This window comes from Caproiciproducens galactitolivorans (assembly GCF_029266045.1).
Taxonomy (GTDB): domain Bacteria; phylum Bacillota; class Clostridia; order Oscillospirales; family Acutalibacteraceae; genus Caproiciproducens; species Caproiciproducens galactitolivorans.
Window position 1 is genome coordinate 1 of the sequence record NZ_JAJUFJ010000011.1, and the last position, 57,117, is coordinate 57,117.

Annotated in this window: 55 protein-coding genes, 2 rRNA genes and 1 riboswitch (1 of these 58 only partly in view); of the genes, 39 read left to right on the plus strand and 18 right to left on the minus strand. The window is 51.6% G+C overall.

Translation table 11 applies throughout. The features are described 5' to 3' along the window. From P9B68_RS08645 to aroF, 3 genes are all read left to right on the plus strand, one after another. Positions 1-84: ribosomal RNA gene (locus P9B68_RS08645) — 23S ribosomal RNA — on the plus strand; the annotation flags it as partial. Positions 85-767: 683 nt separating this feature from the next. Then, positions 768-884, plus strand: a 5S ribosomal RNA gene (gene rrf / locus P9B68_RS08650). 257 nt (positions 885-1,141) lie between these two features. Further along, entirely contained in the window at positions 1,142-2,155 is a 1,014-nt protein-coding gene (gene aroF / locus P9B68_RS08655; RefSeq protein WP_277668864.1) for a 3-deoxy-7-phosphoheptulonate synthase, read from the plus strand. Positions 2,156-2,478: 323 nt separating this feature from the next. Here the strand turns inward: aroF and P9B68_RS08660 are convergent, their stop codons facing one another. Next, the gene (locus P9B68_RS08660) at positions 2,479-3,027 is read right to left on the minus strand and encodes a biotin transporter BioY (protein WP_135658779.1); all 549 of its coding nucleotides are present in this window, start codon (positions 3,025-3,027) and stop codon (positions 2,479-2,481) included. Positions 3,028-3,352: 325 nt separating this feature from the next. On the opposite strand from P9B68_RS08660, the gene rplM reads away from it, so the two are divergent. From rplM to P9B68_RS08705, 9 genes are all read left to right on the plus strand, one after another. After that, positions 3,353-3,781: a 50S ribosomal protein L13 gene (gene rplM / locus P9B68_RS08665; RefSeq protein WP_135658781.1), complete on the plus strand. Its 429-nt coding sequence runs from the start codon at positions 3,353-3,355 to the stop codon at positions 3,779-3,781. 17 nt (positions 3,782-3,798) lie between these two features. Next, positions 3,799-4,200: a 30S ribosomal protein S9 gene (gene rpsI / locus P9B68_RS08670; protein WP_135658784.1), complete on the plus strand. Its 402-nt coding sequence runs from the start codon at positions 3,799-3,801 to the stop codon at positions 4,198-4,200. A 1,059-nt stretch (positions 4,201-5,259) separates the two neighbouring features. After that, complete coding sequence (locus P9B68_RS08675; protein WP_135658787.1) at positions 5,260-6,474, plus strand: 3D domain-containing protein; 1,215 nt, start codon at positions 5,260-5,262, stop codon at positions 6,472-6,474. Positions 6,475-6,528: 54 nt separating this feature from the next. Further along, on the plus strand, positions 6,529-6,816 hold the full coding sequence (locus P9B68_RS08680; RefSeq protein ID WP_135658790.1) for a hypothetical protein: 288 nt from the start codon (positions 6,529-6,531) through the stop codon (positions 6,814-6,816). A 223-nt stretch (positions 6,817-7,039) separates the two neighbouring features. Then, positions 7,040-7,684 carry a ribulose-phosphate 3-epimerase gene (rpe, locus tag P9B68_RS08685; protein WP_207669556.1) on the plus strand — a complete coding sequence of 215 codons (645 nt, stop codon included), beginning with the start codon at positions 7,040-7,042 and terminating at the stop codon, positions 7,682-7,684. Between the two features lie 44 nt (positions 7,685-7,728). Beyond that, positions 7,729-8,766, plus strand: coding sequence for a 4Fe-4S dicluster domain-containing protein (locus tag P9B68_RS08690; RefSeq protein ID WP_135658794.1), 1,038 nt, complete (start codon positions 7,729-7,731; stop codon positions 8,764-8,766). Then, positions 8,753-9,730, plus strand: coding sequence for an RnfABCDGE type electron transport complex subunit D (locus tag P9B68_RS08695; RefSeq protein ID WP_243112956.1), 978 nt, complete (start codon positions 8,753-8,755; stop codon positions 9,728-9,730). Before P9B68_RS08690 ends, P9B68_RS08695 begins: the two co-directional genes overlap by 14 nt. Beyond that, the gene (locus tag P9B68_RS08700) at positions 9,720-10,331 is read left to right on the plus strand and encodes an Rnf-Nqr domain containing protein (protein WP_167875170.1); all 612 of its coding nucleotides are present in this window, start codon (positions 9,720-9,722) and stop codon (positions 10,329-10,331) included. The genes P9B68_RS08695 and P9B68_RS08700 overlap by 11 nt, the downstream gene beginning before the upstream one ends. A 3-nt stretch (positions 10,332-10,334) precedes the next feature. After that, the gene (locus P9B68_RS08705; protein WP_277668865.1) at positions 10,335-10,925 is read left to right on the plus strand and encodes an Rnf-Nqr domain containing protein; all 591 of its coding nucleotides are present in this window, start codon (positions 10,335-10,337) and stop codon (positions 10,923-10,925) included. Positions 10,926-10,996: 71 nt separating this feature from the next. Here P9B68_RS08705 and P9B68_RS08710 read toward each other — a convergent pair whose 3' ends face one another. After that, entirely contained in the window at positions 10,997-11,452 is a 456-nt protein-coding gene (locus P9B68_RS08710) for a hypothetical protein (protein WP_135658803.1), read from the minus strand. Between the two features lie 285 nt (positions 11,453-11,737). Between P9B68_RS08710 and P9B68_RS08715 the strand changes: the two genes are divergently transcribed. The 15 genes from P9B68_RS08715 (at position 11,738) to P9B68_RS08785 (ending at position 26,490) form a co-directional block, all read left to right on the plus strand. After that, positions 11,738-12,274: a stage V sporulation T C-terminal domain-containing protein gene (locus tag P9B68_RS08715; RefSeq protein WP_135658806.1), complete on the plus strand. Its 537-nt coding sequence runs from the start codon at positions 11,738-11,740 to the stop codon at positions 12,272-12,274. A 116-nt stretch (positions 12,275-12,390) separates the two neighbouring features. Further along, positions 12,391-12,900 (plus strand): ribosome maturation factor RimP, encoded by a 510-nt coding sequence (locus P9B68_RS08720; RefSeq protein ID WP_277668895.1) that lies wholly within the window; start codon positions 12,391-12,393, stop codon positions 12,898-12,900. Beyond that, complete coding sequence (nusA, locus tag P9B68_RS08725; protein WP_135658810.1) at positions 12,897-13,955, plus strand: transcription termination factor NusA; 1,059 nt, start codon at positions 12,897-12,899, stop codon at positions 13,953-13,955. Before P9B68_RS08720 ends, nusA begins: the two co-directional genes overlap by 4 nt. 22 nt (positions 13,956-13,977) lie before the next feature. After that, the gene (gene rnpM, locus P9B68_RS08730) at positions 13,978-14,247 is read left to right on the plus strand and encodes an RNase P modulator RnpM (RefSeq protein ID WP_135658813.1); all 270 of its coding nucleotides are present in this window, start codon (positions 13,978-13,980) and stop codon (positions 14,245-14,247) included. After that, complete coding sequence (locus P9B68_RS08735) at positions 14,240-14,563, plus strand: L7Ae/L30e/S12e/Gadd45 family ribosomal protein (RefSeq protein WP_135658816.1); 324 nt, start codon at positions 14,240-14,242, stop codon at positions 14,561-14,563. The genes rnpM and P9B68_RS08735 overlap by 8 nt, the downstream gene beginning before the upstream one ends. 15 nt (positions 14,564-14,578) lie before the next feature. Beyond that, entirely contained in the window at positions 14,579-16,996 is a 2,418-nt protein-coding gene (infB, locus tag P9B68_RS08740) for a translation initiation factor IF-2 (protein ID WP_135658819.1), read from the plus strand. 217 nt (positions 16,997-17,213) lie between these two features. Next, on the plus strand, positions 17,214-17,570 hold the full coding sequence (gene rbfA / locus P9B68_RS08745; protein ID WP_135658821.1) for a 30S ribosome-binding factor RbfA: 357 nt from the start codon (positions 17,214-17,216) through the stop codon (positions 17,568-17,570). Then, positions 17,563-18,507: a DHH family phosphoesterase gene (locus P9B68_RS08750; protein ID WP_277668866.1), complete on the plus strand. Its 945-nt coding sequence runs from the start codon at positions 17,563-17,565 to the stop codon at positions 18,505-18,507. Before rbfA ends, P9B68_RS08750 begins: the two co-directional genes overlap by 8 nt. Positions 18,508-18,528: 21 nt before the next feature. Further along, entirely contained in the window at positions 18,529-19,467 is a 939-nt protein-coding gene (gene truB / locus P9B68_RS08755) for a tRNA pseudouridine(55) synthase TruB (protein ID WP_277668867.1), read from the plus strand. Then, positions 19,464-20,402 (plus strand): riboflavin biosynthesis protein RibF, encoded by a 939-nt coding sequence (ribF, locus tag P9B68_RS08760; protein ID WP_135658829.1) that lies wholly within the window; start codon positions 19,464-19,466, stop codon positions 20,400-20,402. Before truB ends, ribF begins: the two co-directional genes overlap by 4 nt. Before the next feature lie 151 nt (positions 20,403-20,553). Beyond that, complete coding sequence (gene rpsO / locus P9B68_RS08765; protein ID WP_135658832.1) at positions 20,554-20,817, plus strand: 30S ribosomal protein S15; 264 nt, start codon at positions 20,554-20,556, stop codon at positions 20,815-20,817. Positions 20,818-20,979: 162 nt separating this feature from the next. Continuing rightward, positions 20,980-23,229: a polyribonucleotide nucleotidyltransferase gene (locus P9B68_RS08770; protein WP_277668868.1), complete on the plus strand. Its 2,250-nt coding sequence runs from the start codon at positions 20,980-20,982 to the stop codon at positions 23,227-23,229. A gap of 271 nt (positions 23,230-23,500) precedes the next feature. Continuing rightward, on the plus strand, positions 23,501-24,301 hold the full coding sequence (gene proB / locus P9B68_RS08775) for a glutamate 5-kinase (RefSeq protein ID WP_135658837.1): 801 nt from the start codon (positions 23,501-23,503) through the stop codon (positions 24,299-24,301). Between the two features lie 23 nt (positions 24,302-24,324). Then, complete coding sequence (locus P9B68_RS08780) at positions 24,325-25,569, plus strand: glutamate-5-semialdehyde dehydrogenase (protein WP_277668869.1); 1,245 nt, start codon at positions 24,325-24,327, stop codon at positions 25,567-25,569. 18 nt (positions 25,570-25,587) lie between these two features. Then, positions 25,588-26,490, plus strand: a complete 903-nt coding sequence (locus tag P9B68_RS08785; RefSeq protein WP_135658844.1) for a hypothetical protein — start codon at positions 25,588-25,590, stop codon at positions 26,488-26,490. Here P9B68_RS08785 and P9B68_RS08790 read toward each other — a convergent pair whose 3' ends face one another. From P9B68_RS08790 to P9B68_RS08800, 3 genes are read right to left on the minus strand one after another with little or no spacing between them, the layout of a single operon-like run. Beyond that, on the minus strand, positions 26,491-26,868 hold the full coding sequence (locus tag P9B68_RS08790; protein WP_135658847.1) for a hypothetical protein: 378 nt from the start codon (positions 26,866-26,868) through the stop codon (positions 26,491-26,493). An 8-nt stretch (positions 26,869-26,876) separates the two neighbouring features. Then, positions 26,877-27,227 carry a hypothetical protein gene (locus P9B68_RS08795; RefSeq protein WP_135658850.1) on the minus strand — a complete coding sequence of 117 codons (351 nt, stop codon included), beginning with the start codon at positions 27,225-27,227 and terminating at the stop codon, positions 26,877-26,879. Further along, entirely contained in the window at positions 27,228-27,398 is a 171-nt protein-coding gene (locus P9B68_RS08800; protein ID WP_167875171.1) for a hypothetical protein, read from the minus strand. Between the two features lie 82 nt (positions 27,399-27,480). Here P9B68_RS08800 and P9B68_RS08805 point away from each other — a divergent pair, with 82 nt between their 5' ends. Further along, positions 27,481-27,945: a YfcE family phosphodiesterase gene (locus tag P9B68_RS08805; RefSeq protein ID WP_135658852.1), complete on the plus strand. Its 465-nt coding sequence runs from the start codon at positions 27,481-27,483 to the stop codon at positions 27,943-27,945. A 75-nt stretch (positions 27,946-28,020) separates the two neighbouring features. After that, positions 28,021-29,718: a phospho-sugar mutase gene (locus P9B68_RS08810; protein ID WP_277668870.1), complete on the plus strand. Its 1,698-nt coding sequence runs from the start codon at positions 28,021-28,023 to the stop codon at positions 29,716-29,718. Between the two features lie 470 nt (positions 29,719-30,188). On the opposite strand, the gene P9B68_RS08815 is transcribed toward P9B68_RS08810, so the two are convergent. The 3 genes from P9B68_RS08815 to P9B68_RS08825 form a co-directional block, all read right to left on the minus strand. After that, the gene (locus P9B68_RS08815; RefSeq protein WP_135658858.1) at positions 30,189-31,361 is read right to left on the minus strand and encodes an NAD(P)-dependent malic enzyme; all 1,173 of its coding nucleotides are present in this window, start codon (positions 31,359-31,361) and stop codon (positions 30,189-30,191) included. A gap of 25 nt (positions 31,362-31,386) precedes the next feature. Next, the gene (locus P9B68_RS08820) at positions 31,387-32,340 is read right to left on the minus strand and encodes an L-lactate dehydrogenase (protein ID WP_135658860.1); all 954 of its coding nucleotides are present in this window, start codon (positions 32,338-32,340) and stop codon (positions 31,387-31,389) included. 167 nt (positions 32,341-32,507) lie between these two features. Beyond that, the gene (locus tag P9B68_RS08825) at positions 32,508-33,218 is read right to left on the minus strand and encodes a response regulator (protein WP_135658861.1); all 711 of its coding nucleotides are present in this window, start codon (positions 33,216-33,218) and stop codon (positions 32,508-32,510) included. A gap of 482 nt (positions 33,219-33,700) precedes the next feature. Here P9B68_RS08825 and P9B68_RS08830 point away from each other — a divergent pair, with 482 nt between their 5' ends. Further along, entirely contained in the window at positions 33,701-34,534 is an 834-nt protein-coding gene (locus tag P9B68_RS08830) for a Cof-type HAD-IIB family hydrolase (RefSeq protein WP_135658863.1), read from the plus strand. A gap of 133 nt (positions 34,535-34,667) precedes the next feature. On the opposite strand, the gene P9B68_RS08835 is transcribed toward P9B68_RS08830, so the two are convergent. From P9B68_RS08835 to P9B68_RS08845, 3 genes are all read right to left on the minus strand, one after another. Next, positions 34,668-35,423, minus strand: coding sequence for an SDR family NAD(P)-dependent oxidoreductase (locus tag P9B68_RS08835; RefSeq protein WP_135658866.1), 756 nt, complete (start codon positions 35,421-35,423; stop codon positions 34,668-34,670). Positions 35,424-35,635: 212 nt separating this feature from the next. After that, on the minus strand, positions 35,636-36,688 hold the full coding sequence (gene mutY, locus P9B68_RS08840; RefSeq protein WP_277668871.1) for an A/G-specific adenine glycosylase: 1,053 nt from the start codon (positions 36,686-36,688) through the stop codon (positions 35,636-35,638). Between the two features lie 11 nt (positions 36,689-36,699). Then, complete coding sequence (locus P9B68_RS08845; protein ID WP_135658871.1) at positions 36,700-38,628, minus strand: fructose-1,6-bisphosphatase; 1,929 nt, start codon at positions 38,626-38,628, stop codon at positions 36,700-36,702. 257 nt (positions 38,629-38,885) lie between these two features. Here P9B68_RS08845 and P9B68_RS08850 point away from each other — a divergent pair, with 257 nt between their 5' ends. Then, complete coding sequence (locus P9B68_RS08850; protein WP_135658873.1) at positions 38,886-40,289, plus strand: uracil-xanthine permease family protein; 1,404 nt, start codon at positions 38,886-38,888, stop codon at positions 40,287-40,289. Between the two features lie 358 nt (positions 40,290-40,647). Continuing rightward, on the plus strand, positions 40,648-42,708 hold the full coding sequence (locus P9B68_RS08855; RefSeq protein ID WP_277668872.1) for a sensor domain-containing diguanylate cyclase: 2,061 nt from the start codon (positions 40,648-40,650) through the stop codon (positions 42,706-42,708). 152 nt (positions 42,709-42,860) lie between these two features. On the opposite strand, the gene P9B68_RS08860 is transcribed toward P9B68_RS08855, so the two are convergent. The 4 genes from P9B68_RS08860 to ilvB form a co-directional block, all read right to left on the minus strand. Beyond that, complete coding sequence (locus P9B68_RS08860; protein WP_135658879.1) at positions 42,861-43,550, minus strand: DUF975 family protein; 690 nt, start codon at positions 43,548-43,550, stop codon at positions 42,861-42,863. A 255-nt stretch (positions 43,551-43,805) separates the two neighbouring features. Next, entirely contained in the window at positions 43,806-44,807 is a 1,002-nt protein-coding gene (gene ilvC, locus P9B68_RS08865; RefSeq protein ID WP_135658882.1) for a ketol-acid reductoisomerase, read from the minus strand. Between the two features lie 76 nt (positions 44,808-44,883). Beyond that, complete coding sequence (gene ilvN / locus P9B68_RS08870; RefSeq protein WP_135658885.1) at positions 44,884-45,384, minus strand: acetolactate synthase small subunit; 501 nt, start codon at positions 45,382-45,384, stop codon at positions 44,884-44,886. 11 nt (positions 45,385-45,395) lie between these two features. Continuing rightward, on the minus strand, positions 45,396-47,021 hold the full coding sequence (gene ilvB / locus P9B68_RS08875; RefSeq protein ID WP_277668873.1) for a biosynthetic-type acetolactate synthase large subunit: 1,626 nt from the start codon (positions 47,019-47,021) through the stop codon (positions 45,396-45,398). 308 nt (positions 47,022-47,329) lie between these two features. Here ilvB and P9B68_RS08880 point away from each other — a divergent pair, with 308 nt between their 5' ends. From P9B68_RS08880 to P9B68_RS08900, 5 genes are all read left to right on the plus strand, one after another. Beyond that, the gene (locus tag P9B68_RS08880) at positions 47,330-48,667 is read left to right on the plus strand and encodes an amino acid permease (protein ID WP_135658891.1); all 1,338 of its coding nucleotides are present in this window, start codon (positions 47,330-47,332) and stop codon (positions 48,665-48,667) included. A 223-nt stretch (positions 48,668-48,890) separates the two neighbouring features. Then, complete coding sequence (locus P9B68_RS08885) at positions 48,891-49,376, plus strand: complex I 24 kDa subunit family protein (RefSeq protein ID WP_407932278.1); 486 nt, start codon at positions 48,891-48,893, stop codon at positions 49,374-49,376. Then, positions 49,369-51,243 carry an NADH-quinone oxidoreductase subunit NuoF gene (locus P9B68_RS08890; RefSeq protein WP_277668874.1) on the plus strand — a complete coding sequence of 625 codons (1,875 nt, stop codon included), beginning with the start codon at positions 49,369-49,371 and terminating at the stop codon, positions 51,241-51,243. The genes P9B68_RS08885 and P9B68_RS08890 overlap by 8 nt, the downstream gene beginning before the upstream one ends. A gap of 4 nt (positions 51,244-51,247) precedes the next feature. Next, on the plus strand, positions 51,248-52,939 hold the full coding sequence (locus P9B68_RS08895; RefSeq protein WP_135658897.1) for a [FeFe] hydrogenase, group A: 1,692 nt from the start codon (positions 51,248-51,250) through the stop codon (positions 52,937-52,939). Positions 52,940-52,944: 5 nt separating this feature from the next. Beyond that, entirely contained in the window at positions 52,945-53,211 is a 267-nt protein-coding gene (locus tag P9B68_RS08900; RefSeq protein ID WP_135658900.1) for a (2Fe-2S) ferredoxin domain-containing protein, read from the plus strand. Positions 53,212-53,973: 762 nt separating this feature from the next. Here the strand turns inward: P9B68_RS08900 and thiT are convergent. The 3 genes from thiT to P9B68_RS08915 all read right to left on the minus strand — a co-directional run bounded on the left by thiT (position 53,974) and on the right by P9B68_RS08915 (position 55,888). After that, positions 53,974-54,543 (minus strand): energy-coupled thiamine transporter ThiT, encoded by a 570-nt coding sequence (thiT, locus tag P9B68_RS08905; RefSeq protein ID WP_277668875.1) that lies wholly within the window; start codon positions 54,541-54,543, stop codon positions 53,974-53,976. Positions 54,544-54,622: 79 nt separating this feature from the next. Then, positions 54,623-54,734: riboswitch (TPP riboswitch) on the minus strand. A gap of 94 nt (positions 54,735-54,828) precedes the next feature. Beyond that, the gene (locus P9B68_RS08910) at positions 54,829-55,488 is read right to left on the minus strand and encodes an HAD hydrolase-like protein (protein ID WP_277668876.1); all 660 of its coding nucleotides are present in this window, start codon (positions 55,486-55,488) and stop codon (positions 54,829-54,831) included. A 16-nt stretch (positions 55,489-55,504) separates the two neighbouring features. Continuing rightward, positions 55,505-55,888 carry a thioesterase family protein gene (locus tag P9B68_RS08915; protein ID WP_135658907.1) on the minus strand — a complete coding sequence of 128 codons (384 nt, stop codon included), beginning with the start codon at positions 55,886-55,888 and terminating at the stop codon, positions 55,505-55,507. A 270-nt stretch (positions 55,889-56,158) separates the two neighbouring features. Between P9B68_RS08915 and P9B68_RS08920 the strand changes: the two genes are divergently transcribed. Further along, positions 56,159-56,935, plus strand: coding sequence for a heparan-alpha-glucosaminide N-acetyltransferase (locus P9B68_RS08920; protein ID WP_277668877.1), 777 nt, complete (start codon positions 56,159-56,161; stop codon positions 56,933-56,935). Between the two features lie 28 nt (positions 56,936-56,963). Then, on the plus strand, positions 56,964-57,117 hold the 5' end (the start) of the coding sequence (locus P9B68_RS08925) for a Tex family protein (RefSeq protein WP_277668878.1). Its footprint extends 1,991 nt past the window's final position; the window shows 154 of its 2,145 coding nt (coding positions 1-154); its start codon is at positions 56,964-56,966; its stop codon lies off the right edge, out of view.

The following is a 57,117-nucleotide window of genomic DNA, read 5'->3' on the forward strand; positions in this document are numbered from 1 at the left end:
AAGACTACAAGGTTGATAGGCTGCGTGTGTAAGCACGGTAACGTGTTCAGCTTGGCAGTACTAATAGGCCGAGGGCTTGACCATATTTTTCTTGGTCTCCCTCATTTCTCACTTCTGCTTTGTTTCCTTTATTCAGTTTTTAGTGTACAAATGAAAGACCTGTCCAAAAAACAGGTCTTTTTGTTATCCGCTTCGGTGTATACAACCAACCGTTCTGCTAACGGAATCAAACACGGATAGCGGTTTTCATTATTTCGAAGCCGAAAATCGGACAATGCATTATAATTTAAGCGATAGGGCTTGCGGAAATGGCTCCGTTAACGGGCCGTAGGGCCATGTAATATGCCTATCGTTTTCTGAAAAAACGATAGGCGCTATGGTTCTTTATATGCGAGTGCATATCGCGTGTGTTTGGCGCTTGGTATTGCTTATTATACGAATACCCCCGGGTTATGGAGGCTCCGGTTACTTCGCATTGAATAGGAAAACCAAACGAAACGGCACCCGATCCATTTATTATTTCAGGACACTTCTACGGCAGGGATCTCCAGCAGGCGCATCGTGCCAAGGTGCTTTTAATCATTGCAATTGTTTTGCTTGCTTTTGTTATCGTGGCGGGCTTTGCCTGTGCGGCTAGCCTTGTTTCCAGTATTCTTTCTTCCGCAGAAGGAATATTTTACGAATAAAAAACTTAAAAAAATTAAAAAAAACACTTGCAATTTGTCGGCAAACGTGGTATTATAATAAAGTCGTCACGAGAGATAATAGTTGGTGCTGATGATGATGAGGGTCCACCCGTTCCCATTCCGAACACGGAAGTTAAGCTCATCGATGCCGAAGATACTTGGCTGGCAACGGCCTGGGACAATAGGAAGGTGCCGACATCTTAAAGCAGTCATCCAATAGGGTGGCTGTTTTTTTATTTGTTTTGTAATTCGAAAGAATCTGGTTATAGCCCGGATTTCGAAAGGTTTCGCGGCGAGCAAAAAGGCAAGCGGATTTTATTATAAATAATAAGGATTCATGCGCTACAAGTTGCAATTTCCGAATATCCATGATAAGATATTTAGTGATTTAAAGCATAAAGTAATTGAAGTGACGAAAGAAAGGAATCCTCTAACCGGGGAGTGGGATAGATCTTATGATTATTGTAATGAAAAAGGATTCTACACAACAGGACGTGGAGAAAATCGTTGAAGTCCTAAAGGAGCACAGTTTAGGCGCGAACCTTTCCACCGGGTCGCAGGCGACGATTATCGGCGTTTTGGGTGACAAGACAAAATTAGGCGATTTTGATTTTGAATTAATGGAAGGCGTTGAGAAATGCGTTCCGATTATGCATTCCTATAAGCTGGCAAGCCATGAAATGTGCCCGGACGGGCGTGTGGTAGAGGTCGGCGAGCTGGAAATCGGCAAAAAAAAGCTGGTCATAATGGCAGGCCCGTGCGCGGTTGAGAACGAGGAGCAGATTATGCATGCGGCTCTGGGTGTAAAAGCCGGCGGCGCGCAATTCCTTCGTGGCGGCGCCTATAAGCCGAGGACTTCCCCCTATTCCTTCCAGGGCATGGAAGAGGAAGGACTTAAACTGATGCGCAAAGCCGCCGACGCCACCGGATTGAAGGTTATCAGCGAAGTAGTGGCGCACGACCAGATTGACACAGCCGGAAAGTACTGCGATATGTTGCAGATTGGCGCGCGCAATATGCAGAACTTCCGCCTTCTGCGGGAAGTCGGGCGCTCGAAAATCCCGGTGCTTCTGAAACGGGGAATTTCCTCTACGATTGAGGAATGGCTCGACGCGGCGGAATACATTATGAGCGAGGGTAACTATAATGTCGTGCTCTGCGAACGAGGGATCCGCACCTTTGAAACCGCCACGCGCAATACGCTGGATGTTTCCGCGGTTCCGGTCGTGAAGGAGCGGAGCTGCCTGCCGATTATCATTGACCCGTCCCACGCGGCGGGGAAAGCAAGGTATGTTGCCGCCCTGTCGCTGGCGGGGATTGCCGCGGGTGCGGATGGGCTGATTATCGAGGTGCACCCGAACCCGAAAGCCGCGATGAGTGACGCCGCGCAGCAGCTCACCCCGGAAAGCTTCGGACAGTTAACGAAAAAAGTCGGAGAGCTTGCGCGTGTTGTCGGACGCGAAATATAGAGAAAGACGGCCGTTTTTCCGGCCGCCATTTTTATGTGTATTATCCGGCATAGGGGAACGAGGTCAATGTGATGGCTACAAAATACTTGCGCGGTTGGCGCAAATCGATGGGACAGCGTGGATGATCCTTTAGATTTCACCGATGAAAAAGCGCCTTATCGAAGAGGAAATAGAATATACAATATGTATAATAAAACAAAAATATTACAAAAGGCGAAATCCTTGCTATGCGCCATCATGACAAAAATAGAAGCCGGAACATATACTCTAGGGATAATTATTTTCTTATTATCCAGGTAGTTGTCAATTTTATTTGTCAAAATCTATACAATTGGGAATAATTTCGACTGAATTAACGCTTTGTTGATCGCCGGGGCAAGTATGGCGCAGGCGGCAAGTTTCAGGCAGTCAAACAAGACAAAGGGGAAAACCGTCGCCGAAAGGGCCTTTACCCAGCCGACGTTTGCGGAAACTGCGAAAAATACGGAGCCGAAAAGGTAGCAGATGAAAAGCGCAGCGAGCATGGCGGGAACACAGGCGGCGGTGTTTTTCTTTTTACTCCGCTCCAATATGAAAGCTGTTGCGAACGCCATAATCGGATAAGCGACCAAAAAGCCGCCGGTCGGGCCGAAAACAACGCCAGGGCCGCCCTTCCATCCGGCGAATACGGGCAGGCCGACAATCCCCAGCAGAAGATAGGCAAGCTGGGACAGAACCGCAAACCGCTTCGGCAGAATCGCCCCGGACAGGAACACAGGAAGCAGGGAAAGAGAAAGCGGCACCGGCGTAAACGGCAGCGGAAGAATGAGTTGGGCAAAGACTATCGTCAATGTGGTGAAAAGTGCGGTAACTGTTAGTTGCTTTGTTTTCATAAAATTCTCCTAATCTTTTTTATTTTAAAGTATAGCATTGAAATTTTAATTGTCAACCTTTATATTAATTATAAGTTTACGATAGACAAAAAATGAAATGACGCGCTCGTAACAGTACGATACAGCCTAAAAGCGCGTGAAATTAAGAGATATACGTCGGCAAATTAAAATATTGGAGATTTGCTCTTGACACTGCCGCCGCAATATGGTACTATCATACATGCAAATCCTTTGCGCCGGATTCCAGCGCGCTTTTTTAAAAGGCTGCCCTGCCAAAGGGGCAGGGTTTTTTATAGGATTCAAACAAATTTCAGGAGGTATAGTCATGTCCACCTATATGCCAAAGGCCGGCGAAGTTGAGCGTAAGTGGTACGTTCTCGACGCAGCAGGCAAACCGCTGGGGCGCGTAGCCGCGCAGGCCGCCATGCTGCTCCGCGGAAAACACAAAGTCACCTATGCCCCGCACGTTGACTGCGGTGATCATGTGATCATCATTAACTGCAAAGATGCGGTTCTCACCGGAAAAAAGCTGGAAAAGAAATATTATTATCATCACACAGGGTATATCGGCCATTTAAAAGCGGTTCGTTATGACACCCTTATGGATCAAAAGCCGTGCAAAGCCATGGAACTTGCCGTTAAAGGCATGATCCCCAACAATACCATCGGCCGTGCAGCCATGGGCAGACTTCGCTTGTTCGAGGGCGCAGAGCATAAGCATGCCGCCCAAAAGCCGCAAGTCTGGGATCGATAAGGGAGGAGGACTAGAGAATGTACGAGAAAGCACCCTATTTTTATGGAACCGGAAGAAGAAAAAGCTCCGTTGCCCGCGTAAGGCTTTATCAGGGCACCGGCAAGGTTACCATTAATGACAGAGATATCGACGATTACTTCGGATTGGATACCTTAAAGCTCATCGTTCGCCAGCCGTTGGTTCTGACCGGCACGAACGAGAAGTTTGACATTGTCTGCCGTGTTGCAGGCGGCGGCGTTACCGGGCAAGCCGGCGCAATCCGCCACGGCATTGCAAGAGCGCTGCTCCAGTACGATTCCGAAAATTTACGTTCTCCTTTGAAGAAGGCCGGGTTCCTGACCCGCGACCCGAGAATGAAGGAGCGCAAGAAGTACGGTCTCAAAGCGGCCCGTCGCGCACCTCAGTTCTCAAAGAGATAATTTCCATCTTCAAAACGAACGTTTTCGTGGGAAATCCACGAAAGAAAGAGCCTCCAATTGTAGGATTGAAACCTACGATTGGAGGTTTTTGTTTGTGCTTAAAAGAGGTTCCCTGATGCGGAAGCAAGGAATCGCATCCAAGCGAAATGCTTCTTTTCCGGCGCGAAAACCGATTTTTCCTTTTCTAATATATATTATAGAAGTAAGTCTGTCGGCTGTTTTTACCCCCGGATTTTAAGCGGGAAACCGGTTTCAGAAGTACAAATTTCCTTAGAATTTCAAGGCGAAAATGGATCGGAACAAGGCGCTTTCTTCAAAGGGAAATAATGTTCTTGCAGAAGAAATGGATAACCAGCGGAAAGTATGTGTGTTTCCCACATATTGGAAAATCTAGTGATAGAATCAGTTCCAATTTTAAAGCTCCATGGGAGAGGATTTCCCTTACATTATATATGGAGTTTTTACCCCTTTTTACGCTTTTCCTTTCAAGCGTTTCCTATACTATATATAGTATGTTCTCCGGACGGATATCGAATCTTTTAAAATAAAAATAGGGATGTGTAACGAAGGGATATTCTAGACGAGAAAAAACGGGGAAACTTCGTTCTTGGAACAGCAAGCTAAGTTCGACACGATTCGTCAATACAAAAAGTACAGTGAAAAAAATCCAGGTACAGAGCCAAAATTTGAAGATTTTCTCTTTTTAAGATAAGCTAAAAAAAGAAAACTGTTGTCAAAAAATAAAGAATAAACAACGCTGTAATAGTTGTAACAACTTTGTAACTATGATTTTCTTACACTTTGCACAGAAAAGCCATTTTTAAAAACCGTAAGGAATGTGAAAATAATGTCAAATCAGCAATTACAGAAGGGAAAGAAGATTTTAATGACTTTTAGCATTGTGCAATATGCACAAACCAAGTCGTGTTAACAATTTGACAGCTATGCATTCGGTGGATATAATTACGCCATTGACGCATATCCTGAAAAATAGACGTGTGCCAATGTGGTGGGTAAAGCCCATATTTACTGTGCAAAAGCAAAGAAAAGGGTGACTGAATGCGAAATTTCATACGAAATAGAGCAGATTTTAAAAGCACAATAAAAAGAGTGGCTGCGCTTGCAATTATGATTATGATTACGGTCGGTTCGGTCGTCACGGTAGCGGCTGCAACTCGTAACGCTGTAATCGACTATAACGGTGAAAAGAAGAGCGTTCAGCTTTTTAGTGACGAAACCGACGATATCCTTACCGCGGCAAAAATTACGGTAAGCGACGAAGATTTGGTTGTACGCAGTCCTCAAACCGCTTCGGACGGTTCCATTCAACTGATTGTCCGCAGCGCGTATTCGGTAAATATTGAAAACGGCGGCGAAACAAAAGCCGTCACATTGCACTATGGTGACACAGTGGCGCAGGCACTTGCACAAGCGGGTGTTACGCCGGGGAAAAACGATGCAGTTTCTCCTGCGGCGGACACACCGATTACAGGACAGACCGATATCAAGGTGATAAAACGCTATAATGTCAGCATTGCGGCGGACGGGAAAACCACCCCGGTGGTCGTCAGCGAGGGCACAGTAGCGCAGGCGCTGGACGAAGCTGGTGTGGAAGTCGGGAAAAACGACATCGTCAGCGTGAAACAGGATGCCGCCGTAAGCGAAGGCATGAAGATCGCCGTCGCAAGGGTCGAGTACCGCCAGGTTACCGCCCAGCAGGCGATTCCTTTTCAGAACCGCACGGAAAAGAGCGCCAGCCTTTACAAGGGGCAGAAGCAGATCCGTATTCCCGGAAAAGCCGGCGTTAAGTCGGTTGTTCTGAATCAGAAGTTTGTCGACGGCAAGCTTGCCGGCAGTGAAGAAATTTCAAGCACAGTAATTTCGCAGCCGGTGGAGCAGGTGACCGTAGTAGGTACAAAGAAAAGAGTCGGCACGGTTGAAAACGGCGACGGAACCTTTACCGACAAGAACGGGAAGGTCGTACGCTACCGCAAATGCGTTTACGGAAAATGCACCGGGTACACCGGCGGCGGCTGGACTTCTACCGGTCAGGCGGCGGCGTTCGGGCTGGTGGCGGTAAATCCGCGGATTATTCCTTACGGAAGCAGGCTGTATATCACTTCGCCCGACGGCAAGACGGTTTACGGCTATGCAATTGCGGCGGATACCGGCGGCGGTGTTATGAACGGCAGAATTGTTGCCGACCTGTATTTCAATACAGTTGGCCAGTGCAGGCAGTTCGGCATCCGCAACATGAATATCTACGTTCTGTAAAGCGAAGCGGGGGAAACCCCGCTTTTTCCAGGAAAGAATAAGCGAGGCGGTTTTATGCGATACCTGTATTCCGCGATGTGGTTCGCGGCGGGGTTGATCCTGATTTTCCGTCTGGGCAGGGAAAACCGTATTTTTTATATTGCGGGGACGTTCTTCCTTTTCCTCGGCGGATGGTGGCTTGCCTTTGCGGCGGGAGCCGCTAACCTGTTTGCCGGCGTGTGGGGCTGGGTTTACCGCATTATTACGGCGGCGGCGCTGGTGATCTTCTGCTTTGCTTACTATAAGGAAACACAGAAAAAGAAAGCGGAAGAAACGGGCGGCAAGCCGGGTGAAGATGAATAACAAGAAAAGAGCTTCGTTTTTACGAGGCTTTTTTACTGCCAAAAAACGGATTTGTGCATACAATAGTGTGCGGGGCAAATATATTTAAACCGCTTTATTATAGATCGTCTGCCGGGACTCGCTCCCGGCAGGCACTATATAAAGTTTTGGGAACCGGTTCCAAGAAGTTGAAATCCTTGTGAAATTAAGGTAAAATAAAATATATATGGATGGAGGGATGAAAATGTTGATTGCACCTTCCGTGCTCTCTTCGGATTTTTCACAGCTTGGAAATGAAGTAAAAAGAATGGATATCTGCGGCGCAGACTGGATCCATCTTGATATAATGGATGGGCATTTTGTTCCCAACCTTACGTTCGGCGCGCCCGTTGTGCAGGCCGTGCGCAAATTTACGGACAAGCCATTTGACGTGCACCTGATGATTGACGAGCCGCTCCGGTATATGCCGGACTTTTTAAAGGCTGGCGCGGATATTGTTTCGTTCCATCTGGAAGCGCAGTCCGACCCGCGCGAAACGATTGCTGCCATTAGGGCGGGCGGTGCAAAACCGGCGATTGCCATTAAGCCGAAAACACCGGTGGAAGAGGTGTTACCTTACCTTGACGATCTTTACATGGTGCTGGTCATGACGGTAGAGCCGGGCTTCGGCGGCCAGAGCTTTATGGCCGATATGATGGAAAAGGTACGCGCGCTGAAAGCGAAAAAGCCAGACCTGCTGGTGCAGGTGGACGGCGGCATCAATCCGCAAACAGCCGTTACGGCGGCGCAGGCGGGCGTGGATATCTGCGTTGCCGGAACAAGCGTATTTAAAGCCGAGGACGCGCGCGAGGCGATCGATGCCCTGAAAGCGGCCGACGAACAAAAATAAATTCAATTTGTCCTTGACTTGATAGAGTAAATGGGGATGACGGTGTGATATTGCGGCACGGCATAAAACTGGATCAGCAAAAAGCGGCTTCCCTTCGGCACAAAATTCAGGATCTTCCGACCGCGGAAAATCAAAAAAAAACGGAGTGGCTTCCGCTGCGAAAAGGGGAACTGAATTCCAACGCGATTATCGCGGCAGCGCAGGCCGCCGGAATTGTGGACGAGTTCGACGGGGTGCCGCTTTTTCGAAAGCTGAAAAAGCTGCGCCGCCTAAAACCGGATATGATCGTCGCGTGCTGCTTTGACGAAGACCCCTGCACGACCAGCGCGATGGCCACACTTCGGGAAAATACGAACGCTATTATCGCGGGGCTGGTGCTTGCCGGGAAAGCGTGCGGCGCAAAGGAAAACAAAATCGCTGTCGCTACGAAGCACGAGGCGAAAATGATACAGAAAATAAACCCGCAGGCCGATCTGATTCTTGCCGGCGAGATGTATCCGGCGCGCGCCCTTTTGAAAAGGAAGCTGTTTGCGAACAGGAAAAATGCCGCCTATATCGGCGCGCAGGCCTGCGCTGCCCTTCTTGCTGCCATAGACGACGGCGAGCCCCAAACCTCTACGGTCGTAACGGTGGCGGGCGACGGCGTGGAGCATTGGCGCAACGTCCGGGCGCGTATCGGAACGCCGCTGAAGGAACTGCTTGAATTCTGCGGCTTAAGTGAAAAAACCTCGCTGGTGGTAACTGGTTCCTCGATTACCGGCAGGGCGGTAACGGATTTAAACGAGCCGATTGCCGCCACAACGCGCTGTGTGATTGCCTTGAAAAAGGCTCCGAATTATAAAGAGTATCCCTGTATCGGCTGCCAGCGTTGCGCCCGCGCATGCCCGCGCGGTATTGTGCCGTGGAAGATACAGCAGGAGATGCAGAACGCGAAGCCGAACCTGGTCCGGCTGACGAATGTGCAGAAATGCATCCGTTGTGCCGCGTGCACGGTCGCGTGTCCTTCGGGAATCGATTTGACCGGCGCCGTCCGGAAAGCGGCGCAATTAAAGAAAAGCGGTGACTTCATTGACATTACTTAACGCGAAAACTCCGTATCTGAAAAAAGAAACCTCCGTTTCCTCCATGATGCGGGACACGTTAACCGCGCTCGCCTTTCTGCTGGTTCTGCCGGTTGCGCGCTACGGCGCCCGTCCGCTTGCGATGGCGGCAGTTACCCTGGTAGCCTGCGTGTTGTGTGAAATCGCGTGGAGCCTGCTTCAGTCAAGAAGCATCAATACGTCCGACTGTTCCTCCATGGTGACGGGCCTGATCATTGTAATGCTGATGCCGCTGAACGCGCCGCTATGGCTTCCCTGTGCTGCCGCTGCGTTTGCAATCTTGGTTGCAAAAAAGCCGTTCGGCTCTACTGGGCATACGCCCTTTAACCCTGCGGCGGCGGGCATGGCGTTTATAACGCTCCTGTGGCCGCAGCGGATCTTTTCCTATTTCAACCCGTCAGCGGGTGAAGTGCTTCCTGTGTTTGCGGACTGCAATGTCGAAACCGCCCCTTCCCCAGCTGCAGTCCTGAAAAACGGGCTGAAACCGGATATCCTTCCGTTTGATATGCTCTGGGGTGTGTTCGCAGGCCCTGTTGGCGCAACCGGGATTCTGGTACTGTGCGCCTGCGGGCTGTATTTGTTTTTGAAACGGACCGCGAACTGGGAAATTACGGCCGGTTGCCTTTTTGCGGGCGCAGTAATGGCGGCGCTCTGGCCGCGGATTGCGTGTGCCCCGCTGACTTCCATAAAATATGAGTTGATGTCGGGTTCCCTTCTGTTTTGCGCTGTGTTTATGCTGACCGATCCGGTCACTTCGCCCCGGACGGGTTTCGGAAGGGTGCTTTACGGACTGCTTGCCGGTGTCCTGATCATGCTTTTCCGCCGCTACGGCGCGTATGAGCAGGGAGCCTGGTTTGCGATTCTGCTTGCAAACGCCGTCGTACCGCAGATCAACAGCCTGGTTTGCGGCGACCGCAGATGGGGGGAGGAACTGTATGAGGAATAGAAGGGTCCTTCTTCGGGAAACCGGCACGATCTTTTTAAACGGTGTGCTTTATAAAAATCCTGTGCTGGTCGGGGCGCTTGGGATGTTTCCGGTGGTTTTTGCAGGGAACGATTTGAAAAACGCCGCCGAACTTTCCCTTTTGTATTTTTTTCTTTCGGTTCCCTTGTCGCTCTTTTTCTGTCTTGTGGGGGAAATGGTTCCTGCGTGGATGCGCCCGGGATTGGTGCTGGCTTCTTCCGCGCTTTTTTACCTCCCTGCGGCATGGCTAACCGATAAGATTGAACCGGGTTCGATCGCTTCGCTCGGTATGGCGGCAAGCCTGATGATCTGCAATTCCATGATGCTTTCCCGCGCGAACGAATACGCGCCCACGCATATCGGCTGGGCTGTGGCTGCCGACGCGCTGGGCTGTTCCGCTGGATTTATGCTGGTAATTACGCTGACCGTATTGGTGCGCAGCCTTTTGATGACCTACGCCGACACCCAAGGGGCCATCAGCGTTTCCATGCCGTTTTTCGGTTTTTTGATTTTGGGCTTTTTTGCCGCGTTTGTCCAATGGATTAACGAGAAACGCAGCCAAAAGTCCATAAAGAAGAGGTAGCGTATGACGACTTTTGTGCAGATGCTGATCGCGGCCCTGCTTGCCGTTACAGCGGAAAACATCCTGTTTAACGGCGGTGTGGGATTCAGCCACGTGCTCCGTGCAGCGCGCCGCCCGAAGACGCTCGGCGTATATTCGCTGTTTGTCACACTTTTTTCCCTGCTTTCCTCCGTGGGCGGATTGTGGATTAGCACGCAGATGGCGAGCAGCGTATTCCGCCCGGTTTTGTTTCCCTCCGTCGTTGCTCTTTGCGCCGTACTGGAGTATGTTTTGGCGGCAATGGTTTTGAAAATGCTGTTTCTCCCGTTTTATAAACGGTACGGGCAGGTGCTCGCGCCAGCGGCGATCAATACCGTGGTGCTTTCCATACCGTTTGCTGTGAACCGTTTTTCGCTAAGCCTATCCTCCGCGGCGGGGTATGCGCTTGGAACGGGAATTGCTTTTTATTTCGCTGCGGGGATTTTGGCCCACGCGATGCCGGGGCTGAAAAACGATGCGATGCCAAAGGCGTTCCGGGGGCTTCCCGCAATGCTTCTCTATATTGGAATCCTTTCCATGGCCTTCGCTGGGCTGACGGGTGCCAAGCTCTTTTAAGGTTGGGGTGCACAGCGTTTGCTCCTGCTGCCTTCAAAAAAATCCTCCCGGCTGGTTTCCGGGAGGATTACTTAATATTTGACTGCTTTCATAAAATCGTCCACTTGATTTTTGTGGGTGAGGGTTGCTTTGCCGTAAATGACCGTTTTATTCATGCGCACCAGCGTGTGGGTCAGCTCGCCGTTTACATAGGTGTATTTGTTATAGGATGAGGAGTCCACATTGGTAGCTGTTCCGCCTGCGCCGTTCGATATGCTGGATTTTATGCTTTTGTAGGACTGCTGCGCGGAAGTTTCGGAGGAAAAGGCAAGATACGTTATCGTTGTGCCGGTTTCGCTTTTTGTCGCTTCGAGGCTTTTTTCAGCACTTACGCTGGAGCCGCTTGTGTCGGTTACTTTAAAGCCCTGGGCTTCGGCCTGCTTTTTAAATTCGTCCGCTGTAACTGCGGTGCGCGCCGAACAGCCCGCAAGCGCGAACAGGGCGGCAGCCGCGAGCACGGCGGCGCATACTTTCCACATTCTTTTCAATGTAAAACCTCCAATTTTCGGGAAAACTTATTACGCTCATTATAATACGGAGCGCCGCCGTTTACAAGCGAAAACAGGCTTCCGAAAAAGAAATACCCCTCAGAAGGAAGAAAAACCAGGGCGCTTCCGGTTTTCTTTTAATTTATTTTATGTAATTTATTAAAGAAAATCGTGAAAGAAACTGGGGCAAAATTTCCCAAAATCAACCTTGTAAAATCTTGCATAGCTTCGCTTTTCCTGCGGATAATAAGCAATGACAACACCGTAACAGGAGGGAAATAAATTTTGAAAGCTACAGGAATAGTCAGAAGAATTGATGATCTAGGCCGCGTTGTCATCCCAAAGGAAATCCGCCGCACACTTCGTATCCGCGAAGGCGATGCGCTTGAAATTTTTACCGATACGCAGGGAGGGGTTATTTTTAAGAAATATTCTCCCGTGGGTGAACTCTCCTCTTTCGCCGGGCAGTATGCGGACGTGCTTTCCAAGGTGGTCAGCCTGCCGACCCTTGTCTGTGACCGCGACCATGTCGTTGCGGCGGCGGGGGTTCCGCGCAAAGAGTTTTTGGAGCGCCGCGTTACTCCCGAACTGGAGGAGTATATGCAGAATCGGCAGAGCTTCGTGAACAAGGGAAATACCCCGCTCAAGCCGATTGAAGGCATTGACCGCACAGCGGAAGTTATCTGTCCGATTATTGCTTCCAGCGACGTAACGGGAGCTGTTATCCTGCTGTCTAACGACGGCAATGAAACCCCCACCGAAAGCGAAACAAAGCTGGCGCAGGTCGCCGCGTCGTTTTTAGGAAAGCAAATGGAAGAATAAGCGGAAAAAGGTGCAGATTTGCCCTTGCATTTAAGCGTTTGTTGTGATATTATAAACAAGTAATATTATGAAGGATGAAAGAGTGGGGCGACCCGCTCTTTTGTTTGTATTATGAGGTGAACGGATTGTCAAACAGGAAAAAGGGCGGGAATACCGTTGACGTGGTCTGGAAGCTTGCCGCTCCGATTGCGGCCGGCCTTGGCCTTACGATTTGGGACGTACGCTTTGTGAAGGAAGGGGCTGGTTGGTTCCTGCGCATTTTTATCGACAAGGAAGGCGGCGTGGGCATCGAGGACTGCGAGGCTATGAGCCGCGCGATCGACGATCCGCTCGACCAGCTTGACCCGATTGATCAGTCTTACTGCCTGGAGGTTTCTTCCCCCGGAATGGAGCGCGAGCTTGTCCGCGAGGAGCATTTCCGGGCGTTTTTGGGGGTAAAAGTCCGGGCAAAGCTGTTTCACCCCCTGGAGGACGGTCGGCGTGAGCTTATCGGAACGCTCCGGGATTTTCAGGAAGGTACGATCATTTTGGAAACGGAAAAAGGAGAAACCGTTTCACTTGCCCAAAAGGATGCCTCGTCCGTACGGCTGGTGGAAGATGATATTGTTGGAGGTATTGAGGAATGAACAGCGAAGTTTTCGAGGCTCTTTCCCTTCTGGAAAAGGAAAGGGGCATCCCGGTCGATTTTATGATCGACAAAATTAAAAAAGCGATTGTTACGGCCTGCAAGAGCAGCTACGGCAACGATGATTGCGTGATTAACATGGAACCCGAAACAGGTACGTTTGAGGTCTACCTGCGCAAGGCCGTCGTTGAGGACATAACCCATCAGGGAAAGGAAATCCTTTTGGAGGATGCGCGCAGCATTGACCCCACGGTGGGGATCGGCGACATGGTCAATGTTCAGCTCAATACCAAGGAGTTCGGGCGCATTGCGGCACAGACCGCGCGCAACATTATCCGCCAGGGCATCCGCGACGGCGAACGCGGCCAGATGATGCAAGAATTCCAAAGCAAGCATCAGGAACTGGTGAGCGCGCTGGTTGAGCGCGTTGACCCGCGCACCGGCGCGGCGACGCTGTTGATTGGAAAGGCGGAGGCAATCTTGCCGAAAAGCGAACAGGTCGGCGACGAAAAGCTGACTGAGGGCGACCACATCAAGGTGTACGTGGTCGATGTAAAGGAAACCGAAAAGGGACCGCGCGCCATGATCAGCCGCGTCCATCCCGATTTGGTGAAACGCCTGTTTGAAACCGAAGTGCCGGAAATTTACGACGGTACTGTGGAAATAAAAGCGGTATCCCGCGAAGCGGGCTCCCGCACAAAGATTGCGGTGCTGAGCCATAACCCTGATGTAGACGCGGTCGGCGCATGCATCGGCGCGCGCGGCGCGCGCGTATCCAACATTGTCAACGAACTGGGCGGCGAAAAAATCGATATTGTCGAGTACAGCGAGGATCCCGCGAAATTTATCGCTTCCGCGCTTTCACCCGCCAATGTTCTTAAAGTGGTTCCGGCGGAGGACGGTTCGCACGCGTGCCGCGTAACGGTGCCGGAAAACCAGCTTTCCCTAGCCATTGGCAACAAGGGGCAGAATGCCCGCCTTGCCGCCAAGCTGACGGGCTGGAAAATTGATATAAAGCCGGAGAGCGGATTCTACGGCGAAGACGAGGAAGAATAACCCAGATAAGGCGGTGAGAGCGATGCAAAAGAAGAAAATACCGCTTCGCATGTGCGCGGGGTGCGGGGAAATGAAGCCAAAAAAAGAACTTGTGCGGGTTGTAAAATCGCCCGAAGGGGAAATCTCCCTTGACCTTACGGGGCGCAAACCGGGGCGCGGCGCGTATGTCTGCAAAAGCATCGATTGCCTGAAAGCCGCACGGAAATCGAGAAGATTTGAAAAATCCTTCTCCTGTAAAATTCCCGATGAGGTTTACGATCGTATGGAGGAGGAAATCAGCCAGAATGAATGAAAAAATACTGCAGCTTCTTGGCATTGCGCGGCGGGCCGGAAGGCTTTCGCTCGGAAATGACGCGGTGATCGAATCGCTGCGAAAAAGAAGCGCAAAACTCGTGCTGCTTGCAAAGGATCTGTCGCGCCGAACGTCGGGCGGGGTACGGTTTGCAGCCGACAAGGAAGGAATCGCTGTTCAGGTGCTTCCCTCCACGATGGACGAAATCAGCATGGCTCTCGGAAAGCGAACCGGAGTTGTTGCGGTGAATGATGCCGGGTTCGCTTCCAAGTTGCTTACGCTGTGCACAGCGGAAACGGCCGGAACTGAGGAATGAGGAGGAATTTGATATATGATGATAAAATACAGGGTTCATGAGGTGGCAAAAGACCTGAACGTACCGAATAAGGAAGTCATCGACACATTGCAGAAATATACCGGCGAAGTAAAAAAACATATGACCGCCCTTGACGAAAACGAACTCGATCTTGTTTTTGAAGCCTTTACGCAGAAGAACAGCTTGGAAAATCTGGACGCGTATTTTGCGGAAGGGAACCAGAAGGAAACCGTTGTCGAACCGGAAAAGCCGGATGTTTCCATCCAGCCGGAAAAACCCGCCGCATCTTCGCAGCCCGCAAAAGAGGCGCAGAAACCCGCGCGCAAAGCGGTGAAACCGGGCAAAATTACGCCGGTTGGCCCGAAACCGCAGCAGAAAACACCCGTTCCTTCCAAACCGGTTCAGAATACCCAGCCGAAAAAACCACAGCCGGTGCATAATACCGACAACAGCATCCGCCGCCCCATGGGCCGGATTGTCGACACCCGTGCTTCCCATGTGGAGCTGGATAAATACAACGAGAAGTATGACCGCCTCGCTTCCGAGAAGATCAACACTAATAACACCGTACAGAAGCAGAAGCTGACCCAGCGCAGCAGCCAATACCGCAACAAGCCACGCAATTCCCGCAAGGAAACCGAGGCCGAGCGCCTGCGCCGTATCGCGATGGAGCGCAAGGCAAAGCCGATTACCGTTCAGATTCCGGAAGAAATCACGGTTGGCGAGCTGGCTATGCGCTTAAAGGCAACCGCCGCGGAAGTCATCAAAAAGCTGATGGGCTTGGGCGTGTTTGCCACCGTAAACGATGTGATCGACTTTGATACGGCTTCGCTTGTGGCGATGGAATTCCACGCGAAGGTGGAAAAGGAAGTCGTCGTTACCATCGAGGAGCAGATTATCGACGACAGCGAGGATGAGGACGACAACCTTGTGCCGCGCGCGCCGGTTGTTGTCGTTATGGGCCATGTTGACCACGGAAAGACCTCCCTGCTCGACGCGATCCGCCACGCGAACGTTACCGCAACTGAAGCAGGTGGAATTACCCAGCATATCGGCGCCTATCAGGTAAAGCTCGGCGACCGCGAGGTTACGTTCCTGGATACGCCGGGTCACGCCGCGTTTACCACCATGCGTGCAAGGGGTGCGCAGGTAACGGATATCGCGGTTTTGGTTGTCGCTGCGGACGACGGCATCATGCCGCAGACCGTTGAGGCGATCCACCATGCGAAGGCGGCGAGTGTTTCGATTATTGTCGCGATTAATAAGATGGATAAACCCGGCGCGAATCCCCAACATGTTATGGAACAGCTTACCGAATACGACCTTGTGCCGGAGGAATGGGGAGGCGATACTCCGTGCATTCCGGTTTCTGCGTTGAAGAAGACCGGCATTAAGGATTTGCTCGAAATGATCATCTTGGTCGCCGATATGAAAGAACTGAAGGCAAACCCGGACCGCGCGGCAAAGGGTACCGTAATTGAGGCAAGGCTCGACAAGGGCCGCGGCCCGATCGCTACGATGCTGGTGCAGAACGGTACGCTCCATACGGGCGATATTCTGGTTGCCGGCACCACCGTCGGGCGTGTGCGCGCCATGACGGACGCGAACGGCAAAAAGATTGATTCCGCGGGTCCGAGCGTTCCTGTGGAGATTACCGGTTTGGACGATGTGCCGACGGGCGGAGACATTTTCAACGCCGTTTCCGACGAACGCCTTGCAAGGGAGCTGGTGGAACAGCGCCGCAACGCGCTGAAGGAAGAGCGGTTCAACGCTCGCACGAAGGTTACTCTTGACAATCTGTTTGACCAGATGAAGCAGGGCGATATGAAGGAACTCCAAATTATCGTCAAGGCGGATGTGCAGGGTTCCGTGGAAGCGGTAAGGCAGTCGCTGGAAAAACTGAGCAACGACGAAGTCCGCGTGAATGTCATTCACGGCGGCGTCGGCGCGATCAGCGAATCCGACGTTATGCTTGCAACCGCGTCCAACGCTATTATCGTCGGCTTCAATGTGCGCCCCGACCCCGTTGCCGAGGAAAATGCGAAGCGCGACGGCGTGGATGTGCGTTTGTACCGCATTATTTACGATTGCATCGACGAAATCGAGTCCGCCATGAAGGGAATGCTTGCACCGAAATACCGCGAGGTTGCCCTTGGCAAGGCGGAATGCCGCGAAATTTATAAAATTTCCAATGTGGGCACCATTGCCGGATGCCATGTTACGACGGGCAAGATTACCCGTACCGCGGAGGTCCGCGTTGTACGCGACGGCATCGTGATCACCGAGGATAAAATTGCGTCCCTGCGCCGCTTCAAGGATGACGTAAAGGAAGTGGCCGAAGGCTACGACTGCGGCATCGGGCTTGAAAAGTTCAACGACATTAAGCAGGGAGACATTTTGGAAGCCTTTATGATGGAGGCTTATAGAGAATAAGGCACAGACTGATGGCAAATCTTTGCAACCGCAAAATTGTTCGCAATTTTGCCTCCTAAGTTGGCTGCGCTTGCAAATTCCGGCACATACGAAAGTATGCTCCTCCTTTACGGCGCTTGCCTCCTTATCTTGCACGTTTTGTCACAGGCTGCCCGTTTTCCAAACCGAAGGTTATTTAAGAATAAACCCAATGAGTGTTATATTACGGAGGTATGAAATGGCCAGCCACAGAATGGGGCGCATTACCGAGGATATTAAACGCGAGCTTACGGCCATTTTCCGCGAGCTGAAAGACCCGCGGATCCAGGGGCTGATCAGCGTTGTCCGGGTAGAAGTTACCAACGATTTATCTTTCTGTACAGTTTATATCAGCGCGATGGAGGGAATGGAGCGCGCGAAGCAGGCGGTTACCGGGCTGAAATCCGCTTCCGGCTTTATCCGCCACGAGCTCGGCGCGCGCCTGCAGCTCAGGCATGTGCCGGAGCTGCTCTTCAAGCCCACCGATTCCATTGAATACAGCGCGAATATTTCACGGATACTCAATGACCTAAGGAGTGATAAAAAAGATGGTTAGCCGGAACGAAGCGGCTGAGTTCCTGCGCGGGGCGGATGATATCCTGATCCTGTGCCACCAATACCCCGACGGCGACACCCTCGGTTCGGCTACGGCGCTTTGCCGCGGGCTGCAAAAGCTTGGGAAGCGCGCCATGATCAAATGCTCCGACCCGATTGTGCCCAAGTACGATTACCTTTTCGGCGGCGTGGAGAAGCAGGAATTCACTCCGAAGGCGATTGTGGCGGTGGATATTGCCGACACACAATTGATCGGTGAGCCGAATCAAAGCTTGTACGGCGAGAAAATTGACCTATGCATCGACCACCATCCCTCCAATATGGGGTACGCGAAGCGTTCCTGTGTGGACCCGAAAGCGGCGGCGACCTGCGAGATTATTTTTGACGTGCTGAACCTTTTGAATGTGGAAATCGACCGTCAAATCGCGGACTGCCTTTATACGGGGATTACCACGGATACGGGCTGTTTTAAATACATTAACGTCACGCCGCGGACGTACCGCATTGCGGCGGACTTAGTGGAAAAGGGCGCGGACGGCAACCGCATCAACCGCGAAATGTTCGACACGAAATCCCGCGCGCGCATCGGGATGGAGCGCCGCGTGATGGAAACCATCCGTTATTATTACGATAACCGCGTCGCGGTCATTAAAATAACCTTGGAAATGATCCGCAGCACCGGGGCGACGGAGGGCGATATCGAAGGGCTTGCTTCGATCCCGCGTGCGATTGAAGGGGTGCTGGTCGGCGTTACGCTGCGCGAAAAGCCGGACGGCACCTGCAAAGTTTCGCTGCGCGCTCGCCCGCCCATCAACGCTTCCGATATCTGCGCCGCATTCGGCGGCGGCGGACATGCTGGTGCGGCTGGCTGCACGTTTGATACCACCATGGATCAGGCGGAAAAGCAGATGCTGGAGGAAATTCGGAAACATATATGAAAATGCGAGGGAGGACGCGGCGTGAACGGCGTTATTGTATTGGATAAGCCGCGGGATTTCACTTCGTTTGACGTGGTCGCGGTGATGCGCCGGTTGTGCGGCGAGAAAAAAATCGGCCATACCGGCACGCTGGACCCCATGGCGACCGGGGTGCTGCCCCTGCTTTTGGGAAAGGCGACGCGGGCGGCTTCGCTTTTGACGGACACGGACAAGGAGTATGCGGCCGGGTTTGCGCTTGGCTACTCTACCGATACACAGGACAGCACCGGCAAAAAGCAACAGGAAAGCGCAAAAAAGGTAACAAGGGAACAAATTGAGGCGGTATTGCCCTATTTCCGGGGAAATATTTTTCAGCTCCCGCCTATGTACTCGGCGGTGCAGGTCAACGGCCAGCGGCTTTATAACCTTGCCCGCCAAGGCGTCGAGGTCGAGCGCGAAAAGCGCCCGGTAACCGTTTACCGGTTGGAGCTTACGGATTTTGACAAAAATACCCAGAGCGGCGGCCTGCTTGTGCGCTGCTCGAAGGGGACGTATATACGCACCCTCTGCGCGGATATCGGCGAAAAGCTGGGGACCTTCGGCGTTATGACCTCGCTGAGGAGGACTTCGGCGGCGGGCTTTACCCTTGCGCAGGCGATTACGCTGGACGAAGCGCGGGTGCTTTCCGCTCAGGGTTCGCTTTCGAAAAAGCTCCTGCCGGTGGAAAGCCTGTTTTTGCATTTCCCTGCGGTTCGGGTAACCGGGGCGCAGGCGAACCGGTTTCGAAACGGCGGCAGGCTTTCCCTGGACCGCACGTCCATTTCCCCCCGCGCCAGGGAAAACGGCGCGGTTTTCCGCGTCCTTTCTCCCAACGGCGTATTTCTGGGGCTGGGGAACGTGGATACCGGAAAAGCGGAGCTATGTGTGCTTCGCCTATTTTGTGACAGCATGGACAAAACAGATGGAGCGAAGACAAAATGAGGATAAACTATGATTTAACACCCGCACTCGCTAATACTGCGGTCGCGCTCGGTAGTTTTGACGGCCTGCACGTCGGCCATCAAAAGGTAATCGGTTCGGCGGTGGAAGCGAAAAAAGATGGGCTTTTGCCCGCTGTTCTTACCTTTGCGCGCAACCCGCTCGCCGATCTGGGCGGCTGCGCGGGCGGTGAAATCCTTTCGCAGGAACAGAAAATTCATATTCTGGAAAAATTCGGCGTGGAACAGCTCTATATCCTGAATTTTTCCACGATCAAGGATTATACCCCGGAGGAATTTGTGGACCGGGTGCTGATTCGGGTCTGCCATGCAAAGCAGGTTTGCTGCGGATTCAACTTTACGTTTGGCTGTGGCGGAAAGGGAAATAGCCACACGCTGGAGCAGCTTTGCGGCGAGAGGGGCTTGAAAACCAAGATTGCCGAAGCCGTCCTGCTGGACGGGGACACCGTCAGCTCCACGCGTATCCGCGGTTTGATTGCAAACGGGGACGTGGACGAGGCGGCCCGCCTTCTGGGAAGACCGTACGGTTACCGCTCGCCCGTTCTGCACGGGCGCAAGCTGGGGCGCAGGCTGGGAACCCCCACGCTGAACCAGGCGATTCCGAAAAATTTCGTGCTTCCCCGGTTCGGGGTTTACGTTTCCCGGGCTGTTTTTGGCGGGAAGGAATACTGCGGCGTGACCAATGTCGGAATTAAACCGACGGTCGGCTCGCCTTGCGTTTTAGCGGAAACTTGGCTTCCGGATTACAGCGGTGAGGATTTTTACGGAAAAACCGTCCGCGTGGATTTGATGAAGTTCCTCCGCCCGGAGAAAAAATTTGCCGGGTTGGACGAGTTGCGAGCGGAAATCCACAAAAACGGGGAACAGGCAAAGGAATATTTTCAAAAAAACAGGGCAATATTCGAACAAGGCATATAGAGGGCAAAAAACAATTTACAAAAAAAGTTTAGCATGTTATAATAAAAAAGTATGATGCCCCTTTCCCGGATAAAGGAGCAAGCCCCGCTGCGGGGAATTCACCAGCCTTTTTCTGCGATTGAGGGTCTATTATTAGAAAGGGTGGAAAATAATGTTAAAAGAAGAAAAGACAGAGATTATTAAAGAGTATGCTTTGCATGAGGGCGACACCGGTTCTTCCGAAGTGCAGATTGCGATTCTTACCAAAAGAATCAACGATCTTACCGAGCATTTGAAGACGCACCAGAAGGATCACCATTCCCGCCGCGGTCTTCTGAAAATGGTCGGTGCAAGAAGGAACCTGCTTAACTATTTGCAGAAACGCGATATTGAGCGTTACCGTTCCATCATCCAAAAGCTTGGTATACGCAAGTAATCCAGTCCTTTAGGGCAGGCGGCCATGCCGCCTGCCTTAAGGCTTTTTTATTAAAATCAAAAAACGGGCTGAAACGGGACTTAGCAGTGAAACGGGCGCCTGCGCGTTGGACGTCGGTTTTATTGCTAAACCTGTTTTTCCCGTTTGAATTGGAGGAAAACTATGTTCGAAAACTTTAAAGTTTATGAAACAGAGTTCGCCGGGCGTCCGCTGGTTATTGAAACCGGTAAAATGGCCCAGCTTGCGAACGGCGAATGCTTGGTTCGTTATGGGGAAACCGTGGTTCACGTTGCCGTAACCGCTTCCCCGAAACCGCGCGAGGGCGTGGACTTTTTCCCGCTTTCCGTTGACTTTGAGGAAAAGCTCTATTCCGTTGGCCGTATCCCCGGTTCTTTTCTGAAACGCGAAGGCCGCCCGAGCGATAAGGCGATTTTGACCTCCCGCGTCATCGACCGCCCGATTCGCCCGCTGTTCCCGAAGGATATGCGCAACGACGTTTCCGTTGTCTGTACGGTTATGTCGGTTGACCACGATTGCTCGCCGGAAATTGCCGCCATGGTCGGTACTTCCATTGCGCTCAGTATTTCCGATATCCCGTGGAAGGGCCCGATTTCGGGTGTTTCCGTCGGCTATGTGGACGGGCAGTATGTTATTAACCCGACCTCTGAACAGCGCAAGGTTTCCCAGATGGCCGTAACCGTTGCTTCCACCGAAACCCGCATTGCCATGATTGAGGCGGGCGCAAACATCGTTTCCGACGAGGTGATGTATAACGGCATTATGGCCGGGCACGAGGCAAACCAGAAAATTATTGCCTTCATTAAAGGGATTCAGGCTGAGATCGGCAAAGAGAAGTTCTCCTACCCAAGCAATGAGCCGGACGAGGAGATGCTCAACGCGATCAAGGAATTCGCCTTGGAAGATGTGAAGCTCGCCCTCGACACAGACGATAAAAACGTGCGAGACGCAAGGCTCAAACCCATTTATGAAAAGGTACATGAGAAATTCGACGAGATTTACCCCGACCAGGAGGCAAAGATCGACGAGTGTATGTATAAAACGCAGAAATATATTGTACGCCGCTGGCTTCTTGACGAGCAGAAGCGTGTGGACGGCAGAAAGATGGACGAGATGCGCCCGCTTGCTGCGGAAGTAAGCCTTTTGCCGCGCGTGCACGGTTCCGGTATGTTTACCCGCGGCCAGACGCAGGTTCTGACCGTTGCAACCCTCGGCCCCGTCAGCGATGCCCAGATTCTGGACGGCATTGACGAGGAAGAAACCAAGCGCTATATCCACCAGTACAATTTCCCGTCCTATTCGGTCGGCGAAACAAAGCCGAGCCGCGGCCCGGGCCGCCGCGAAATCGGGCACGGCGCCCTTGCGGAGCGCGCGCTGGTTCCGGTTATCCCGAGCGTGGAGGAGTTTCCGTACGCTTACCGCCTTGTTTCCGAGGTGCTTTCTTCCAACGGTTCTACTTCCCAGGCTTCCATCTGCGGCTCCACGCTTGCGCTGATGGATGCCGGCGTGCCGATTAAGGCACCGGTTGCGGGTATTTCTTGCGGCCTGATTACCGAAGGCGACCGCTGGATGACCATGGTTGACATTCAAGGGGTGGAAGACTTCTTCGGCGACATGGACTTTAAGGTTGCCGGTACGCACGAAGGAATTACCGCCATTCAAATGGACCTGAAAATTGACGGCTTGACTCCGGAAATAATCAAGGAAGCCCTTGAAAAGACGCATAAAGCAAGAAATTATATCCTTGACGAAATCATCTTGAAGACTATCCCGGCGCCGCGCGAAAAGCTTTCTAAGTACGCGCCGAAAATGTTCTCCACTTTAATTCCAATTGATAAAATCCGCGAAGTCATTGGCTCCGGCGGAAAGATTATTCAAAAGATCTGCGCCGAATGTGACGTGAAGGTTGATGTGGAAGAGGATGGGCACGTGTATGTTTCCGGCCTCGACGCCGAAAACTGCCAGCGTGCGCTGACCATCATCGACACGATTGTGAACGACCCCGAGCCGGGTGCAATCTACAACGGTAAGGTTACCCGCATTATGGACTTCGGCGCGTTTGTTGAAATTGCGCCGGGCAAGGAAGGTCTTGTCCATATTTCCCGTTTGGATGTGAAACGCACCGAGAAAGTGACCGACGCTGTCGATGTCGGCGACGAGGTCATGGTCAAGGTGCTTGAAATCGACGATAAAGGCAGGCTGAACCTTTCCCGCCGCGACGCTTTGATCGAGGTGGAGGGCCTGAAGCCGGAAAATGAAATTTCTGACGCACCGCGCCGTTCGTTCCCACGCAGGGATGACCACCGGCATGACGACCATCGCCGTAGCGACCGTCCGCGCGCAAGTAACGGTTTTATTGCCAATACCAATAAACCGCGCGGCTCCAAGAGCTGATCAAATACAATTTTTCTCCTGGGGTATCTGCCCCGGGAGTTTTTTTCTGCCCGGTGCAATTGATAGTAGCGCGGCCGAACCGGCCGCGCTTTTTCTTCGATTTTGCGTATCATTCGAAACGCTTCTTCAAAATCATGTGAAAATGTGCTATAATTTTACTTACATGGGCCCTGTAAAAGAATGTGAAAAACGGTTTTTCAGGCGGTGCAATGGCAGCCTGCCGGGAAGGAAATCCGCAAAAACAGGATCAATAAAATTTAGGAGAAAAGATATGTCGGCAATAACACAGGCAAAAAGAATCGTTGTCAAGGTAGGCACATCCACCCTGACGTATGAAAACGGAAAACTGAACCTGCGCAGGATGGAAACGCTGTGCAAGGTGCTGAGCGATCTGCAGAATTCCGGCAGGGAAATTATCCTTGTCACGTCCGGCGCAATCGGCGTGGGCGTTGGAAAACTCGGGCTGCCGGAACGACCGCAGGAAACGGAACGCAAGCAGGCGGTCGCGGCGGTCGGCCAGTGTGAGCTGATGTTTATGTACGACAAGCTGTTCGGCGAGTACAACCGGATGGTGGCGCAGGTTCTTCTGACCACCGACGTCATTGCGAATGAACATAATAAGCGCAATACCCAGAATACATTCAATGAGTTAATCAAAATGGATATTATTCCCGTTGTGAACGAAAACGACTCCGTTGCCATCGACGAGCTGGTTGGCAACAATTTTGGCGACAACGACACGCTTTCCGCAACGGTGGCAAGGCTGGTCGATGCCGATTTGCTGGTCATCCTGACGGATATCGACGGCCTGTATGATGCGAATCCGCGCGTGGACGCGAATGCCAAACGCATCCCCTATGTGCCGGAGGTCACCGATGAAATCCGGCGACTTGCGGGCGGTACTGGCTCCAACCGCGGTACGGGCGGCATGAGCACTAAGGTGAGCGCGGCGGCTTATGCCAACGAAGCGGGTATCCCTTGCTGTGTGATGAGCGGCGCGGACCCGAAATCCCTGTACCAGCTTTTCGACGGCGTACAAATAGGGACAGTTTTCGGCACGAAAAAGAAGTAAGATAGAACAAAGGGGGTAACGGCATGACCGTATTGGAGCAGATGGGGAAAAACGCGAAGGAAGCGGCCCGCGCGCTGGCAACGGCGGGGTCGTTAAAGGACAAGGCGCTTCTTCAAATGGCCGCGGCAATTGAAAGCGGCGAAAGAGAGATTCTTGCCGCCAACGCGCAGGATGTGAACACCGCGCGCCAAAGCGGTATGAGTGAATCTCTGCTGGATCGTTTGACGCTGAACCGCGACCGTATCCTTGGCATGGCGGAGGGGATCCGCTGCGTGGCGGCGCAGGAAGACCCGGTCGGCACCATCGTGGGCGGGGGCGTTCGCCCAAACGGGCTGAAAATTGAGCAGGTGCGCGTCCCGATCGGAGTTATCGGCATGATCTACGAAGCAAGGCCGAACGTCACGGCCGATGCGGCGGCGCTCTGCCTGAAAGCGGGCAACGCGGTGATTCTGCGCGGCGGAAAAGAAGCCTTCCTTTCCAACCGGTGCGTGGCGGAAATTCTGCGCGGCGCGATTGAAAAAGCCGGGTTGCCGAAAGACGGAATCCAGCTTGTCCAGGATACCAGCCGTGCGTCCTCCTTAGAAATGATGCAGCTTACCGGATATCTCGACGTGCTGATTCCCCGCGGCGGGAAAAGCCTTATCCGGTCCGTGGTGGAAAATTCGCGGGTGCCGGTGATTGAAACCGGCGCGGGCAACTGCCATGTTTATGTGGACGACAGCGCCGACATCGATATGGCGGCGGAGATTATTTTTAACGCAAAGACTTCCCGCCCGTCCGTCTGCAACGCGATTGAAACCATTCTTGTCCATAAGGATATTGCGGAAAAGGCGCTGCCCGCCATCAAGGCGCGGCTGGACGAAAAGCATGTGGAAATCCGCGGCTGCGAACGGACGCGCGCAATTCTGGGCGGAGATATCGTCCCCGCGCAGGAGGAGGATTGGGCGACGGAATACCTTGATTTTATCCTCGCGGTCAAAGTGGTGGACAGCATCGACGAAGCGATTGACCATATCGCGCGGTATTCCAGCGGGCACAGCGAGGCCATCGTTACCCGAAGCTATGAGCGCGCGCGGGAATTTACCGAGCGGGTCGATTCCGCGGCAGTCTATGTCAACGCCTCCACCCGTTTCACCGACGGCGGCGAATTCGGGCTGGGCGCTGAAATCGGAATTTCCACACAGAAGCTGCACGCGCGCGGCCCCATGGGCGTAAATCAGCTTACCTCCACAAAGTTTATTATCAGTGGAAGCGGTCAAATACGATAGAAAGCGGAGTTTATTCAGATGAGCAAAAAACGAAAGAAATCCATTCCGGGCTTTTCAGCCGACTATCGCGATGCTTATAACAAGCCCAATCAGAAGATAGACCCCGTTGAGCCGGAGGAAATGGAGATCGACGATTTCCTTCCAGAAGACGAAACCAACGGCGATGAAGAGCTTTTAGCCAAATGGGATGACGGTTTGAACCCAGATGAGCCGGAGGATGCCGTGGAGCCGGAACAGCCGGCAGAGCCCAAGCGCACCGGTACGCACCGGCGCCGCCGTTACGGCGTGGCGGCCGGCACCCTGGTGCTGCTTCTTGCGCTGGTCGGCGTATGCTTTATTGCCGGGACAATCGGAAAGAGCATTTACCGCGCGGCTACCGACGACAGCAAGCTGCGAGCCTATGATTCCTTCCTTACAACCGTCGTCATGCAGGATCCGCAGCCGTTTGCTTCGCCGGATAAGGCCGATGAGGAATTTGTGCTGAACGCTTCGCTTTGGAAAACGATTACGGCGAACGGCGGTTCCAACTACAACAGCTACGACGACAGCGGAAGAGTCCTTGTTCCGCTTGGCGACGTGGTAAACGCTTGCCATGAGCTTTTCGGGCCGGACTGCCAGCTTCAGCCCAAAACACCGGCCAAGGAAACCTTTTTTGAATACAATTCCGAAAAGAACCAGTTCCATGTCGCACTATATTCTTCGGACAGCAGCTTCACGCCCTATACGGAAAGCGCAAAAAAGCAGGGGGATACCACCGTGCTGCGTGTCGGATACGTTTCGCCAAGCGACGCGTCGCGCAACCAGACCACGAGTGCCGTTGTAACCCCCAAGCCTACAAAATATATGGAGTACATACTCAAATCCGATCCGAAAACAAATCAGGAATACATCTACGCCATTCGGACACCGCAGGAAAAGTAATCACAGCACCAGATAAAGCAGCGCGAAGATCAGCCCGGTGTCCGCGCGCTCTTCAATGAGGAGCAGCATCAGCACTAGGATGAGCGTTCGCTCGCTGTCGTCGAACAGGGTGTCGAACAGATTCCGGAACGGAACCATCTGACCTCCTGTGTTGTTGGAATGCTGCGGAGTGGGCTTTTCTGCCGGGGAAGCGGTTGGCGCAGCCGCCGAACGCTGGGAGGACGGGGCATTGTTGCGTGCCTGGTTTGCCCCCGGCGGATTCGGGATATTTCGATTCGACTGTGAAACAGCAGCCTGTGCGCGCGACTGCATTTCGCGCGCGCGCCGGATTGCATCTTGCTGTAGGCGCTGCATATCGTAATTGTAACTATCAGCCATGTTCCACCTCAGAGAATACCGCTGCTTCTTAGCAGCGGTAGCAACCGGACCAGTTGAAGGATTTTAATGGATTCGTCCAGCTTTTTTTGGCGCGCCGGGCTTAAAAGCGGCCGCAGGGCGCGCAGCAGCCGTGTGTTGTCGTCTTCCTGCCGGAAGTTGGACAGCAACGGCATAATTCTCGTAACCATTTGCAGGACTTCCGTATCAATTCCCGGGGAGCCCCCCTGCGCCGGTTCCTCCGGCGCAGGGGGCGGCTGTTCTTGTACCGCGCCGCCCAGAAGCCCGGCAAGGCTCTTCAGCTTTTCCAGACTGCCGGGATTGTTCAGCAGCTCGCCGAGCTTCGCGGCAAGATCATCCATTTATTTTCCTCCCTTGAATTTCTTCATCATCTCTTGCGCCTGCGGCGTGCTTAATATTTTTTCAACCTGTGTTTTATCCGATAAAATACTGTCAAGCTTCTTTTTGTCTTCCGGGCTGAGCTGCTTGAGAAGACTTTGCAGGAGCTTTTGGTTTTCCTCCTTGCTTTGCATACAATCACCCCGCTATCATTGTATGATACGGGAGTTTAATATATGACGGCCACGGGCCGCGAATCATCTGGAGGTTTTGTTCATGCGAATATTAGTGGTCTCGGATACGCACCGGGACGAAGCAAATCTTCGGCAGGCGATTTTAAGCCAGCCCTCCGCCGAAGTGGTTATCCATCTTGGCGACGGTGCCGACGAAGCGTTGCAAATGAAAGACAGTTTTCCTGAAAAAATGTTTCTGCTTGTCCGCGGGAATTGCGACTGGAGCAGTACGCTGCCGAACGAAGGGGAAATTACCCTTTGCGGCAAGCACATTCTATATACCCATGGGTATACATACAATGTAAAATACGGATTGTATAATATTACCATGGCGGCGCGCGAACGGAAAGCGGATATTGTCCTGTTCGGCCATACCCATGATGCGCTGACCGATTACGAGGACGGGCTGTATCTGATGAACCCCGGCAGCCTGCATGGATCCAGGGGAACATATGGAATAATCGACCTATCCGCCGCCGGTGTTGTGACCAATATCCTGAAAATTTGATTGACACCTGGTAAAACAAATGGTAATCTTTAGTTGTTGATAAGCAAAAAATCTCATGAGGAAAGGGATGTCTCTATGTCTGAATTTGAAAGATGGCTCCGTATGGAGCTGGACGACTCCGATTTGACGGAAGAGTTGAAAAGTATAAAGGACCAGCCGGATGAGATAAACGATAGATTTTACCGCAATTTGGAATTTGGAACAGGCGGGCTTCGCGGCGTAATCGGCGCGGGAACCAACAGGATGAATGTTTATACCGTCCGCAAGGCAACCCAGGGACTTGCGAATTATCTGAACAAGCACGGTAGAAATCCGTCGGTTGCAATTGCGTACGACAGCCGCATAAAGTCCGACGTGTTCGCAAAGCAGAGCGCGGCGGTCCTGGCGGCAAACGGTATTAAAGCGTATATTTATCCGAAGCTTTCACCGACCCCAACGCTTTCCTACGCGGTTCGTCACTTAAAATGCGATGCGGGCATCTGCGTTACAGCAAGCCATAATCCCGCCAAATACAACGGGTACAAAGTTTACGGAAGCGATGGCTGCCAGATTACGCTGGAGATGGCGGACGAAGTTCTGAGTGAAATTAACAGCTTGGATATTTTTGAGGACGTTAAACGCATCACTTTTGACGACGGTCTGAAAAACGGCATGATTGAGTATATTAAGGATGAAGTAATCCACGCATTCCTGAGTGATGTGCTTAAGCAGAGAGTTCTGAAGGACGACTGCTCCAACCTGAAAGTGGTGTACACGCCGCTGAACGGCACGGGGCTTGTCTGTGTAACCCGTATGATGAGCTTAATCGGCATTCAGGATGTTACTGTTGTTCCGGAACAGGAATATCCGGACGGAACCTTTAAAACCTGCCCGTTCCCGAATCCCGAAATCAAAGAGGCGCTGCAGAAGGGATTGGATCTTTGCGAAAAGGTACAGCCGGATCTGTTGCTTGCAACCGACCCGGACTGCGATCGCTGCGGAATCGCGGTAAACCAGAACGGGAAATTCGTACTGATGAGCGGCAACGAAGTCGGCGTGCTCCTGCTCGACTTTATCGCCCGCCACCGCAGGGACAATGGCACTCTGCCAAAGAATCCGGTTGCGGTGACAACCATCGTCAGCACCGATATGGCGGACGCGGTTGCGAAGGACTACGGCATAGACATGGTGCGTGTGCTTACCGGTTTCAAGTATATCGGCGACCAGATTGGCCTGCTGGAGGCAAAGGGCGAAGCCGACCGTTATATTTTTGGATTTGAAGAAAGCTATGGCTATCTTTCCGGCAGTTATGTCCGCGACAAGGACGCGGTAAACGCAAGCATGCTCATCTGCCAGATGGCTTATGCTTATAAGCAGAAGGGCATGACCCTGGTAGACGCGATGGAAGCGCTCTATCACAAATACGGCTACTACGAAAACGCGCTGCTGAATTTTGCCTTTGAGGGCGAAGAGGGCATGAAGCGGATGGCCCGGATTATGCAGAACCTGCGCGAAAATGTGCCGGCGGAAATTGCTGGCGTAAAGGTGGCCGGCTGGAGCGATTACGAAGCTTCCAAGCGCTGCGACGCGGGCAAGATAAGCGAAATCAAGCTGCCGAAGTCCAATGTGCTGGAATACCGGCTGGAAAACGGAAGCAAGCTGACGGTACGTCCCAGCGGAACCGAACCCAAAATCAAGATCTATATTTCTGCGAAGAGCAAGGAAAAGGCGGCTGCGGAAGAGCTGATTGAAAAGCTGAAAGAAGCAGCGCCGGTAGTTTTTGGAATTCAATAAAAAATAGCAAAAGAGTATTGACAAACAAGTTTGTATGTGCTATTCTATCTATAGTTATACAGCACAGAACAATCGAGGTTCGCGCGATATATTGGAATTAGCGCCATGCATTTTTGCATACCATCCGTTGGATGGTAAGGTCTGTATAATCTGTAAGAACAAGAGGTTAGGGAATCTTCCTTAACCTCTTTTTTTGAATTTTCTACAAAAAATTAGCTATTAGAATACGAAATATCCGGCATTAGGGGGCTCTGAGGCGCTCTATTTTGCGTCGGGTTTTTCCCTTTTCCGCTCGACCATTCGTTGCGGCAAACAAGCTTTCTCAACGCGCTTTCGGTGCATTTTCAGCGTGTTTATTTTATAAAGCGAATACGGGGAAAGCAAGAATCTTTCATGTTTTTATAATATAAAAAACAGCCCCGCCCTTCCGCAAGGAAGGACGGGACTGGATTGTTTTATCCGTAGAGGAATTAGATTCTTGCCACGCCGGATTTGCGGGCAGCTTCGGCAACTGCCTTTGCAACGGCGGAAGCAACATTGCGGTCGAGGGCGCTCGGAATGATGTAATCGGCAGAAAGCTTGTCGTCGGAAACAAATCCGGCGATTGCATACGCTGCCGCAATCTTCATTTCGTCGTTGATGTCGCTTGCGCGTACGTCAAGCGCACCGCGGAAGATGCCAGGGAACGCCAGAACGTTGTTGATCTGGTTGGGGAAGTCGCTGCGGCCCGTGCCAACAACGGCTGCGCCTGCGGCGAGGGCAATGTCCGGCATGATTTCCGGAGTCGGGTTTGCCATCGGGAACAGGATCGGGTCCTTGTTCATGCTCTTGACCATTTCCGCCGTTACGCAGTTCGGAGCGGAAACGCCGATGAATACGTCGGCACCCTTGAGCATGTCCGCAAGGCTTCCGCTGCGCTTTTCGTGGTTGGTGATCGCGGCCATTTCCTCTTTCTCTTTATTCAGGCCGTCACGTCCCTGGTAAATCGCGCCATGGCGGTCACACATGATAACGTCCTTCAGGCCGAGCGCGATCAAGAGTTTAATAATTGCGATGCCGGCCGCGCCCGCGCCCGAGGTAACAACGCGGATTTCGTCCAGTTTCTTGCCGGTCAGCTTCAGCGCGTTGAGCATGGCGGCAAGGGTTACAACGGCGGTGCCGTGCTGGTCGTCGTGGAAAATCGGAATGTCGCAGCAGGCTTTTAACTTTCTTTCAATTTCAAAACAGCGGGGTGCGGAGATATCCTCCAGGTTAATGCCGCCGAAACTTCCTGCGAGCAGACGGATCGTGTTGACGATTTCGTCCACATCTTTGGATCGAACGCAAAGAGGGATCGCGTCCACATCACCAAAGGTCTTGAATAACGCGCATTTACCTTCCATAACCGGCATGCCGGCTTCCGGGCCAATGTCGCCCAATCCGAGAACTGCGGTGCCGTCGGTTACAACTGCCACCAGATTGGAACGGCGGGTCAGCTCAAAGCTCTTGTTAACGTCCTTCTGAATCTCCAGGCAGGGCTGCGCTACGCCCGGAGTATAGGCAAGGGAAAGATCCTCGCGGGTCTTTAGCGGTGCGCGGCAAATCATTTCGATTTTACCGTTCCATTCGTAATGCTTTTTCAGCGATTCCTGTGCGTAATCCATGAATATACATTCCTTTCAAAACAAATTAAATATTGAGAGACGAAATAGTTTCCTTCAATACGTTTGCACTATGGACGAATTTTTCCTGTTCCTCAGCAGTCAGATCGGGCACCTCCATCGGCGCTGCACCCCGCGCGTTGATAATGTACGGTAGGCTCAGGCACACGTCGTTAATGCCGTAAGCGCCGTGCAGCATGCCGGAGCAGGTGACAACGGTGTTGGTGTTGCGGAGGATGCAGGTGCAGATATGGCGCGCCGAAAGTGCGATGGCATAGAAGGTGGCGCCCTTCAGCTTGATAACCTGTCCGCCGGAGGTATGTACATCTTCCACGATCTGGTCAAGGTCAAGACCCGGGAAGTCCGGATTTTTTGCCTTCATTGCGTTAAGATAGTGGTTCAGCGGCATGCCGCCAATGCTGGCGAGGGACCACGGAACCATGGAAGAATCGCCATGCTCGCCAAAAACATCCGCGTGAACGTTTTTGGGGCTGATTTCGATTTTGCTGGCGATGATTTCGCGCAGGCGGGCGGAATCAAGCAGAGTGCCGGAACCAATTACATGGGATTCCGGAAGACCCGTCACTTTCATGATCGTATAAGTGATGATGTCGACCGGATTGCTTACAACGACATAAATCGCGTCCGGCGCGTAACGAACCGCGTCTGGCATAACGCTCTTGATAATGTTGACGTTCCCCTGTGCAAGGTCGATCCGAGTCTGACCTGGTTTGCGGGCGCTGCCCAGTGTGACGATGACAATGTCGGAATTCTTGATGTCGCAGTAATCACCGGCATAGATGTTGACCGGCGGGCATAGTGCGGTGCCCTGGATAATATCCATTGCTTCGCCCTTTGCTTTGTTTTGATTGATATCGACCAGTACGATTTCAGAAGCGACACCGCTTACCGTAAGGGTGTATGCGATGGTTGCGCCAACGTTGCCCGCACCTAAAATGCTGATTTTCGTCCCTTTTTTCATAACAATCCCTCCGACTTGAAAATGTAAAATTTCCCAATAGAGCGTTTAAATGCCGAAAGTAACGAAATGGATAAATTATGCTAAATTTCATTACAAGCGAAATAAAAGAACTAGTGTTAAAAAAATAACGCATATTTTTACAATAATTTGCACAAAAAAAAGTAAGATCACATTTTTCCGCTCACGCTCATGCGGTAGCCGACCCCGGCTACGGTTTGGATGTACCTTGGATGTGCTGGGTCCTGTTCGATTTTTCTGCGGATATTGGCCATGTTTACCCGCAGAATCTGGTGGTCACTTTGCGCAAAATTTCCCCAGACGTGGTGAATAATGTGCGAATACGTAAGTACATTGCCCGCGTGACTTGCAACCAGCGATACGATTTTGAATTCAATCGGCGTCAGATGTACGTCCCTGCCGTCTACGGTGACAAGATGCCTTTCGAAATCGATGAACAGACCACCCCTGCGGTAAACCCCGCCGGGAAGATCTTCGCCGGATTCCATTTTCATGCCATGACGGATCGCGGTGCGGATTCGGGCAAGTAATTCGGCTGTGCCGAACGGCTTTGTAATATAGTCGTCAGCGCCCGAGTCAAGCGCCTGAACCTTTGTTTTTTCATTTCCCCGTGCAGACACGATAATAATCGGAATTCCAGACCATTTCCGAACGGCTTTCAGAACTTCCATTCCGTCCATATCGGGAAGGCCTAAATTCAAGAGGATAACATCCGGACAATGTGACGAAACCATCGATAAGGCAAAAGCACCGGTTTCGGCTTTGAGCGGACGATAATTGTCGGCGGCCAGTACGGCAGCAATATGATCGCTTACGGCGGCCTCGTCCTCAACAATTAAAACTGAAGCTTTGCTCGTCATCTTATTCAGCTCCCCTCAGCGGCAGCTATATTTCCGTTCCCGCTCCATTATCGCCTGCTTTGTTTTCCTTTGCTTTTTGTGTCATGGATCCCTTTTTGCAAGCGGACTGCGGTTTGCAATCAAAATGGAGATAGGGACAACTCCTTTCGGCTTGGTTATGCAGGTTAAAGCGTCCTTTAATCTGCATACCGGAACACTTGCCGTAGCATGAACCCGACCCCTGTTCAATTCTCTGATTCCAATCACTTCCCGCCAGTATCATAGTTTATTAAAAAATTACGGTATTCGCATATATTATATCACAGGTTATTTAAAGAAAGAAAGGGCAAAACCATAAAGAAAACGTTAAGAATTTCTGTGTATATTGTATATTTGGAATAAAATGTAATTTTGGGGACAAGTAAATTCGGAAAGCCGTTTCCCTTGTGGGCGGACCATGGTATAATAAATAAGAATTAAGAAAAACACAGGGGGAAAATACATTGAACATTAAGCTGATTGCGCTGGATATGGATGGCACCTCGTTAAAAACAGATAAAACCATGTCGCCGAAAACCACCCGGGTTTTACGGGCCGCAGCGCAGCGCGGAATACACATCGTTCCGGCGACCGGGCGCGTACGCAATCTGATCCCCGACCAGATTCTGGAAGTTGGCTCCATCCGGTATGCAATCACGGCAAATGGTGCAACGGTTGTGGATTTGGAAAACGACACCGTGATTTACGAGAACCTGATGACCGAAGAACAATCCGGCCGCTTGGTAAAATACCTGATGGGCTGCAATGTGCTGGTGGAAGCCTATACCGGCGGAGACTCCTATGTGCAAAAAAGCCAGCTTGACCTGGTTTCAACCTTTAAAGATTATCCGCAGCTTTATGTCGATATGTTTCTGAAAAAACAAATTGCCGTAGATGATCTGCCGGAATTTCTGAAAAAGGGGAAAAGAAGGCTGGAAAAAATCAATGTTCCTTTCATGGAACCGGAGGTGCGGGAGAAAATCTGGAACAAGCTCAGCGAAACCAATGAGTTTGCCCTGACGTCCTCGTTCAACAATAACCTTGAAATCAACGGTGCCACCACAAATAAGGGGGACGCCCTTCGGCATCTCTGCGAAAGGTTGGGCATTAAAGCGGAAGAGGTCATTGCATTTGGTGATGAAACCAATGACCTTAAGATGCTTGCATTCGCCGGATGCGGCGTCGCCATGCAAAACGGCTGCGACGCGGCAAAGAAGGCTGCCGACTTCGTAACGCTCTCAAACGACGAGGACGGTATTCCCTACGCTTTGGAAAAGCTGGCGGGAATTAAAGCATAAGCCCGGGGATGTAACATAAAGGAAGTTTTTCCAAATACATAAAAATGCGCCTCGATTCAGCCGGTAAAGCTGTTTCAAGGCGCATTATTCATACGGTTATTTCCACCGGTTTCGTTGCAGGACGGCAACCCGCCTATTTTCCGCTTTTGCGCTTCTGCATGTGGTAGGCAACTTTCAAAAGCTGTTTGTCCGGCAGGAACCTTCCGAATCCGTGGGCGAGTTTCATGGTTATTCCCGGAACAATAACCAGCTTTCCCCGGAACATTTTGCGGATAGCGTATTCGGCAACATACCGGCTTTCCAGCCCTTTTACGCTGAATTTTACGTCGGCAACCTCGTCGAACTCCGTCCGGACGGGGCCGGGGCAGAGCGCACAGATGCGTACCTTGCTGCCCGCGCGCCGAAGCTCCTCGTAAACTGCCTGCGTCAACCGGAGGACATACGCTTTTGTCGCGTAATAGGACGACAGAAGCGGACCGGGCTGGAAAGCGGCCGCGGACGCAACATTCAGAATATAGCCGGAATTCCGCGCTTTGAAATCCCGCAGGAAAAGCTTTGTCAGGATATGCACCGCCCGGACATTCGTATCGATCATCCGAAGCTCCCTTTGCAGGTCGGTTTCGTCGAACGCGCCGAAAACGCCAAAACCCGCGTTATTGATTAGGATATCAATGTGCTCGCCCTTTACCTGTTCGTAAAGCTGGATGCACGCGGCGGCGTTGGACAAGTCGGCGCAGATGATTTTTACGTTGGTTTTTAATTCGTTCTTTACCTGCTCCAGCCGTTCCAGCCGGCGCGCGACTAGAATCAGATCAAAACCCTGTTCGCTCAGCACAGCGGCTATGTCGCGCCCGATCCCGGAACTGGCGCCTGTAATCAATACTTTCATACAATCTCCTTTTTCGGCTTCTTATTGCTCTACTTTCAAAATAAACTCAAAAAACTTGCATTGTTCATAATTTATTCATTGTTTATTAAAATAATTTGTGCTATACTACAAACGAAAAAGAGGAAGAGGAAAATAGCCACGCAATACAACTATTCAGAAGACCGTCATGCCGGACTGCACCGGATGGCGGCCTTTCCGTTTTTACAGGATTTTTACTGTGTCCGCATAAAATAGGCAAGGCACTTCCCAAACGCGGCCGGTATGCTGTACGTTTCCGCAAGCTCCCGCTGCCCCGCCCAAACGAAGGCCTGCGTTTCCGGCAATGCGATGGGGACAAGGTAGTTGGTCATATGCCATTCGATATGGGAAAAAATATGCTTGGAAGGGGCGATCGGTACGATCTTTTCCGCCGTAACGCCCAAGATTTTCAACTGTTCTGCCGCTTCCTGTGGAGAAAGCTTGCCCAAAACATTCGGAAATTCCCAGAGCCCGCCTAAAAGCCCTTTGCCCGGCCGCTTTTGAAGCGCTGCCCTGCCTTCGTGAAGAAGCAGGAAAACCGTCCGCTCTTCGATTTTCCGCTGCTTTTTTGCAGCTTTTATGGGCAGCTCCCGCTGCGCCCCCAGCGAATGTGCGGTGCAGAGCGAAGAAAGCGGGCATTCCCCGCATTTCGGTTCGGCGTTTGGAAGGCAGACCGTTGCCCCCAGCTCCATCAGGGACTGGGTAAACGTCCCAGCCTGCTTTTTCGGATAGATTTTTCTTAACCTGTCCGCAAATTCACGCTTTACGGCGGTTTCACTAATATTTGACCGGTCACCCGTCACGCGCGCGATGACGCGCAGAACGTTGCCGTCCACTGCGGGAACGGGCTCGCCGTAGGCGATAGAGGCGACTGCCCCGGCGGTGTATTCCCCGATTCCGGGAAGCCGGAGCAGTTCCTCCGGCTTTTTGGGAAGAACGCCGCCGTAATTTTTCATAACAACCCGCGCCGCCTTTTGCAGGTTGCGCACGCGGCTGTAATAGCCCAGCCCCTCCCACAATTTTAAGAGCTGTTCCTCCGGCGCGTCTGCAAGCGAGGAAATCGTGGGCAGCTCGGACAGAAAACGTTCAAAATAAGGTTTCACAGCCTTAACCCGTGTCTGCTGAAGCATAATTTCGGAAACCCATACACGGTACGGCGTGGGGTCGTCCCGCCACGGGAGGGCCCTTGCGTTTTCCGCGTACCAGCAAAGCAGAGGCTGCACGATTTTCGTAAGTTGATTTTCCATGAACCGTCCTTTTATTTTTCTTTGATTGTACCGCTTCGGTAAGCCTGAAGCAGTGCGTCCAGTTCTTCAATCTGCCGGCTTAGGTCGGCGCCATTGTCCGTATCCGCAACGGTCACACGCTTTTTAATTGCTTCCACAACCATGACCTTCGGTGAATTTTCCTCTACGCAGCATCCGGTTTTCAGCGGTTTATGTTCCGCCAGCGCCAGATAGCGCGAGTTGAAGATGAAGGTGTACCCCCCGATTCCCGTCTGCGATTGGTACGCCTTGGAAATACCTCCGTCGATCATAAACAGAAGCCCGTCGCCCTTGACCGGGTTTTCGCCTGCCTTGACCGGCACATGGCCGTTGATAATATGGGACGTTTCGGGGTCAAGGCCGAATTCCCTTAATATCATTTCGCAGGCGGAACGGTGTTCAATATGGGTGTAATATGGATTCATTTTCTCATAATGCGTTTCCTTGTCTTCGATGAAATAGCGTTCGAAGGTGGAGAGCTTTTCTTTGCCGAACAGCGGCGATTTCGCACCGCACCACAAGTACCACATCATATCTTTCGCATTTTCTTTTTCGGCGGAACCGCAGGGCGCAAAATAGGCGTTTCGCGCCACACCGTCGAGGAATTCCAGATATTCGCGTCCGGAATGGTTTGTTCCGAACGATTTGATGACGTCCAGCCGGCCGTCTTCCGTCAGCGGGATGCAGCCGTGGTAAAGCAGGTTACCGTTGATGCGCAGGTACATGCTGCCGTGGGAATATAAGAAGCGGATATGCTTATGAAGCCGTTCGCTGTGGCAGAACGAAGCGGTGATGGTTTTCATCAGCTCGGTCTCGGCTTTCGTAAGCTCTAGCGGGTTGTTGGGGTCTACGGTGGGGAACAGGTTGTCGCGCAAAGGATATTCCTTTCCATCAAGCTTGATGGTTCCCTTTTTAAAGTCGATTTTATCGAGAAGGATACGATCATCCATTCCGTATTCCGGATGTTTCTTAATCAGCTGCCCCTCCACCTTGAACTGGATAATCGCCATGGCCTTGTGCATTTTTGCGGCCAGAGGGATGTCGACCGGGTCGTACTGGTTTTCGTCCAGAATATGCGGGATAAAGACTTCGCACGGGTCGTCGCGGTAAGTCTGCTCCGCAAAAACGGACAGCGGGCGCAGGTTGATTCCGTAGCCGTCCTCCAGAAGGTCAAACGTATTGTAGCTGATGCCAAGCCGGATTACGTTGGCGATGCAAGCCCAGTTCCCGGCGGCGGCACCCATCCAGGAAATGTCGTGGTTGCCCCACTGGATATCGACGTCGTGGCAGTTGATTAGCGCGTCCATAATGGCGTCGGCGCGCGGTCCGCGGTCATAAATATCGCCGATAATATGTAGTTTATCAATCAAAAGCTGCTGAATTAAGTGGCACAGGGCGGTGATGAATTCTTCGCTCATGCGCGTTGCAACAATAGAACGGATAATTTCGCTGTGGTAGTGCGGCTTGTTGCTGCAGTCCGCGTGGAGCAGCTCGTCGATGATATACGCGAAGCTTTCAGGCAGCTTTTTCCGGACTTTTGAACGCGTGTACTTGGAAGCGGCTTCCCTGCACACCTCCACTAGACGGTAGATGGTGATGCGGCACCAGTCGTCAAAATCCTGCTCCTGCTTCCTCTTTTTGGGATATTCGGTTTCAGGGTAATAAATCAGTTTGGCCAGAGCGGTGCGCTCGCCTTCCGACATGGACTGCTCGAACAGCTCGTCGATTTTTTTTCGTACAACGCCCGAAGCGCTTTTCAGTTGATAAAGAAACGCTTGTTGTTCTCCATGCAGGTCGCTGAAAAAATACTCTGTACCCTTTGGCAGGCTGAGAATGGCTCTGAGGTTGATGATTTCGGACGCGGCGGCCTGTGCGTTCGGGTAATCCTTTGCCAGAAGCTTTAAGTATCGCTCGTCAATCATGAAATTTACCTCCTCATTTTATTCAGCTTCAGGGGACGCTGATAGAGTTTAGATGCGTTTGTAACAATAATATATTGAGATTCTTGTATATTTTGTCATTCTTACCTTATAGTTTAGACTATTTCAAAAAGAAAATCAATGATCATGATGTAAAATATTAATGAATGAAAGCGGATAAAGAGTTGCATTATGTTGAAATATGGGATATAATAAAAAGAATGCAAAAAAATAATTAGTATAATACGGAGGGATATTTTTTGTCAACCAAACAAACCGTAACGGGCTATCTGCCTGATGAAAGGCCGCCTTTTTTTAAACTCCTGCTGTTCGCCTTCCAGCAGATCATCGTCATGTTCCCGGCAACCGTACTGGTAGCGCTTCTGACCGGCTTTCATGTGTCCACCACGATATTTGCCAGCGGGCTTGCCACCATTGGATTTATCCTGATTACGGGGAGACAAATCCCTTTGTTCTACGGCTCCAGCTTTTCCTATATTACTGCGATCTGTTCCATTACGGGCGCGAAAGCGTTCGCCGGACCAGTTGCGGACGACAAGATTGCCGCCGCGCAGTTCGGAATCGTGCTTTCCGGCCTTGTTTCCATTGCGGCGGGCCTGATTATTAAGCAATTCGGGCAGGAAGCGATTGAAAAGGTTCTGCCTGCAACCATCACCGGCAGCATCGCCCTGGTGATCGGCCTTTCCCTTGCCGGAACCGCGCTGGGCGATCCGGTCAACCTTCCGAACGGGGTTTCCGAGGCTTCCAAGGCGCTGGCACTAAATCTTTCCTGGACGATCTGTATTGTTACGCTGCTTGCTACTATCCTGTTTTCCGTATATTTGAAAGGCACCTGGGGTCAGATTCCGATTCTTCTAGGGCTTCTGACGGGATATGTCTTGGCTCTGATTCTCGGTGCTGTCAACCATATCCCTTTCTGTGATTTCAATAAAATCCCGGAAACGCAAACGCTCTTTTCCATTCCCGCAATTGGCTTTGCGCTTCCCCATTTTACCTTGCCGAAGGCAGATTGGGCGGCGGTCGCGGCCATTATGCCGATTGCAATCGCAACGATTCCGGAATCCACCGCGCACCTATATCAGCTGGATATTTACGTCAATAATCTTGCAAGGCGGAAAGGCTCGGACAAAAAGTACCCCATTTCGGACAAGCTCGGCCTGAACCTTGTCGGCGACGGCCTGGGCGACATGATCTCCGCTTTAATCGGCGGTCCGGCGGGCACCAACTACGGCGAGAATCTGAGCACCATGGCCATTACGAATAACTTTTCCACGCCCATGCTGATTACAGCGGCGATTATCACCATGATTATTTCCTGCTTTACACCGCTGACCGCAGCGGTCTACTCCATACCGAACGCGGTAATCGGCGGCATTTCCATTTACCTGTTCGGCGTTATCGCTTCGCAGGGTATTACCATTATGATCAGTAAGAAAGTCGATATGTTCGATTCACGCAACCTCGCGGTTATCGCTACGGTTTTGATTATCGGCATCGGCGGCAGCTTCGCGTTTTCCGACGGAATGATCCCCATGTTCGGCGCAAAATTCCCGGCGATTGCGACAGCGGCTATTTTCGGTATTCTCCTGAACCTACTTTTGAACATCGGCAGGCCGAAGCCCGAGGCACAGTCTGAGGACTAACAATAAAAAATGCTTTCAGGGCGTCCGTTTTAACGGGCGCCTTTTTCTTATTTGTGTTTATGAAACTCCCTTTTGTGACTCCGTAAAAGAAAGAAGAAAGCAAACTTTTGTTAAGAAAATAAACAAATGTCCAAATATGACAAATGGCGGAGCAATGTAGAAATTGTTCGAAATGTGAGGAATATTGAAGGGAAACGGGAGCTTCGTTTTGGTATTGGTTACAAATCTTTGGTAGATTGCGCCAAAGCTGCCCATTGAATCTTTAGTGAATATAACAGCGTTCTTCTATTGCATAAAGAGAATAATCTGCTATAATTAACTTACAAATTTTTACAAGCAAAAAAGGGGGAAGGCAAGCTTGAAAATTCGGAAATATCTCATCTCTTTATTGGCTGCCTTTTCCATTGTTCCCGTGCTTACGGTTATGATATCAAGTATCTCGCTCTTTCAGAGTAAAACGGCGGAGTTTTTGCAGAAAAATGCCGAAAGCGAAGCCACGCAGGCGGCGGATATTGTCGACCAGTTTTTTGCGCAGAGAAAGTCGTCGCTGGAGGTTACGGCGGATCTACCGGGTGTGAAAGAGCTTTTGTTTTTTTCGAACGAAGGAAGGTCGGAGAGCGAGCTTGAACCATACCGTCAAATGGCGATTAATATATTGAAAACAATGACCTCCAGGCAGACGGCTATCCGCGATGGAAATTCTCGGGGAAATTACGTAAAGCGGTCGTGTCTGGTGAACCGGGAAAATATCGTCATTGCTTCCGACGACAGCGAGATTATCGGCACGCGTTCCACGATTGGCGAAAATATGCGTGAGCTTTCGGCGGATAAAATGTATATATCCAATATTATGAAGAATCCGATTTTTTTACAGGGGCATAAGTATTTCGAAGTAGCCGTACCGATTTTTTCCGGAAGCAATTACGAGGGATTCATCCAGTCCACCATTGATATGACGTATTTTGATCAGATCTGCCGCCGTGCGTTTATGGAAACCGGGCGAACCTTTATTATCGACCCCATGGGGAATATTGCGAGCGAACAGTTTACGGATACCGACGGAAACACGCTCGACAATATCAAATGTATGAACGGGAACAGCGATTTTTACCAACAGCTTCAAAAGATGGATTTGGAGAAACATCCGAGTGGTGCTATTTTTTACAGCGTCAACGGGGAAAACAAATGTGGATATTACTCTAGTGTGGCGGGGGACCGCTGGATCGTTGTCAGCGCGGTTAAACAGGAGGAGCTTCTGCATCCCATCCGGCGCATAATTAACATTTACATAATCTTGCTGTTGATTTTTATTATCCTGATGATCGGCTTTTCCTGTTTAGCGGCCAACCGTTTTTTAAACCCGATCCGGGATATGTCCGCCGCGTTTGTAAAGGTGGAACAAGGGGATTATCAGACCCAGCTTTCCGGTACATATAAAGGAGAATTCGCCGAAATGGCGTCGTCGTTTAATCATTTAATTGAAAAAATTAAGGAGGATACCGATGTGTTAAAGCTGAATGAGACACGTTATGCGCTGATTATGGAAGAAACGAATCAGGTTGTTTTTGAGTGGGATATTCTTCTCAATCAAATCTACCACACGGTTTACTGGACCAACAAATTCGGATTCTCCGCCGTGGAGGAGCATCCGGATTCGGAAATTCCAAAATTCCGCCAGGTCCATCCGGATGACCAGATCATTATGGATGACCTGTTCCGTTCCATTCTACAATCGAAGCAGCCCGGGCCGGTTGACGTGCGCATGAAAGACATCAGCGGCAAGTATATCTGGTGCACGGTGAATGTGAAGGCGCTGTACGACAAGGAGAATAAACCGTACCGTGCAATCGGCCTCATTACCGATACGGATCGGCAGAAGAAGAAAATCCAGCAGCTTGAAAATAAATCCCAGATGGATTTATTGACGCAGCTCTATAATAAGGTAACTGCGGAATCACTAATCAAGAAGCATCTGAAGGATTGCTCCCGGAAGCTTTTACAAGGCTTTATTATTATCGATATTGATAATTTCAAGAGCATTAACGATATGCTGGGGCATATTTTCGGCGACGCTGTTCTGAAAAAAGTGGCGGCGGAAATCAAGGCCCTTTTCCGCGCAACCGATGTGATCGGCAGGACGGGTGGCGACGAATTCATCGTTTTCATGAAAGATTTGGATTCCAGGGAACTGCTGAGCCAGAAAATGAAGGAAATCTGCGAGGTGTTCCGCAACGCCTATACGGGCGAGGACGGAACCTATAAGGTATCCGCCAGCGTCGGCGGGGCGGTTTTCCCGGATGACGGCACTACGTTTGCAGAGTTGTACCGGCATGCGGACGAAGCGCTTTACGACGCAAAGGACAGCGGGAAAGACAGCTACCGCCTGTATTCCGGTGCGTTAATGGAAGAGGCGCAGTAAATCGAAACAAAGCCCTCTGGCGAAAATGAACCGAACCAGTAAAAATGGACAATAGACAAAAGCTCCTTATGTAGGGAAATGAAAGTACTACATAGGGGGCTTTTTGTGCTATCCGCATAATCTGAAGCAGTTCAAAAACCGGAGGGAATTTTTTAGTATTGATAGGGCTGCCGGTATTCCTGTGCAGGCTGGACAAGGCCAAGCTCCGCCGGATTCAGCATGTTTGTCTGGATCGCGCGGTCGCGCAGGTAAATATAAAGCTCCGTCATGGTTGCGTTAAAGTAAGGAATGACGAACAGAATCCCGACACCTAAGCAAAGCGTGCCGAGCAGGAACCAGCCGAGGAAGGAAAGCTCAAGGACAAGGATATTCCATTTTTCCCCGTTGGTCATCATGCGGCTGATTTCCCGCGCTCGGCTCCCCGGAAGGGACGGATTGTCCGCCAGCAGGTAGGGAACCATAGTGTATTCCAAAGCTTTTATAATTCCCGGAACTACAAGGAGAAGGGACCACAGGCCGATTAAAAGGTTTGTAACAAACATGGCGCCTACGCCGTTTGAATAATTCAATTGGAAACCGCTGAAAACCGTTCCGAAATCCGTCACGCCGAAATGATTGTGCAGAAAAAAACGGCAGGTGCCGATCACAAACGGCATGGAAACGAATATCATAAGAAGAATATCTCCGTAGGGAGGTAAAGTCCAAGCCATATGGATCCCTTTTGTCAGAAAGCTGTACCCGCCGCCGAGCAGGCTTGTCAGAAGCGAAACAGCGAAAGCCACCCAATAACGCCCGGTGAGTGCAATTTTTGCGTTCGATTTTAGAATGGTTCTATTCCACATAGAAATCCCCCTGTAAAAAGTATCCGTTTGTAAAGCGATATCATATTTATATTCAAATTTTTCTTGTTTGTGCCCTAAACCCAAAATTAAGATTTAGATAGAAAAGGTGCTCCGCCGGCATTGCGCATGGGCCAAAAATGCCGCCGCCCCGTTCCCAGACGCCAGGCGCCCCCTTAACCGGGGTTTTGCCAACCGGTGCCTGAAAACGGACACGGCGGATACCGTTCTTTTGATTATACGAATGCTGGGCGCGGATTAGTCGATCGGATCGTCATTCCACGCATACATTTTGCGAAGCTCCTTGCCGACTTCCTCAAGCTGGTGGCTTGCGGCAATGCGGCGGCATGCGTTGAAGTGCGCACGGCCGTTCTTGTTTTCGGCAATCCACTTGCTGGCAAAGGTGCCGTCCTGAATTTCGGAGAGGACTTTCTTCATTTCTTTCTTTGTTTCTTCCGTAATCAGGCGCTTGCCGGTTTCGTAATCGCCGAATTCCGCGGTGTCGCTGATGGAGTAGCGCATTAGGGAGAAGCCGCCCCTGTAGATCAGGTCTACGATCAGCTTCATTTCATGGATGCACTCGAAATAAGCGTTTTCCGGTGCGTAGCCTGCTTCGACCAGCGTTTCAAAGCCGGCCTGCATCAAAGCGGTTACACCGCCGCAAAGCACGCACTGTTCGCCGAACAGGTCGGTTTCAGTTTCAATCTTAAAGGTGGTTTCCATAACGGCGGCTCTTGCGGCGCCGAGCCCGGCGGCGTAGGCAAGCCCGAGATCATGCGCATGGCCGGTGTAGTCCTGCGCCACGGCGATCAGGCACGGAACGCCTTTCCCCGCGGTGTATTCGCTGCGGACGGTATGGCCTGGCCCCTTCGGCGCGATCATAAATACGTCGACATTCTTCGGCGGCTGAATCTGGCCGTAATGGATGTTGAAGCCGTGCGCGAAAGCGATTGCCTTGCCTTCCGTAAGGTTGGGGGCAATGTCTTTTTTATACATATCGGCCTGACGCTCGTCCGGAATCAAAATCATAATAATATCGGCGGCCTTCGTCGCTTCTGCGACGCTGAGAACCTTTAAGCCGGCGGCTTCTGCTTTTTCCTTGCTCTTGCTGCCTTCGTAAAGGCCGACAATTACGTTTACACCGCTGTCACGCAGGTTCAGCGCATGGGCGTGGCCCTGGCTGCCATAGCCGATAATCGCAACGGTCTTCCCTTTAAGCAAATTGATGTCGCAATCTGCTTGGTAATAGATTTTTGGCATTTCTAATTCCTCCTGGCCTTACGGCAAAATATTAACGAAATACTTAAGCGAAAATGCTCAAGCATTGGTTGGCGGTTTAAGGATTCTTCTTTTTTGTGGTGGTGGCGCCTTTTTCAATGGCGAGCGTGCCGGCACGGACGATTTCCTTAATGCCGTACGGCCTTAAAAGGCTGATGAGTGTCTGGGTGCGTTCGTCATTGTCGCACAGGCGGAGCGTCAGCGAAGTGGTGGCAACGTCGACAATCTGCGCCTGCATCAGCTCGGCAATTTTCATAATTTCCGCGCGCTGCTTGGTGTTGCAGCTTACCTTGATCAGCGAAAGCTCGCAGCTTATGAAGCGGCCGGGTTCCAGAACCTTCACCTTAATGACGGGTATCAGCTTGTTGAGCTGCTTTTCCACCTGCTCCACAAGGTATTCGTCGCCGTTCACCACAATGGTGATGCGGGAAATGGTGGGATCCTCCGTAATCCCGACAGCGAGGCTGTCAATATTGAAGCCGCGGCGGGAAAACAGGCCGGAAACCTTGGAAAGGACGCCCGGCTGGTTTTCAACTAAAACGGAAAGGGTATATTTCATTCAGCCGCCTCCTATATCGTCGGCGCGTCGGGATCCACCCGGCACACCAGTATAAACGCTTTGTCGGATTTGAGCATTTCCGCCGCAAGCTTTTCGGCTTCCTCGTTGGAGGAAGCAAGCGCACAGCGGATTCCGTAGGCTTCCGCCAGCTTCACAAAGTCCGGATTGCCCTCCAGGACTGTCAGCACATAGCGGCTGCCGTACTTTTTTTCCTGAATTTCGCGAACCATGCCCAAACGGTCGTTCTGCATCAGGATGATTTTTATATTGACGCCGTACTGGCAGACGGTGCCAAGCTCGCACATCGCCATCTGGAAGGAACCGTCGCCGCAGATGCACAGAACCTGCCGGTGCGGCTTCGCCAGCTTTGCGCCGATGGCGGCGGGAAGCGCGTAACCCATGGTGCCGAGCCCGCCCGAAGTGAGGAAACGGCCTTCCTTTACGTTGAAATTGCGCGCGGCCCATATCTGGTTCTGCCCTACGTCGGCGGTCAGAATGGCGTCTTCCTCCATCATGGAGGAAAGCGAACGCATAAAGGAGCGCGGCTCCACAAAGCCGCTTTGGCTGTCCGGTTCGCCGACTGGCTTATATTCGTCTTTATAGCGCAGGACGGTGTCAATCCATTCCTGCGGCACGGAAACATTGGACTGCTCGGCAAAATCGTGGAGCACCAGCCGAATATCGCCCACAATGGGGATATGGGCGGTCATATTCTTGCCGATTTCGGCAGGGTCAATATCAATATGGATAATTTTTGCCTTTTCCGCCATTTGTTCCGGGGCGGAAACCGCCCGGTCGCCCACTCGCGCGCCGCAGAGGATCACAAGGTCGGCTTCGCTTACGGCGCGGTTTGCGTTTTTGTGCCCGTGCATGCCGATCATGCCAAGATACAGCCGGCTGTCCATCGGAACCACGCCAATGCCCATCATGGTGGAAACGACGGGGATGCCGCTTTTTTTCGCGAACGCGACCAGTTCATTCCGCGCGCCCGCCAGCACGACACCGCCCCCGCAGACCAGAACCGGGCGCTTTGCTTCCTGCATGGCGGCAAGTGCCTTTTTAATCTGCATGGCGTGTCCCTGTGTGCGCGGCTTGTAGCCGATAATTTCCGCGCGCTGGGGATAGATAAATTCTGGGACTTCAGAAAGCTGAATATCGACCGGAACGTCGATCAGCACCGGACCGGGGCGTCCAGTAGAGGCAATGTGGAACGCTTCTTTAAAAATCCGCGGCAGGTCCGAGGCGTTTTTTACCAAATAAGAATGTTTGGTAAACGGCTCGCATGCGCCGGTGATGTCCGCTTCCTGAAACACGTCGCGGCCAAGCAGTTCGGAACTGACCTGACCGGTAATGGCGATCAGGGGGACAGAGTCCATGTACGCCGTAGCAATACCGGTAATCATGTTGGTGGCACCGGGGCCGCTTGTCGCAATGCAGACGCCCGGTTTTCCGCTCGCCCTTGCGTAGCCGCTGGCTTCATGGGCGGCGTTCTGTTCCTCGCGCACCAAAATGTGCCGGATCGGTGAGCGGTATAGGTAGTCTAGGAAAGGGCAGATGGCCGCGCCGGGGTACCCGAACGCAATCTGCACGTTCTCGCTTTTTAGGCATTCTACCATGATTTCCGCTCCGCTTATCAATGCATTCACCTCAATAAATTTACTTGGATGTTATTCCTTATATTATAGAATTTTTGCCGGAACCCGTCAAGAAATTTTAGCGAACTAAATTGCTAAATTATTGCCGGTTCTTTCCCGTTTTTTCGTTACTGCTGATGAGATTTGTGCCCCTGCCCGAACCCCCGGCTTTGCCGCGGGAAAAAAGAAAGCCGTCCGCTTTGGTGCCCGGCGGATTTGCATTTGATTAAGAATAACAATTTCTGCAATAATTAATCCGCTTTCCGGGAATTATAGAGGAAGATTATCATGAAAAACGAGGGCTAAAATCCATGAATAAAAAATTTAGCAGAAAGCATCTGGTTTTTATGTCACTTGGGAATATTATCGGCTCGGGCCTGTTCCTTGGAAGTTCCACGGTTTTGTCCGTCGCGGGGCCGGCTGCGATTCTTTCGTATCTTTTCGGCGGGTTCATCATGGCGCTGGAGGTCATGTTCATTACGGAAATGTGCGTGATCCATCCGGCGCCGGGCGCGTTCCGGGTTCACGCCTCCGAAATCTTCGGACCGTGGATCGGCTTTGTGAACGGCTGGATGTTCTGGTTCAGCGGCGTTCTGGGAATGGCGAGCGAAGTTGCCGCGGCCGCCGTTTTCACGAGCTTCTGGTTCCCAAACGTGCCGCTTTGGATATTCTGCCTCGTCTATGCGGTCGTCATGACGGGGATTAATCTAAAGGATGTAAGAGGATTAAGTGAAATCGAAATGATTCTGGCTTCGGTAAAGGTGATCGCATTGGTTTTCTTCATCCTCTTCGGTTTTTCCGTTCTGCTTGGGTTCGTCCCGGGATTCTCCGTGGTGAACCGCCCGTTTGCGTCGTGGGAAAGCTTCTTGCCGAAAGGTGTAAACGGCGTGTTCGCTTCCATGATTATGGTGATGTTTTCCTTTACGGGAACGGGAATCATCGGCCTTGCCATCGCGGAAACAGAAGACCCGGCTCGAAATGCGCCTGCCGCGATTTTTATTATTAATGCCGTTGTCATTCTGCTTTACAGCATCTCTGCGCTCTTCCTCGTGTTGCTGATTCCGTGGGATACGCTGTCCCCGACGGTCAGCCCGTTTGTCACCGTCCTCAACCGTTTGAAAATCCCGTTTTCCGACAGCATCCTGAATTTTATTGTCCTGTCCGCTGCGCTCTCCGGGTTGAATTCCTCGATGTACAGCTCGTCCCGCATGCTGAATTCCCTCAGCCGCGGCCGGCAGGCTCCGGCAATTTTCCTCAAAAACAACAAAAACGGCGTGCCGGTTTACGCGCTGGTTGTAAGCAGCGTGGCGTTGCTTTTCACAGCGGTTTTATCGTACTGGCTTCCGCAGAAGGTCTTTGTCCTGCTCGCGACCGCCAGCGGCTTTCTGGCCATGTTCAATTGGCTGACGATTTCCGTCACCCACTATTTTTACCGCAGAAAAACGCTTCGGGAAAATCCGGAAAAGCTGCGCTACAAAGCACCGGGCTATCCCTTTACTTGCTTCCTGGAAGCGGTGCTGATTTTGGCGGTTCTGGCAACGTCGCCGTTTTACGAGGGGCAGGTGTCCGCGCTGGTCTGCGGGGTTATCCTTTTTGCAGCGCTGATTCTGTGCTATTTGCTCTTGAAAAAATTAAAGATTTTAACCTGAATTTCCAAAGAAAAGAAAGTTATTGCTTTCTTTTCCGCTCTTTCTTTCGTTTTCATCCGTTGTAGTAGGATTATGGGAAACAAGTACAAAATTTCCCCTAAAAATCCGCTTGTCTATGCATTGACAAAAAAATAACAATATGATATATTTTTAACATTAATAGTAACGGCGGCATAGCCCGTCAGCTCCTGTAGGGACAAATTATATGAGAGGAGAGTTCCAATTGGAATCGGTGTGTGACGTAATCCAATTAGACAAGATACTGGAAAAGTATCAGTATGATCCCGGAAGCATAATTGCCATTCTTCAGGATACACAGGAGGTGTATCATTATCTTCCCCGGTGCGTTTTTCCCTATTATTCGAGCAAGCTGGGAATCAGCGAAGCGCAGATTTTCAGCATAGCGACTTTTTATGAGAATTTCTCGCTGGAACCAAAGGGAAAATATGTCATTAAGGTTTGCGACGGAACAGCTTGCCATGTCCGCAAGTCGACGGCTATTCTTGAGCAGCTCCGCAGCGAACTGGGGCTTTCCCCTTCAAAAAAAACGACGGACGACCTTCTTTTTACGGTGGAAACGGTTTCCTGCCTTGGCGCCTGCGGGCTTGCCCCGACATTGACGGTGAACGATAAGGTAATGGGAATGATGTCTCCGGATAAAGTGAAGGAGCTTCTGACAGGGCTGAAGGAGGGAACGATTGATGCTTAAATCCCGTGAAGATTTGCAAAACCTCCGCGCGCTTTACAAGGAGCGGTTGGACCGCCAGAAAGTAAAAATCCTGATCTGTGCCGGAACCGCCTGCGTGGCAAACGGTTCGCTGAAGCTGTACGATACCTTTATGAAGCTGATCCAGGAAAAAGGAATCAACTGCGTGGTTGACCTGGAGCATGAGCCGGAAGGCGACCCCATCGGCGTGAAAAAGAGCGGATGCCACGGCTTCTGCGAAATGGGCCCGTTGGTGCGCATTGAGCCGAAAGGCTACCTGTACGTAAAAGTAAAGCCCGAAGACTGCGAAGAGATTCTGGGAACCAGCGTGGTTGGCGATACCTGCGTTGAGCGGCTGACATACCACAAAGGGGACGAAACCCACAAACATCAGGAATCCATTCCGTTCTATAAAATGCAGAAGCGCGTGGTGTTGGAGCATTGCGGGCAGATTGACGCAACCTCCATCGGCGAGTACATAGCGAAAGACGGCTACACCGCGCTGGAAAAGGCGTTGTTTGAAATGACGCCGGAAGAAGTGCTGCGCGAAGTTGAAATTTCCAACCTGCGCGGGCGCGGCGGCGGCGGATTCCCGACCGCGCGCAAATGGTCGCAGGTAAAACGGCAGAAGGCGAAGGAGAAATACATTGTTTGTAACGGCGACGAGGGCGACCCCGGCGCGTTTATGGACCGTAGCGTGATGGAGAGCGATCCCCACAAGATGCTGGAGGGCATGATCCTCGCGGCATACGTCTGCGGCGCGAAGCAGGGCTATATCTATGTCCGAGCGGAGTATCCGCTCGCGGTAAAGCGCCTCGGCATCGCCATTGAGCAGGCGCGTGAGCTCGGTATCCTGGGCGACCATATTTTAGGGACTGACCTTTGCTTCGATATAAAAATTAGCCGCGGCGCGGGCGCGTTCGTCTGCGGCGAGGGCAGCGCGCTGACCGCTTCCATCGAGGGCAAGCGCGGTATGCCGCGCGTAAAGCCGCCCCGTACGGTTGAGCATGGCCTTTACGACAGCCCGACGGTATTGAACAACGTGGAAACCTACGCGAACGTTCCGGCGATTGTCCTGAACGGAGGGCAGTGGTTCCGTTCCATCGGCCCGGAAAACAGCCCGGGAACCAAGGCATTCGCCCTGACCGGCAACATCGTGAACACCGGCTTGATTGAAGTGGCGATGGGAACTACCCTGCGTGAAATCATCTACGATATCGGCGGCGGCATGCGGGACGGTGCCGAATTCAAAGCCGTGCAGATCGGTGGTCCTTCCGGCGGATGTCTTACGAAGGAACACCTTGACCTGCCGCTGGACTTTGACAACCTGAAAAAGGTCGGCGCCATGATCGGCTCCGGCGGACTGGTTGTTATGGATGAACACACCTGTATGGTGGAGGTTGCCCGCTTCTTCATGAGCTTTACCCAGAATGAATCCTGCGGAAAATGCGTGCCCTGCCGTGAAGGCACCAAGCGCATGCTGGAAATTCTGGAGCGGATTGTCGCCGGAAACGGCCAGCCGGGCGACGTTGAACTGCTGGAAGAACTTGCGGAAACCATTTCGGCAACTGCGCTGTGTGGCTTGGGCAAATCTGCGGCGCTGCCGGTACTCAGCACGATCAAGTATTTCCGCGACGAGTACGACGCGCATATTAACGACAAAGTCTGCCCGACGAAAACCTGCCAGAAGCTGAGGAAGATTTACATAGATCCCGCCCTGTGCAAGGGCTGTTCAAAGTGCGCCAGAAATTGTCCCGCAGGGGCGATTACCGGGCAAATTAAATCGCCGTTTGTCATTGACAGCGCAAAGTGCGTGAAGTGCGGCGCGTGCGTCAGCGCCTGCGCGTTCCATGCGGTAAAGGAGGATTAATGAAATGAGCAGAGATTTTGTAATGGTCGACAATATTCCCGTGGCAATCGAGGGCGAGAAAAACCTGCTCAGCCTGATCCGCAAGGCGGGCATTGAGCTGCCAACCTTTTGCTATCATTCTGAACTGTCCGTATACGGCGCCTGCCGTATGTGCATGGTTGAAAATAAATGGGGCGGTATGGAAGCCGCGTGTTCCACTCCGCCGAAGGCCGGTATGGTGATTTACACCAATACGCCGAAACTCCGCCGGTACCGCAAAATGATTTTGGAGCTTCTGCTGTCCAATCACTGCCGCGACTGCACTACCTGCGAGAAAAACGGTGAGTGCAAGCTGCAGGAGCTTGCAGAGCGCTTCGGAATCAAGCGCGTCCGCTTCCAGAATACGGCGGATCAGCCGAAGCTGGACGATTCTTCCCCGTGCATTGTACGCGATACCAATAAATGCATCCTCTGCGGCGACTGTGTGCGTATGTGCAACGAAGTGCAGAACGTCGGCGCCATCGACTTTATGTCGCGCGGAGCGAAAATGACGGTTAGCACCGCGTTCCATATCCCGATTGCGGAATCCAACTGCGTGGGCTGCGGCCAGTGCGCCGCTGTTTGCCCGACGGGCGCGATTGTGGTGAAGAAGGAAACGGATCAGGTTTGGGCCGCGCTCAATGATAAAAAGACCAAAGTTGTGGTACAGATTGCTCCCGCCGTGCGTGTGGGCCTTGGCGGAAAGCTGGGTCAGAAGGCCGGAGATGACTTAATGGGCAAGATCGTCGCCGCGCTCAAGCGCATGGGTGCGGACGAAGTGTACGACACCGCGACCGGCGCGGATTTAACCGTAATGGAGGAAGCGAACGAGTTCATTGAGCGTTTGGAAAGCGGTGAAAACCTGCCGCTGTTCACCTCCTGCTGCCCGGCGTGGATTCAGTACGTGGAAAAGAAGCATCCGGAGCTGCTCCCCAATGTTTCCACCTGCCGTTCGCCGATGGAAATGTTCGGTTCCGTTCTGAAGGAGGAAAACAAGCACTCCCGCCGCAAGACCGTGGTCGTGGCGATTATGCCCTGCACCGCGAAAAAATTCGAGGCGGCAAGGGAGGAATTCAAGGAAAACGGCGTGCCGTATATCGATTACGTCCTTACCACGCAGGAATTAATCCAGATGATTAAGGAATCCGGTATCTATTTCTCCGAGCTGGAATCTGAAGCGATCGATATGCCGTTTAGCGACAAGAGCGGCGCGGGCGTGATCTTCGGCGTGACCGGCGGCGTTACGGAAGCGGTTATCCGCCGTCTGGCCGAGGATAAGTCCAGCGCAGAGCTTCGTTCCATCGCGTTCAACGGCGTGCGCGGAATGCAGGGCTTGAAGGAAACAACCGTCCAATACGGCGAACGCGAGCTGAAAATCGCCATTGTCAGCGGTCTGAAAAACGCGGAAGACCTGATTCAGCGCATGAAGAGCGGCGAAACGCATTACGATTTCGTAGAAGTCATGGCGTGCCCCGGTGGCTGTGTCTGCGGCGCGGGTCAGCCGATTACCGACGCGGAGGGCAAGAAAAAGCGCGGTGCCGGCCTGTATGCGGCAGATAAGATGTGCAGCATCAAGCGTTCGGAGGAAAACCCGGTGGTTATGTCCCTGTACGGCGATCTGCTGAAAGGGAAGGTTCATAAGCTCCTTCATGTGGATTATCAAAAGGGGAACAGGTGATTGCTATGACCATACGCGTTTGCGTCGGAACCTCCTGCCATTTGAAGGGCAGTTATAATGTCATCGCTGTTTTTCAGCAGTTAATCGAGAAGTATAAGTTGTATGACAAAGTAAAAGTGAAAGCGGCCTTCTGCATGGGTAAATGCGGCGGTGAGGGTGTGTGCGTAAGCATCGACAGGGGCCAGCCGCAAAGCGTTACCGGCAGTACCGCCAAGGCTTTCTTTGAGGATAACGTACTTCCGGAATTCCATAAGAAAAAAGCAAACAGCTAAAAACAAAGGGCGCGGGGACAAACCCCCGCGCCCTTTCCGTATCTTCATCTATCGGAAATTCCGATCATGCTTGGGCAATTGGTATTTCTCCGAACTAAAGAAAAATATAACAAATGTTATCTTATTAAGCCAGAAAGGCTTTTCCCTTAATAAATTATTAGGGAAAAAGCCTTTTCTTATTGATTGTTTTCATTTTCGGAATTCCTATTGGGAATTTAACAATAAATTACTTTGAATTCTTATTATTATAATTATTCAATGCCTTACCCAACTTAAACCCATAAAAATAATTGTAATATAAACCAAAATTCTCAAAAAAGACTCTATTACTGCTATTGCAAGTAATAACATAAAACTCCCCATCATCTTTAACTCCTTTTATATTAATACTCAATTACAGCATATTTTCTATTGAGAATAAAAATGAATTTGTCAACTGGAATTCTGAACTTCCTATGATTTGAACGTCAATGAAAACCTGTAAGAAAGCATGTACACGAAAGGTAGTTGGGGATACCCGGGAGTGCTGGGGGATTGTTTTGAACCCTCTCGACGGGAATTGTGAATTCCCCTGCGAGGACTTTGCATACTTTCGTCCGATACCGAAAGTAAGGGCCCTTCCAGCCTGAGGGTAAACTAAATTATTACCGGATTCTAAAAATTAAAAAGAGCTTAATCTCGTTTTTCCTACAAGCATGAGAAGCAAGGAAACCCAATTGTCGTTAATCACGACAATTGGGTTTCCTTATATAAAAATACTGGCTATGCTCTTGACGGGGTGCGGTGTTCTACGCGGTCGAGCGCCTTAATCAGGATGACGGCGACCACAGCGGTGAGAATCCCTTCGGGGAGCATGTAGCTTCCGTTGTATGTAAGGGAGTAGAGCCAGACCGGCATATCCTTCGGCGCGTAGTCCTGCCAGATAAGGATTCCCGAAGCGAAGCTGCACAGGAACCGCAGGAATGTTACGGCGGCTGCGCCGACAGCGACGCTGACGGAACGGTTCTTAAACGGCTTGCCGAAGAACGCCGCGATTCCCAGTACGGTGAACGCAAGGACGTAGTCTAAGAGCACAACGCCGGCGAAAGCGGCAAAGCTGTTTGCCGGCGGCGGATTGAATTTGATCAGCATTTGCAAAAGGCTGTGCACGAACGCGGTGCCGGCGCCCCATTTTAGCCCGTGGCGGTAAGAAACCAGAACCAGCGGCACCAAGCTTCCGCAGGTAACCGAGCCGCCCTGCGGCATTTCGTAAATTTTGAACATGCTCAGTACGGTCGACATGGCGATCATCAGAGCGCATTCGACGAGAATCAAGGTATTGCTCTTTTTCATAATTACCCTCCGAAAATTGTAAATTTTGAACCGAAAAACAATACCCGGGAAATAAAAAACGCTCCACGGATTCCGCTGGAGCGTTAAAAAGCAAATTTCCTACGCTGGCATTATCCAGATCAGGTTTAAGGGTCAAAAACGTCGATTCGCTTTCTCTCAGCCGAGGTTACTCAGCGCCCCTGTGTATTCAGTTCAATAATATATATTACAGAAAAGGCATTGATTTGTCAAGTGTTTTTGTGAATAAAATGACAAAGTTCCGCCGGGCGCGGCAAATTTCGCGCTTTAATCAGGAATCAGGAGGAGTTCTTTCAGCTCCGCAAGGTTGCGTGCGAAAACCCTGCCGCCCTTTTCTTCCATTTCCTCTTTTGTTCCAAAGCCGTATAGCACGCCGATAAAATGGGTGCCGGCCCTCTGCGCGCCTTCAATGTCAAAATGTGTGTCGCCGATCATAACGGCGTTTTCGGCCTTTACTCCGCAGTGCTTCAGGCACGATTCCAGCAGCACGTATTTTTCACCGCTGTGTTCGGATTCATTGGGGCAGGCGATATAGGAAAAATAAGGCGAAAGCTTAAAATAATCCAGAACGCGGTAAGCAATAGGGTCGGGCTTGGAGGTTGCCACAGCCATCGTTGCGCCTGCGCTTTTCAGTTCCTCCAGAAGTTCCATAATGCCGGGATAGGGGGTGTTTTGGAACGCGCCGGTCGTGTGGTAGACTTCGCGGTAATAAACGCTGGCCTTTTCCGCCTGTTCCGGCGTCATGCCGCAGAATTTAACGTAACCGTAATAAAGCGGTGGTCCGATAAACTTGCGGAGCACCTGATGGCTGGGAACCGGGAGCCCCATTTTTTCAAGGGAGTACTTAACGCAGGAGGTGATGCCCGGTTCGGAATCGGTGAGGGTGCCGTCCAAATCAAATAAGATTAAATCGTATGCTGGTTTCATTTGATCAACCCTTCTTTTATTGATTTTTTCTGTTTTCTGCTTTTTCCTCAAAACGATCCTTTTTTACGCTTACCCGCTCGTGCGTGCCGGTTGCAATCAGCCCGGCGTTGTCGTAGGCTTCCAGCTTGAAACGGTATATGCGCCCGTCGATTTCCGTCAGCTCGGCGGTAACGCTTACCTTGCAGCCGAGAGCAGTAGGGGCAAGATGCTCAACGGTAATGACAGAGCCCACAGTAGTGTAAGGTTCTTCCAGGTTTTTTTGCGCCAGCTCGGCTGCCGTCCCTTCAAAAAAGGCGGCAACCATCGGAGTGGCAAGCACGCGCACGCTTCCGCTGCCGAAATTGACGGCAAGCATCTCTTCCTTGACGGTGTATTCGCGGGTCAATTTTGTCTCTTTCATTGAAATTGCCTCCTGTATCATGATATAATAAATGATAAACGAATGGAAATAGCCGGAAGGAACCGGACTTTGTCTTTAGTATAACATACTCTGTCGGATTAATAAATAGAAAACAATAACCGGAGGGCAGCCTGCTGGCTAAATTCCGAAATGGCAAAATTTCCAAAACGTCGGTTGCGGGTTTGCTGCTCCGGTTGCGGCGCTTGCTGCCCTGTTTGTACGATTTTTGACGCCTGACGGCTTTTTGATATTTTACTGGGAGGGGAACGGATGCCTCAAACTTCGGGCGCTGGCCGCGGGCGCATTCATTTGATGGACGAGCTGCGCGGCTTTGCGGTTTTCTGCATGGTCTTCTATCATGGCTTTTACACGCTGGCCTTTCTTTATAACAGCAAAGCGGGCATGTTTCTGCTCGACTTTTTTATGCCCGCAGAACCCTATTACGCCGGACTGTTTATGCTGATTTCCGGTATTTCCTCGAACCTTTCACATTCGAATCTTCTGCGCGGTATAAAGCTCCTCGGCGTGGCGCTCGCGGTTACGCTGATTACCTGGCTTGTGGTGCCGGAAGAAGTGATTGTGTTCGGCATCCTGCATTTTTTATCGGTCTGCATGATTTTGTACGGCCTGTTAAAGCCCCTTGCCGACCGTTTCCGCTTTTCGTGGGTTGCGGTTGCGGCCTGTGCGGTGCTTTACGTCTGCACCATGGGGATTTCCAGCGGATACCTTGGCATTTCGCCACAGATTGGCGTATCGCTCCCGCAGTCGCTTTATCAGACAAACTGGCTCGCGCCGCTTGGAATTTACAGCAGTACGTTCCGAAGCGCGGACTATTTTGGGCTGTTCCCGTGGATTTTCGTATTCGCGGCGGGTACGTTCCTTGGCAAGCTGGCCGTGCAGGGACGTTTCCCCGCGTTCTTTTATCCGTCGCGCGTCCCGTTCTTTTCGTGGCTTGGGCGGCACGCCCTGATCATTTATATTGTCCATCAGCCGGTGATTTACGGCGTATGCTACGCCGTTTCCGCTGTCGTAAAACGGATACAGTAAAGCATTTTGATCTTTTCGGAGGGATTTCATGGATTTTGTTTCAATATTGGCGCAGCAGTTCCAACTGCAGCAGTGGCAGGTGCAGAAGGTGATTGAGCTGATCGACGAGGGGAACACCATCCCCTTTATCGCGCGTTACCGCAAGGAGGCACACGGTTCGCTCGACGACCAGATGCTCCGGA

Excerpts from the sequence above, each read along its gene's own strand:
- P9B68_RS08800 (WP_167875171.1), bottom strand. The coding sequence starts at position 27,398 with ATGCAAAGCAAGGAGGAAAACCAAAAGCTCCTGCAAAGTCTTCTCAAG.
- P9B68_RS08780 (WP_277668869.1), top strand. The coding sequence starts at position 24,325 with ATGACCGTATTGGAGCAGATGGGGAAAAACGCGAAGGAAGCGGCCCGC.
- P9B68_RS08815 (WP_135658858.1), bottom strand. The coding sequence starts at position 31,361 with ATGGATTACGCACAGGAATCGCTGAAAAAGCATTACGAATGGAACGGT.
- mutY (WP_277668871.1), bottom strand. The coding sequence starts at position 36,688 with ATGGAAAATCAACTTACGAAAATCGTGCAGCCTCTGCTTTGCTGGTAC.
- P9B68_RS08860 (WP_135658879.1), bottom strand. The coding sequence starts at position 43,550 with ATGTGGAATAGAACCATTCTAAAATCGAACGCAAAAATTGCACTCACC.
- P9B68_RS08910 (WP_277668876.1), bottom strand. The coding sequence starts at position 55,488 with ATGAAACCAGCATACGATTTAATCTTATTTGATTTGGACGGCACCCTC.
- P9B68_RS08915 (WP_135658907.1), bottom strand. The coding sequence starts at position 55,888 with ATGAAAGAGACAAAATTGACCCGCGAATACACCGTCAAGGAAGAGATG.
- thiT (WP_277668875.1), bottom strand. The coding sequence starts at position 54,543 with ATGAAAAAGAGCAATACCTTGATTCTCGTCGAATGCGCTCTGATGATC.
- rplM (WP_135658781.1), top strand. The coding sequence starts at position 3,353 with ATGTCCACCTATATGCCAAAGGCCGGCGAAGTTGAGCGTAAGTGGTAC.
- P9B68_RS08810 (WP_277668870.1), top strand. The coding sequence starts at position 28,021 with ATGTCTGAATTTGAAAGATGGCTCCGTATGGAGCTGGACGACTCCGAT.
- P9B68_RS08770 (WP_277668868.1), top strand. The coding sequence starts at position 20,980 with ATGTTCGAAAACTTTAAAGTTTATGAAACAGAGTTCGCCGGGCGTCCG.
- P9B68_RS08680 (WP_135658790.1), top strand. The coding sequence starts at position 6,529 with ATGCGATACCTGTATTCCGCGATGTGGTTCGCGGCGGGGTTGATCCTG.
- P9B68_RS08895 (WP_135658897.1), top strand. The coding sequence starts at position 51,248 with ATGAGCAGAGATTTTGTAATGGTCGACAATATTCCCGTGGCAATCGAG.
- P9B68_RS08735 (WP_135658816.1), top strand. The coding sequence starts at position 14,240 with ATGAATGAAAAAATACTGCAGCTTCTTGGCATTGCGCGGCGGGCCGGA.
- P9B68_RS08790 (WP_135658847.1), bottom strand. The coding sequence starts at position 26,868 with ATGGCTGATAGTTACAATTACGATATGCAGCGCCTACAGCAAGATGCA.
- P9B68_RS08805 (WP_135658852.1), top strand. The coding sequence starts at position 27,481 with ATGCGAATATTAGTGGTCTCGGATACGCACCGGGACGAAGCAAATCTT.
- P9B68_RS08920 (WP_277668877.1), top strand. The coding sequence starts at position 56,159 with ATGCCTCAAACTTCGGGCGCTGGCCGCGGGCGCATTCATTTGATGGAC.
- P9B68_RS08880 (WP_135658891.1), top strand. The coding sequence starts at position 47,330 with ATGAATAAAAAATTTAGCAGAAAGCATCTGGTTTTTATGTCACTTGGG.
- rpsO (WP_135658832.1), top strand. The coding sequence starts at position 20,554 with ATGTTAAAAGAAGAAAAGACAGAGATTATTAAAGAGTATGCTTTGCAT.
- P9B68_RS08820 (WP_135658860.1), bottom strand. The coding sequence starts at position 32,340 with ATGAAAAAAGGGACGAAAATCAGCATTTTAGGTGCGGGCAACGTTGGC.
- P9B68_RS08890 (WP_277668874.1), top strand. The coding sequence starts at position 49,369 with ATGCTTAAATCCCGTGAAGATTTGCAAAACCTCCGCGCGCTTTACAAG.
- aroF (WP_277668864.1), top strand. The coding sequence starts at position 1,142 with ATGATTATTGTAATGAAAAAGGATTCTACACAACAGGACGTGGAGAAA.
- ribF (WP_135658829.1), top strand. The coding sequence starts at position 19,464 with ATGAGGATAAACTATGATTTAACACCCGCACTCGCTAATACTGCGGTC.
- P9B68_RS08675 (WP_135658787.1), top strand. The coding sequence starts at position 5,260 with ATGCGAAATTTCATACGAAATAGAGCAGATTTTAAAAGCACAATAAAA.
- rnpM (WP_135658813.1), top strand. The coding sequence starts at position 13,978 with ATGCAAAAGAAGAAAATACCGCTTCGCATGTGCGCGGGGTGCGGGGAA.
- nusA (WP_135658810.1), top strand. The coding sequence starts at position 12,897 with ATGAACAGCGAAGTTTTCGAGGCTCTTTCCCTTCTGGAAAAGGAAAGG.
- ilvC (WP_135658882.1), bottom strand. The coding sequence starts at position 44,807 with ATGCCAAAAATCTATTACCAAGCAGATTGCGACATCAATTTGCTTAAA.
- P9B68_RS08825 (WP_135658861.1), bottom strand. The coding sequence starts at position 33,218 with ATGACGAGCAAAGCTTCAGTTTTAATTGTTGAGGACGAGGCCGCCGTA.
- P9B68_RS08660 (WP_135658779.1), bottom strand. The coding sequence starts at position 3,027 with ATGAAAACAAAGCAACTAACAGTTACCGCACTTTTCACCACATTGACG.
- P9B68_RS08700 (WP_167875170.1), top strand. The coding sequence starts at position 9,720 with ATGAGGAATAGAAGGGTCCTTCTTCGGGAAACCGGCACGATCTTTTTA.
- P9B68_RS08705 (WP_277668865.1), top strand. The coding sequence starts at position 10,335 with ATGACGACTTTTGTGCAGATGCTGATCGCGGCCCTGCTTGCCGTTACA.
- P9B68_RS08785 (WP_135658844.1), top strand. The coding sequence starts at position 25,588 with ATGAGCAAAAAACGAAAGAAATCCATTCCGGGCTTTTCAGCCGACTAT.
- proB (WP_135658837.1), top strand. The coding sequence starts at position 23,501 with ATGTCGGCAATAACACAGGCAAAAAGAATCGTTGTCAAGGTAGGCACA.
- infB (WP_135658819.1), top strand. The coding sequence starts at position 14,579 with ATGATGATAAAATACAGGGTTCATGAGGTGGCAAAAGACCTGAACGTA.
- P9B68_RS08835 (WP_135658866.1), bottom strand. The coding sequence starts at position 35,423 with ATGAAAGTATTGATTACAGGCGCCAGTTCCGGGATCGGGCGCGACATA.
- P9B68_RS08795 (WP_135658850.1), bottom strand. The coding sequence starts at position 27,227 with ATGGATGATCTTGCCGCGAAGCTCGGCGAGCTGCTGAACAATCCCGGC.
- rpe (WP_207669556.1), top strand. The coding sequence starts at position 7,040 with ATGTTGATTGCACCTTCCGTGCTCTCTTCGGATTTTTCACAGCTTGGA.
- P9B68_RS08900 (WP_135658900.1), top strand. The coding sequence starts at position 52,945 with ATGACCATACGCGTTTGCGTCGGAACCTCCTGCCATTTGAAGGGCAGT.
- rpsI (WP_135658784.1), top strand. The coding sequence starts at position 3,799 with ATGTACGAGAAAGCACCCTATTTTTATGGAACCGGAAGAAGAAAAAGC.
- P9B68_RS08845 (WP_135658871.1), bottom strand. The coding sequence starts at position 38,628 with ATGATTGACGAGCGATACTTAAAGCTTCTGGCAAAGGATTACCCGAAC.
- ilvN (WP_135658885.1), bottom strand. The coding sequence starts at position 45,384 with ATGAAATATACCCTTTCCGTTTTAGTTGAAAACCAGCCGGGCGTCCTT.
- P9B68_RS08750 (WP_277668866.1), top strand. The coding sequence starts at position 17,563 with ATGGTTAGCCGGAACGAAGCGGCTGAGTTCCTGCGCGGGGCGGATGAT.
- rbfA (WP_135658821.1), top strand. The coding sequence starts at position 17,214 with ATGGCCAGCCACAGAATGGGGCGCATTACCGAGGATATTAAACGCGAG.